Below are 41047 nucleotides of genomic sequence, written 5' to 3' on the forward strand. Positions count from 1 at the left end.
CCCAGCGGGTCGGGCGCCGGCCGCACCCCGGCGACCGAGCGGGCCATCTCCTCGCGCAGCCGCTCCTCCAGCCCGCTCATGTGACCTCCGCTCCGCTCCGGCCGCACGAGCTCCATCCTGCGCCCATGATGAGCGGCCTCCTCGGCTGCGCTCCGGAACCGCTCATGTGACCTCCGCTCCGCTCCGGCCACACGAGCTCCAAACTGAGCCCCATGATGAGCGGCCTCCTCCGCTGCGCTCCGGAACCGCTCATCGCGCCCTCCTCTGGGGTTCGCCGGCCTCCAGCAGGCTGCGCAGCCGTTCCAGGCCGCGCGACGCCTGGCTCTTCACGGTGCCGACCGAGCAGCCGAGCACCTCGGCGGCCTCGGCCTCGGACAGGTCCTCCCAGTACCGCAGCACGAGCACCGCCCGCATCCGCTCCGGCAGCCGGGCCAGCTCGGCGACCAGCGCCGTGCGGTCCGCGAACCCGCCCGTCGGGTCGGGGCCGGCCCGGTCCGGCGGTTCGGCGCTGAGCAGCTCCCGGCGCAGCGCCCGCCACCAGCTGGTGCGCTGGTTGACCATGGCCCGGCGCAGGTACGGCAGCGGGTCGGCGATCCGGTCGAACCGCGGCATCACCTTCAGCAGACAGGTCTGCACCAGATCCTCGGCCGCCGCGACCGACCCGGTGAGCAGGTACGCGGTGTGCAGCAACTCGGTGTACCGCAGCCGCACGAACTGCTCGAAGCCCTCCACGCTGCCGCCTCCCGCTCGGACGCCGTCACAGCATGCACGCACCGCCCCCGCGAAAGGTTGACTAGGACTTCGGGTACGGGCCGTACGGGCGGGGGCCGTGGCGGTGGCGCAGCCGCTCCGCCTCGGCGCCGCCGAGCTGCGCGGTGCCGAGGGTGATCGTCGTGTACCGCTCGCCGAACCAGATCTCGTCGAGCGGGTAGAGGCGGCTGTGCCACAACAGGCGGACGATCTCGTCGCGGACGGCCGGGTCGAGCTCGTCGGTGCCGTCAAGCTCGACCCGAATCTGCGCCACGCCCTTGCGGTCCTTCGTCGCCGGCTTCCCGTCGTCGTCGACGACCTCCTGCACGGCCGGGTACTCGAGCGTGATGCCCCGGTGTTTTCCGCTGAGCCGGTCGAGGTCCGCGCGCAGCTGCTCGAGGATGGCCTGCTCCCGCGCCCGCCGCGGGCCCGCGAGCAGGTTCACCAGGCCGATCTCGAGCAGCAGCACCAGGAACAGCGGCAGCCAGAGCGCCGCCAGCGCGATGACCAAGTTCCAGGCGATGAGGTACCCGTACGTCGCGAGCGTGGCGGACGTGAGGGCGTACCAGAGCAGCTTCAGCAGCCTGTGCCGCGGCGCCGTGACGAGCGCGGAGTTGAGCACCACGCGGTCGAACAGCGCGTCCCACCAGTGCCGCCGCGCGGGCCGCGGCGGGGTCGTCAGGTCGGCCAGCAGCGGCGCGACGTCGGCGGTGGTCGTGGCCGCGTGCGCGGCGCGGACCCGCTCGTCGAACTCGGCCAGGTCGAGCCGGCCCTCGTCGAGGGCGCGCTTGAGCGCGTCGGCGGCCTCCTGCCGGTCCGACTCGGCCAGCCGTCGCGCGTCACCCAGCAGGTCCGCCGTCAGCGGCACCAGGTCGTCGTCGCGGACCGCGTCGTGCGCCCGGTCGGCCCGGTCGGCGTACTCGGCCGCGTCCAGCTGGCCGCCGCGGTGCGCCGCGGCCAGCGCCGCGACGACGTCCTGCCGGTCCTGGTCGCTGGCCCGCGCCGCCAGCCCGGCGAGCACCGCGTCGAGGGCGCCGACCCGCCGCGCCTGCTTGATGTCGGCCTCCAGCGCGGGCGCCTCGAACGGGTTGATCCGCCCGTCGGCGACCGCCGCGGCGAGCGCTTCGAACGCGGCCTCCCGGTCGGCCGTGCCGGCGAGCCGCTCGCCGCGCGCCGTGCCGGCCCGGCCCGGCAGCCCGTCGACCAGTGCCTTGAGCTCGTCGTAGGTATCCACTGTGGACAGTGCGGCCAGGCGCCGCCCGTGCTCCTGGTCGGTGAGCCGGCCCTGCGCCGCCGCGTCGGCGAGCCACCGGCGGGCGTCGTCACGGTCCGCCCCGCGCACCCGCATCCGGTCGACCCACTCCCGCACGCCCTTGCGCTCGGGCAGGTCCGTCGTGAGCCGCACCAGGTCGGCGCGGGTCTTCGTGGCCCGCACCGCACCGGCCCGCCGCTCGTGCTCGGCGCCGTCGAGCCGCCCCTCGGCGCGGGCGACGCCGAGCAGCCGCCGCACCTCGTCCCGGTCGGCGTCCGAGGCCCGCAGTTCCCCGTACCCGCCGTCGGACCACCCCAGGTTCACGAACACGGATGATACGGCCGCCACGCCGGTCAGCGGTCGCGACAGCTAGTCCCGCCAGCCGGCGTCGAGCAGGCGGATGATCGCGGCCAGGGACGCCTGCGGGTCGGGGTCCGTGCCCGCCAGGTCGGGGATCTGCAGGACATACCGGGCCAGGGCACGCACGGCCGGATCGGTCGCCGTGCGGTCCGACTCGGCGGCGATCGCCTCGGCCAGTGCCGGCTCGGCCGCCATCCAGAGCTTTCGCTGATAGTCGCGCAGCGCCGCGGTACCGACGATGAGATCTCTCTTGTGGAGCAGCTCCGGGGTCAGGTCGGCGGCGAAGGCGCCCCGGCCGGCCAGGAACCCGTGCAGCGCGGTGAGCAGCGGCGTGCCCGCCGGCCGGTCGCGGACCGCGGCGACCAGGGCCTCGCGCCGCTCGGTGCCGTCGTCGAAGATCAGCGCCTCTTTGCCGTCGGGCACGTGCTTGAACAGCGTGGCCAGGGACACGTCGGCGGCGTCGGCGATCTGCGCGACGGTGACCCCGTCGTAGCCGTGCTCCAGGAACAGCCGCAGCGCGGCGTCGGCGAGGGCCTGGCGCGTCTGCGCCTTCTTCCGCTCGCGCCGCCCCGTCGTCGTCACGTCCACACTCTACACCGACTCTGAAACTAAAGTCACTTTGACTGTAGAGTGACTCTGCATATGCTCGGAGGCATGAACACGCGCATGATGTGGGCGATCCTCGGGCTGGTGCTGCTTGCCGACGGGCTCGACATGATCGACTCGACCGTCACGAACATCGCCGCGCCGACCATCGCCGGGCACCTCGGCGGCGGCGAGGTGCTCATCAAGTGGCTCGGCACCGCGTACATGCTGGCCATGGGCGTCCTGCTGGTCGTCGGTGGCCGGCTCGGCGACCGGTTCGGCCGGCGGCGGCTGTTCCTCGTCGGCATGGCCGGCTTCACCGCCGCCTCGGCCGTCGCCGGCCTCGCGCCCAGCCCGGCGGTGCTCATCGCCGGGCGGATCGCCCAGGGCGCGTTCGGCGCGCTGCTCATCCCGCAGGGCATGGCGATCATGACCGCGACGTTCTCGCGGGAGATGCTGACGAAGGCGTTCGGCCTGTTCGGGCCGCTGCTCGGGGTGGCCACGGTCGGCGGGCCGGTGCTCGCCGGGTTCATCATCGACGCCGACCTGTTCGGCCTGTCCTGGCGGCCGATCTTCCTGGTCAACCTGGTCCTCGGCGGCGTCGGGCTGGCCGTCGCCGCCCGGATCCTGCCGCGCGACGAGGGCGACCGGGCCACGGCCGTCGACGGCTGGGGCGCCGGGCTGCTCGCCGGGACGATGTTCGGCCTGCTGTACGGCCTGATCGAGGGCTCCACGAACGGCTGGACCGCCGGTCCGGTCGCCGCGATCGCCGCGGGGCTCGCCTGCTTCGCCGCGTTCGCGTACCGCCAGCGCACCGCACCCGACCCGATCGTCAAGCCGTCGCTGCTGCGCAACCGCGGCTTCACGTCGGGCCTGCTGGTCGGCCTCGCGGTGTTCGCGGCGACGACCGGCCTGGTGTACGTGCTGTCGCTGTTCATCCAGGCCGGCCTGCACGCCTCGCCGCGCGGTGCCTCGCTGACCCTGCTGCCGCTGAGCCTCGGCATCATCGCCTCGGCGTTCGCCGCGATGGGCGGCCTCGTGGCCAGGCTCGGCCGCGGCCTCGTCTACATCGGCCTCGCGGTCGTGCTGCTCGGCGCCGGCTGGATCCTCGCCCTGGTCGCCGCCTCAGGCACCGGCCTGAGCGGATGGGCGCTCGCCCCGGCGGTGTTCGTGGTCGGCGTCGGCATGGGCCTGTGCTACAGCACCGTCTTCGACGTGGCCCTCGGCGACATCGGCGCCGACGAGGCCGGCAGCGCCAGCGGCTCGCTGAGCTCGGTCCAGCAGCTCGCCGCCGGCCTCGGCTCGGCCGCCGTCACGTCGATCTTCTTCCACACCGCGACCGCCGGCCTCGACCACGCGACCAAGGTCAGCCTCGTGGTCGTGCTGGCCCTGGTCGCGCTCAGCGTCCCGGTCGTGACCCTCATGCCGCGCACGGCACCGGCCGAGGCGCACCACTGACCGGCGGGCCGAACCAGTGCTCGAGGGCCTCGCGCAGGCCCTCGGCACCGTCGGTCTGGACCCAGGCGGTGTGGCCGTCGGGGCGCACGAGGAGCGGCGGCCGATCCGACCCCGGCGTCACCACCACGTGGTCGGCCCAGGGTCGCGCGATCTCCGCGAGGTCGGCCACGTCTTCAGCGCCGACCAGCACGCCCAGGCCCCGCTCCTGGAGTGCCGCGAGCGTGCCGTCGCCGGACAGCGCCAGGCGGCCCAGCCACGGGTGGTCGGCGGCGGGGACCATCGGGTAGCGGGTGTCGAGGCCCGTCACGGTCTCGGCGAGCGCCCGGTTGCCGTCCGGGTGCCGGGCGACCCGCGTCAACAGGTCGGTGACGTTGCCGTCGGCCTCACCCAGCAGTACCTGAGCCTGCGTGTTGGCCAGCACGTGCTCGCCGGCGGCGTGGCGCTCGTCGTGGTACGTGCCGAGCAGGTGCGCCGGAGCGGTGCCCTTGACGGTCGCGGCGAGCTTCCAGCCGAGGTTGAACGCGTCGTCGAGCGCGACGTTGACGCCGACCGCGCCCGCCGGCGGGTGGATGTGGGCGGCGTCGCCGGCCAGGACGACGCGGCCGCGGACGTACTCGGCGGCCTGCCGCGCGGCGTCGCCGAAGCGGGCCAGCCAGCGCGCCTGCCGGATCGGGACGGGCCGGCCGAGGGCGGTCTCGACCGCGGCCTGGAACTCATCGAGCGTCGGCGCGGCTCTCTCCGTACCGTGGTCGGCCGTGATGATCCGGACGTAGCCGGGGCGCGGGATCACGAACACCCAGCCGCCCGGGCCGCTGGACACGCCGAACGGCAGCGGGTCGGCCGGCTCGACGTCGCCGAGCAGCGACCAGCGGGTCGCCGGCGTGCCGGGGAAGGCGATGCCGGCCTGCCTGCGCACGGTGCTGCGGCTGCCGTCGCAGCCCACGACGTACCGCGCCCGCAGGCGGTACCCGCCGTCACCGGCCGCGACCGTGACCTCGACCCCGTCGTCGTCCTGGCGCAGGCCGCGCACCTCGTGCCCGCGCCGCAGGTCGGCCCCGCGCGCGGTCGCGTGCGCTTCGAGGACCTCCTCGACGCGGGTCTGCGGGATGCCCAGCGAGTACGGGTGGTCGGTGTGCGTGCCCGCCAGCCCGAGCGTGACCGGCAGGCCGGAGAACGCGGCGTGCGGCACCTGCCAGCCCTCGGCGATGAGCGCGTCGGCCAGCCCGCGGCGGGCCAGCAGGTCGAGCGCGCGGGCGTTGAGGTTGAAGCCGCGGCAGAAGTCCGGCCGGCGCTCGTGCCGTTCGAGCACGACGGTTCCGACGCCCGCGAGGCGCAGCTCACCCGCGAGCAGGAGCCCGGCCGGCCCGGCTCCGACGATGATGACGTCGATCATGTGGTACCTCCGGTCGGCCACGTCAGCGACCCGGCGCGGATCTCGTCGCGGATGCCCTGCGTCCACGCCAGCTCGGCCTCCCACGCGTGCAGCCCGTACTCGACCTCGATCATGAACAGTCGCGGCACCTGCCCGGCGCCGACGGTCGCGGCCAGGGCCGCCCGGCCCTCCGCGATCCGCTGCGCCAGGTGCCCGGCCCGCTCGGCGAGCGCGTCGGCGGCGCCCTCCGGCCCGAGCGCGCCCAGGTAGGAGACGGCGGCGATGAACTTCGGGTACTCCGCGACGGGCACCCGGATGAGCTCGTCGATCCACACGACGAACTCGCTGCGGCCGAGGTCGGTGAGCCCGTACACGGTCCGCTCCGGCCGCCGCCCGTCCCGCATGGTCTCGACCGGCTCGATCCACTCGTGCCGGACGAGCGCCTCGACGGTGTCGTACAGCGAGCCGGAGTTGATTTTGAAACTGCTGTCCTTGCTGCGTTCGCGCAGCGTGGACGCGATCTCGTAGGGATGCATGTCCCGCTCCTGGAGGAGGCCGAGCACCGCCAGCGCGAGGGTGTTGGAGATCTTCCGCTTGGCCACGTCACATCCTCGGTTCCTAATAGCCGGATCCGACTATAAGGAGGCGACCATGCCCCGTCAACACGAACGCGCGCAGCCCCCGTCCGGGACTGCGCGCGGCGGTGTCGGTGCGTGGGGTTCAGGCGGCAGCCGGGTTGCCGTCCTGCCAGGTGGTGACGCGGCGGACGAGGAGGGCGCCCGTGATCGCGGAGATGATGCCGGCGGCCGCCGTCACGATCGCGACGCCCGTCGGGGTGGTGACCTGGGTCGTGCCGTCGGACCAGGTGGTCGACTCCGTGTAGCTGAAGAGGCTGACGATCAGGCGATGAAGACGATCAGCACCAGCGCGCGGGCGGAGTTCAGCACAACCGCCCCGAGCTCCTCGCCGGAGAAGACGCTGAGGCCGAAGTTGGTCTGCGTCTGCACGACCCGCCCGGTGCCGGGTTCAGAGGTGTCGTACGCGCGGACGACGGTGAAGACGTGGGCCAGGCTCACGGCCGCGAGCGCGGCGGCGACGATCCAGCTGATCGTTTGCAGTCTATGTGGGGTGGCAACGCGAGTGTCGCTCATGCTTGGCGGAGGCTAGTCGGCCCCCGCAACCGCAGTTTGGTCCCCTCTGTGGGCCTTTTGGCTGCTCAGAGCGGTGGTGCGGGGGTCAGTGGCTCGCCGTTGAGCGCTGTGTTGTCGGCAAGGTCCCACCAGAGCTGTCCGTCTTGCGTCAGGTACGGCCGCCAGTCCCGCACGCCGCCGCCGCTCGCCAGTGCCTCGGCGGTCGCGGCGAGGTAGTCGGCACAGCCCGCCCAGGCATCGGTGAAGTCGCCGCCGTTGTCGTGTCCCCGGTGGCCGGCGACGGCGCGAACCCGTCGACGTCCTCGGCGATCTCCATGCACATCTGCCAGTGCCCGACCATCGCGCCGGCTGAGAGCGGCGGCTGCTCGGGAAAGATGTTCGCCCACTCGGTGAGCCCGTCGTGACACCGCAGCGACTCGACGACGTCGTCCGGAAACACCAGCCCCATGGCCGCCGCAGCGTCACCGATCTGCCCGTCACCGGCAGGCGGCGCCAGCACGGCCGCGCTCGCCGGCGCATGGCGCCGCAACCACCGCTCGATGAGCTCCCAGGACGAGGCGACGGACCGCATCCCGGCAGCCTAACGAGCCCCCGCCTCAGGCGCCGCCCGCCGGCTGGGGTCGCCCGCCCCTACGTAGGCCGGGCTCGGCCTGGTGACCCGGCCCGGTCTGCTGGCTCGGCTCGGCCTGGTGACCCGGCCCGGTCTGCTGGCTCGGCTCGGTCTGCTGGCGCGGCTCGGTCTGCTGGCGCGGCCGGTTTGCCGGCTCGGCTTGGTCTGGTGACCAGCCTCGGTCAGGCGGCCCGGCGCGGTTTGCCGAACAGGCCATCGCCGACGGACACCCGCTGCACCCCTGCTGCCGCACCCGCATCGGCTCGGCTCGGTCTGGTGCCCGGCCTCGGTCTAGTGGCCGGGCTCGGTCAGGCGGCTCGGCCCGGTCAGGCGGCCGACTCCGGGCGTGGCCTGACGGTGCGGGCCGAGCACGGTCCGCCGCCAGGCGAGGATCCCGCATAACGCGAACCCCAGCGCGTTGCCGACCCCGTGCGTGGCGATCATCCAGGAGAGCGACAGGTGCGGCAGCCCGGTCGCCCGCCCGAGCGCCCAGTCGACGGCCAGCAGCATCGTGACTCCGAGTACGAGGGCCGAGGTCACCAGCAACACCCGCGTGGTGCGGTCGTCGGCGAGCCCGTCGGCGTCACCGCGCTGCCGCACGGTGAGCCAGCCCGTGAGCCACATCCCGGCGGTGAGCACGACCGCCCCGGCCAGCTCGACCCACCTGGTGGTGAAGTACCCGACGAACACCAGCCCGATCCCGCCCGGCACGGACAGCGCCGCCGCCCGTCCCGCCAGGCTGTCCCCGCTGAGCCGGCAGACCAGCCCGGCCACGAGCGCCGCGGCGAACCCGGCGTAGTGGAAGTGCGCAACGGTGAGCGACAGGATCTCGACCCGGAACCCGAACAGCCGATACCCGCCCCGCTCGGCAACCAGCGAACTGGCGGCAACCGCGGGCGACGCCAACGCGGTCAGCACGGCAATCTCCCGCGGCGCCGGCACCCGCAGGCGGCCCGAGCGCCGGCCAACGACCCAGGGCATCCACAGCGCCGTCAGCCGGCCGGGGATGGCGGCGGCGAGCCACAGGGTCGCCAGCAGGTACACCGCGGCCAGCGCGACGGCCGGCCAGCCGCGCGGCAGCCACACCGACAGGGCGCCCGGAGCGGCCCCGAGCAGCCACAGCGCCCGCCGGCGCCAGGGCCACGGCTGGTCGACGAGGTCGAGCCCCAGCGGCACGACGACGAGCATGCCGAGCGACAACAGCGCGTTCAACAGCACGGCGAGCCTCCTTGAGCATGTTCAACTCGACTGTAGTCGCCGACTTGAACATGTTCAACATGGCATCCTGGCGTCCGGTGTCGATCCGGGCGGTTGTCGTTCGTGTAGTGGTGGGACGCCGGCGTCGGGCCGGCGGTGCGCGAGGACGGTGAGAGCGGATGCGTGAGATGCGGACGCTGGTGAGCGGGCGCGGGCTGGTGGAGGCGCCGCGGTGGCACGGCGACCGGCTGTACTTCTCGGACTGGACCGCGGGCGAGGTCCTCGCGGTCGGCCCGGACGGCCGCGCCGAGGTGGTCGTGCGGGTCGCGTCCCTGCCGCTGTGCACGGCGTGGCTGCCCGACGGCCGGATGGTGATCGTCTCGTCCGCCGACGGCCGGCTGTTGCGCCGGGAGGCCGACGGCACCCTCACGACGCACGCCGAGCTCGGCCGGCCCGGCTGGAACGACGTGGTGGCCGACGGCCGCGGCAACGTCTACGTGAACCGGGTCGACTTCGACCCGACGGCCGGCGAGGAGGCTCGGCCGGGTGAGGTCTTCCTGGCCGCGGCGGACGGTTCGGTGCAGCGGGCAGCCGGCGACATCGCCTTCCCCAACGGCATGGCGGTCACGCCCGACAACGCCACCCTGATCGTCGCCGACTCCTACCGCCACGCCCTGGTGGGCTTCGACATCGCCCCGGACGGCACCCTGTCGAACCGCCGCGTCTGGGCCGACCTCGGCGACGCCTTCCCGGACGGCATCTGCGTCGACGCCGAGGGCGCCGTCTGGTACGCCGACGTGCCCAACCGCCGCTGCGTCCGCGTCGCCGAGGGCGGCAAGGTCCTGCAGACCGTCACCCTCGACCGCGGCGCCTTCGCCTGCGTCCTGGGCGGCACCACCCTGTACATCACGGCCGCCGAGTGGCAGGGCATGACCGAGGCCGAGATGGTGACCCCCGGATCCGGGCAGGTCCTCGCGCTGGAGGTCGACGTCCCGGGCGCCGGCTGGCCCTGACCCGGAACCGCGTTTCGGGCCCGCGGTCAGGCCTGATCCCTGTCTCACGGGGTCGAGTCTCGCGGGTCGGCGGTGTCAGCACGGTGTCGGCGAACGACACCGTGCCGACACCAGCCGGCTGCGAGACTCGGTCATCCGATCCGGGCGTTGATGAGGTCGGCGAGTTCCTCCGTCGCCCGGTGACAGGCCGCGGAGTAGCGGGTGAACTGGGGGAAGCCGTGGGTCAGGTCGGGGTTGTGGACGTAGGTCAGGTTGTTGCCGGCCGCGGCGAGCTTGCGGGCGTAGGCATGACCGACGTCGCGGAGCGGGTCGAAGCCGTTCGTGACGAGGATCGTCGGCGGCAGGTTCGCGTGCGACGGCGCGTACATCGGGGTGACGTATGGGTCGCGGCCGTCGTCCGTGTTCTTCAGCAGATTGCGGACCATCTCGTAGATGCCGTTCGTCTCCAGGTAGAGCCCCGTGCGGTTCTCGCTGCCGGCGAGGGTGTCGCCCGGGAACGCCGCCTCCGGGAAGAGCGGCACCTGCAGCGCCAGCTGAGGCCCGCCCTCGTCGCGAAGCTTGAGCGCGACGACACAGGTCATGTTGCCGCCGGCCGAGTCGCCGCCGAGCCCGATCTTCCCCGGATCGACGCCCTCCTGTGCGGCGTTGTCGAAGAGCCAGCGCACGAAGAACTCGATCTCGTCGATCTGCACCGGATACTTCGCCTCGGGCGCGAGCTGGTAGTCCACCACGTACGTGGCGATCCCGGCGCGCTCCGCGATGATGCGCATCGCGGTCTCGAACTCGTCGAGTGTGCCGTAGGTGAAGCCGCCCCCGTGCACGTAGACCATGGCGCCGATCGGATCGCTCGCCGGCCTCGTCGGGCTGTGCCGGCGGACGGTGAGCGACCCGTGCGGGCCGGGCAGCACCAGCGTGTCGACCTCGCCGATCGGCGGCCACGGTCCCTCGCCGAGCACGGCGTGGTCGCGCCGCCCCTGCGCGACCGGCACGTCGGCGCCGAGTGTGGGCCCGGTCGGCAGCCAGGCGGCGAGCTCCGGGTCGAGCTTGCCGCGGCCGACGGACTCCGGAATCGTGGTTCGGTCGTAGACCGGCATGGTCCCTCCAAAAGGTCTCGGTTCGCCGGGGGACATGCACCGCCCGGTCGCCGGTTCCCGTTCGCCGGGGGAGATGCCCCGGGCTCGGGCCGCCTCCACCGGATGCTGAGTGACTTCTGGGTGAGGCGGGTGCCGGGCGCCGTCCGTAGCGTGGGTGCCATGACGCCGTCCGCGTTCGACCTGGCGTACATCGCCGCGGTGGTCCGGCCGTTCGAGCGGTCGATGCGATACGTCGGCGAGACGCCCACGCTGCCGATGGTCGACCTGGCGCTGAGCAAGGAGCAGGCGCTCGGCCCGCACCTGTGGGGGCTCTTCTACGACGGGTGGCGGCCCGCTCCGGAGTCCGAGGGCACCACCGTGTTCGTGGAGGACTACGCGCGACGGGGCCCGGACAACCAGCGCAAGCGCATCTTCATGGCGGCGACCACACCCGACCTGTATGACGCCCGCTACCGCGGCAAGGTGCTGGCGTTCCTCGACCGGCTCTTCGCCCCGGCCAACGCCGGGCGGCCGCTGCTGCGGGAGTACTTCGCCCACTACGACGACCTCTTCTGGGACCTCCACCTCGGCGCGACCGGCGACGCGATCCCGCCCGACGTCCGCGAGTTCGGCGCCGCCTTCGCCGCCGTCCTCGCACTCGGGCCGCCGACGGATCCACTGGTGTACCGCAACTACCTGCGCGTGCGAGAGCTGCGCCCTGCGGTGCGCCGCTGGATCGACGGTCGTCTCGACGCCGCCGACGACGCCACGTTCGCGTACTACTGGCTCCGCAACGGCCTGCGGCGCGAGGACATCGTGATCGAGTGCCTGCACGACCTCCTCGCCATGGGCCAATGGTCCTACGCGCTGCACCGCTTCGTCCCGCGCCTCGCAGAGCCGGAGATCGCCGAGGCGTTCCGTGCGACGATGGCCGACCCGGACAGCGGCACCCCGTTCACGGCGCTCGACCACTTCGTGATGGAGCTGTTCCGCACTGTCTCACCGAACCCGGCCACCGTGTCCGCGCTGCGCCGCCAGGACCAGGCGGACGACGCAACGCCCGCCCCAGCCACCGGATCGGCCCGCCACGCCGAGCCCGGCCCAACCCACAGCCCCGGCTCCGGCCCACTCGCTGGCTCGGCCCGCCACGCCGAGCCCGGCCCAACGCACAGCCCCGGCTCCGGCCCACTCGCTGGCTCGGACCGCGATGCCGCGCCCGGGCCAGCGCGCGGCCCCGGCGCTGGCTTGCTTGCTAGATCGGACCGCGATGCCGCGTCCAGCCCACGGCGCGACCCCGACGCGGGCCTGTTCGCTGGTGCGGACCCTGGGCTGAGCCCCGCGCTGATCCTCACCTCGCACGTGGCGGCGAGCACCGATCCGCGGCATTGGGAGCGGCCCTTGGAGTTCGACCCCGGCCGGTATCGCAGCGCGCCGACGAGTGCCGACGCCCGCAGTGGCGCGGCGGGGCTGGCGCGGTGTCCGTTCGAGCCGGCGTCGTTCGCGGTCCGTGACGGCCGTGATGTGGTGCTCGTCAACGGGGAGTTCGGCGCGGTGTACAGCGTGGCCGGGGGAGTGGCGAGCCCGGTGTGTGACAGCGCCGGGTATGCGCCGTTCGGGTTCGGGTATCGGCGTTGCCCGGCGGAGTTGCTCACGGTCGCGTTCATGAAAGACGTGCTGCGGCGGGTGTGGCGGGACCGCCTGACGTTCGCCGATCTCGGGCTCGCCGCGCCCGAGCGCTTACCGTGCGGCTCGGCCATGGTGGAGGACAACGTCGGCTTCGCGAGTGAGGGAGTGAGGGAGGGAGTAAGCGGGCCGCCAGGTGCGCGGGCGACCGGAAAGGCTGGCCGGGCTGGTAGGCGGCCGGCTGAGCGGGACGGCTGAGCCGGCCGGCAGGCGGCCGGGCATGCGACCGCGCCAGCGATCGAGTGGGCGGCCGGGCGAGCGTGCGACCGCGCTGGGCGAATGAATGCGCGGCGGGAGGGTTCGCGGTCGGGCGAGTGACCGTGTGGGCGTGGCGAGAGAGTGGGCGGTGGGAGGGCTTGCGGCTGGGCGAGTGACCGCGTGGGCGTGCTAGCCAAAGCGCGGCGAGTGGGTGGGTGGCCGGGCGAGCGGGCGACCGCGCCAGCGAATGAATGCGCGGTGGGAGGGCTCGCGGTTGGGCGAGTGACCGCGTGGGCGTGCGTGGGCGTGCCAGGCAGTGGGCGGCGTATGAAGGTTCTGGCGGCGGGTAGTGGCCCGGGCATGGCGGAAATGACGGTTGGTGACCATCTTCTGCGGCGGCTGCGGGAGGTTGGGGTCCGGCACGTCTTCGGCGTGCCCGGTGACTACGAAATGGAGTTTCTCGACCAGATCGAGGCCGCGGACGGGATCGAGTGGGTCGGCAACTGCAACGAGCTGAACGCTGCGTACGCGGCGGACGGGTACGCGCGGCTCAACGGGATCGGCGCCGTCGTCACGACCTTCAGCGTCGGGGAGCTCAGCGCGCTCAACGGCGTTGCGGGAGCGTTCGCGGAGCTGGTGCCGGTCGTGTCGATCGTCGGGACGCCGGCGACGTTTGTCATGCGGGACAAGCGGGCCGTGCACCATACCGCCGGGGACGGGGAGTTCGGGCGGGCGGCGGCCTGTGCGGCGCAGTTCACGGCGGCGCAGGTGATGCTCGACCGGGACAACGCCGCCATCGAGATCGACCGGGCGCTCAGTCTGTGCTGGCTCACGAAGCGGCCGGTGTACCTCATGCTGCCGTGCGACGTCGCGTACCAGACGATCGACGCGCCGGACGGGCCGCTCGCGCTGCCGGAGCCGACGACCGACCCGGCGGTGCTGGCGCGGTTCGCCGACGACGCGGGGGAGCGGCTGCGGGCGGCCACATCCGTTGCGCTGCTCGTCGGGCCCGAAGTGGACCGGTACGGCCACGCGCCGCAGCTGCTCAAGCTCGCCGAGGCGCTCGGCTGTCCGGTCGCCGCGCTCAGCACCGCGAAGGGCGTCTTCCCAGAGGACCACGACCAGTTCGTGGGCGGGTACACCGGGCGGATCGGGGACCCCCAGGTGCGGCGGGTCGTCGAGCAGGCGGACTGCCTGCTCGCGATCGGTACCCAGTTCGCCGACACGGTTACGGGCGGGGTGCCGGACATCGACCCCGGCCGCATCGTCGCCGTGCACCCGACGGCGTCGTCAGCCGGCCGCCGGCAGTACCCCCACCTCTCCATGACGGACGCGATGCAGGTCCTCGCCGGGGCGGGCGCGCGCCCGGCGGCGACGATCACCCAGGCCCGCCGGGTCACGGCGCCGGCCGCGAAGCCGCAGGAGGGCCGGCTCGTCCAGGAGCGGTTCTGGACCCGGATGGCCGGCTTCTTCGAGCCCGGCGACGTCGTGATCGCCGACCAGGGCACCTCGTACGCGGGCAGCTCGGCGTTGATGCTGCCGCGCGGGTGCTCGTTCGTGGGACAGCCGCTGTGGGGCTCGATCGGCTACACGCTGCCGGCGCTGCTCGGCACCCTGCTCGCGGCGCCGGCGCGGCGGCACGTGCTGTTGATCGGGGACGGCTCGCTGCAGCTGACCGCGCAGGAGCTGTCGACCGTGCTGCGGCGCGGGCTGACGCCTGTGGTCGTGATGATCAACAACGGTGGGTACACGGTGGAGCGGTGCATCCTGGGCGCGCACGCGGAGTACAACACCATCGCGCCCTGGCGGTACGACAAGCTGGTCGAGGCGTTCGACCCGGCCGGCCGCGCGGTCACCGCACGGGCCACGACCGAGGCCGAGCTGATCCGGGCCCTGGAGACGGCCGGAGACAAGCGGGACCGGCTGGTCTTCATCGAGGCCGTGATGGACGAGCTGGACGCCCCCGAGCCGCTGGTCCGCCTCGGCAAGGAGATGTCGTCGACCGACTACCACCCGGCAGGCGTGCCGTAAAAAGCCGAAAGCCGAAAGCCGACGCCGCCCCGGCAGGGACGCCGTAAAACGGGGCGGTCGCGATGCCCCGGGGCCGCTATGCTCCCCGGGGCATCGAGGCACGGGGGCAACAGTGAGCTTCACCTTCAGGGTCGACCTGCGCGGCGTGGTCGACCTGCTCAGTCACCATCTCTACGCGACGCCACGGGTGTACGTGCGGGAGCTGATGCAGAACGCCGTCGACGCGATCACCGCGCGGCGGCTGACCGACCCGAGGGCGGCCGGGGACATCTGGTTCGAGCCGCCGGAGCGCACCGGCGACGGCACGCTGCGCGTGCACGACACGGGCATCGGCCTCACCGAGGCGCAGGTGCACGACCTGCTGGCCACGATCGGGCGCAGCTCCAAGCGCGACGACCTCGGCTTCGCCCGGCACGAGTTCCTGGGGCAGTTCGGCATCGGCCTGCTGTCGTGCTTCATGGTCGCCGACGAGATCCGCGTCGTGACCCGCCGCGGCGACGCGCCGACCGTGCTGTGGACCGGGTTCGGCGACGGGCGTTACGCGGTGGAGCTGCCGGAACAGCAGCGCGCCGAGCCGGGCACGACGGTGACCCTGGTGCCGCGGCGCGGCGAGGAGCACTGGCTGGCCGAGCGGACGGTGCGGGAGCTCGCCACGCTGTACGGCTCGATGCTGCCGATCGGCGTGCGCGTCGGTAAGGACGGCGCCGACACGGTGACGACCGGCCTGCCGCCGTGGGAGCCGGGCGCGAACGAGACGCCGGCGGCCCGCTGGGCGCGGCTGGCCGGATACGCGCAGGAGGCGTTCGGCTTCACGCCGTTCGACATCGTGGAGCTGTCGGCACCGGAGGGCGGCGTGCGGGGCGTCGCGTTCGTGCTGCCGGCCCCGGCCAACCCGGCGGTCCGGGTGGCGCATCGGGTGTACCTCAAGCAGATGCTGCTGTCGGAGGACGTCGAGGGCCTGCTGCCGCCGTGGGCGTTCTTCGTCCGCTGCGTGTTCGACACCACGGAGCTGCGGCCGACGGCGAGCCGCGAGGCGCTGTACGACGACAGCCTGCTCCAGCAGGTGCGCGAGACGCTCGGCAGCGGGCTGCGCAGGTGGCTGGCCGGCCTGGCCGCGACCGACCCGGCCCGGCTCAGCTCGTTCCTGCAGACCCACCATCTGGGCGTGAAGGCCCTGGCCGTGCACGACGACGAGATGCTGCGCCTGATCCACGAGTCCTGGCCGTTCGAGACCAACGTCGGTCCGCTGACGCTGGCCGAGTTCCACGACCGGTACGGCGTGGTGCGGTACACGACCTCGGTGGACGAGTTCCGGCAGACGGCGGCGGTGGCCGCGGCCCAGGGCATCCCGCTCGTCAACGCGGGCTACGTCTACGAGGCGAGCCTGCTGCAGCGGCTGCCGGTGGCCCGGCCGGACGTCGTGACGGAGGTGCTGACCCCGGCCGACCTGTCGATGCGGCTGGAGCATCTGACGGCCGAGGAGGCGGCGGCGCTGCGCCCGTTCCTGGCCCTCGCCCAGCGGGTGCTCGACCGGCAGGGCGTCGAGGTGTCGGTGCGGGCGTTCGACCCGCCGAGCCTGCCCGCGCTGTACCTGCTCGACGGCGAGGCCGCGTTCCAGGGCGACCTGCGCCGCGCCCAGGCCGACTTCCAGGCCGGCTCCGACGACCTGTGGGCGTCGCTGCTCGGCGCGGTCGCGACCGGCCGTGACGAGCGGCCGCGGCTGGTGCTCAACCACCGCAACCCGCTCGCCCGGGAGGCGATGAACGCCGGCGACGAGCAGCTCACGACGTACGCGATCGAGGGCCTGTTCACCCAGGCGCTGCTGCTCGCGCGGCAGCCGCTGACCCCGGCCGCCACCGCGGCCTTCAACCAGTCGCTGCTGGGCCTGCTGCGGCTCGCGCTGGAGGGACGGTCATGACCACGCCGGAGCCGGACCTGCAGCGGATGCTCACGGAGGCGTACGGGCTGGAGCGCGGCCCGGCGCGCTGGGCCGCCCTGGACGCGGTGTTCCGCCATGCCGACGCCGCGGACAACCCGGCGTTCGGGTTCCGGGCCCGGATGAGCGCCATCTCCGACCTGCACCACAGCGGCGAGTACGCGCGGGCCCTGACCGCGTTCTCCTGGTGCCTGGCGACCTTCGACCGCGCGCCCGAGCTGACGACCGCGTACGACGCGCACCGGCTGCTGTGGCAGTACAAGTGGATCGTCTGGGAGGTCACCCAGTTCCCCGGCGTGACCCTCGACCGCGCGACGGGGCTGCTCGACGACATGCAGCGCCGCTACCAGGCGGGCGGGCACAGCCTGCACGCCGTGTTCCAGCACCGCGGGCTCGTCGCGCAGCACCTGGGCGACCTCGACGGCGCGGGCCGGTGGTACGGCGAGATGCTCACCGCGCGCCAGGACGCGCTGTCCGACTGCGCCGCCTGCGTCCCGTCCGGCCACGTCGCGCATCTCGTCGCCGCCGGGCGGTACGAGCAGGCGGTCGAGGTCGGCGCGCCGTACACCGACGGCGGCTGCACGGAGCAGCCGCACTGGATGCTCAGCGAGCTGCTCATGGCCTACCTGCACACGGGCCGGCTGGACGAGGCGGCGAAGGGGCGCAAGCGGGCCTACGAGCGCATCCGCGACAGCCGCCACCACCTCGAGCTCATCGGCCTCAACCTGGAGTTCTGCGGCCGCTCCGGCAACGAGCGGCACGCGCTGCCGATCGTCGAGCGGCACCTGCCGTGGCTCGACCGGCCCTCGTCGCCGTACGCGGCGCTGGAGTTCGCCTCCGGCGCGGCGCTGGTGCTACGGCGTCTCGCCGAGCGCGGCGACGCCGGCGCGCCGATCCGCCGGCGCAGCGACGACGGCACCCGCCAGTGGGTGTCGACCGTCGGGCAGACCCATGACGAGCTGGTCGTGCTCGCCCGGAAGCTGGCCGCCGAGTTCGACGCCCGCAACGGCAACGACTATCAGGGCCGGCGCATCGAGGCGCGGCTCGCGGCGGCGCCGGTCGTCGGCGAGCTGCCGCTCACCGTGCTCGGCGGCCGGCCGATCGCGCCGGTGCCGGGCGGTGCGGCGACCGCCGCGCTCGTGCGCAGGGTCGCCGACCTGACCGCGGCGGGCGACCGGGCGGGCGCTGCCCGCACCCAGCTGGAGGTCGCCTACGCCCTGCGCAACGCGGCCCAGTGGAGCGACGCGATCGAGACGGCGGAGGAGGCGCAGCGCAGCCTCGACGGGGCCGGGCTCACCGAGGACGCGGTGGTCGCGCGGTACCTCCTGGTCGAGCTCTACCGGCGCAGCAGCCGCCACTGGGACCTGATCGCCGCGCTCGTCGACGAGCTGATGGCGGCGCCGGTGTGGCCGCCGGCGCTGCCGCCGCGGGCCGCGGTGCTGGAGGACGCCAGCTTCGTGCTGGACTGGCAGCGCGGCGTCGAGCAGCGGATCCGGGCGGCCGACCTGTACCGCGCCGCGGGCGACCCGGCCGCCGAGGCGCGCTGCCTGCACAGGTCGCTGCCGCGGCGCCACGACGGGTACCCGGCCGACCCGGACCTGGTGACCCGGCTCGACGCCCTCATCGCGGCCGGTCACGTGCCCGCCGCCGACCTGCCGGGCGTGCAGGGCGGGCTGTCGCGCATGCAGGAGCTCATCGGCGACCTCGAGGGCGCCCTCCAGCGGGTCGCGCCGTACCCGTTCCCGCTGTGGCAGGCCCACCTCCTGCTCCGCCTCGGCCGCCCGGCGGAGGCGGAGGCCCTCGCCCGCCCGCTGATGGACGCCGACGACGGGGGCGTGAACTGGACCGCGTGGGTCCTCGTCGCCCGCAGCCTGCGGGCCCAGGACCGGCCCGCCGAGGCCGTGGCGCTGATGGCGGAGCACGGCGTCGACGAGTACTACGACCTGGACGGCGAGGACGACCTCATCGACGACATTCCGGACGACGACAACTACTGAACATCCGACAGTCGGCGGGGCTCCCGGGGTGTAATACTACGGCGCTAAGCAGGGGCAACAGCGGCCGGACGGGAGCCAACCTCGATGCGCGAAATGCTTGTCGCGGTGATCACCGCGGGGAAGACGGTGTTCGGCGGGTTTATCTGGATCGCCAACTCCGTGAAGGCCACAGTGGCGACCTACCTCACCCTGATGCTGATCAGCGGCGCGCTGTACAGCGTCTTCGAGGAGAAGAGCATCGGCGACTCGTTCTGGTGGGCGGTCGTCACGGCCTCCACGGTCGGCTACGGCGACACCTACCCGACCACGGTGCCCGGCCGGATCGTGGCCGGCCTGCTGATCTCCATCATGGTCCTGGTCGTCATCCCGCTCATCACCGCGCACTTCGCGAGCAAGCTCATCGTGGACAACGACGCGTTCCGCCACGAGGAGCAGGAGGAGATCAAGCAGCACCTGCGGGCGATCCGGGCGACGCTGGAGCGCATGGAGGCCGAGCGCGGCGCGCCCCTCAGCGAGCAGTAGGCGGCAGGCCCGGGAACGACGGCGGGCGGCGCTCCAGGTAGCTGCGCACGCCCTCGGCCAGGTCGGGGCCGGTGAACGACGCCGCCATGAGCCGCTCCGACTCGGCGACCGCGGTGGGCAGGTCGGTGTCGAGCGCCCCGTACACCTGCGCCTTGATCGTCGCCATCGACGCCGGTGCGCAGGTGTCGGCGAGGGCCTGCGCGTAGGCGACGGCGGCGTCCAGCAGTTGGTCGGCGTCGACGACCCGGTCGACGAGGCCCATCGTGAGCGCCTCGGCGCCGGTGACGACCCGGGCCGACAGCAGCAGGTCCAGGGCCCGGCTCAGCCCGACCAGCCGGGGCAGCAGCCAGGCGATGCCGTACTCGGCGATCAGGCCGCGCTGCGCGAACGACGTCGTCAGTTTCGCGTCGGGCGTGGCGAAGCGCAGGTCGCAGTACAACGCCTCCACCAGGCCGAGTCCGGCGGCCGGTCCGTTGATCGCGGCGATCAGCGGCTTGCGCAGCGTGAGCGGGAAGGTGCGGGCCCGCGGCCGCGGCGGCACGTCGGCACCGTCGGAGATCGCGGCGAGCGCCGCCAGGTCGGCGCCGGCGCAGAAGCCCCGGCCGGCCCCGGTGACCACGACGGCCCGCACCGACGGGTCGTCCTCGGCCTCGTCGAGGCGGGCGAAGTACGCGTCCTCCAGTTCGTTCGTCCACGCGTTGAGCCGCTCCGGCCGGTTCAGCACCAGCACCAGCACCGGGCCGCGGCGCTCGGCGAGCACGAGATCTTCCATGGCCTCCGACGGTAGGTGACGGCGTACCCGGATCCAAGTTTCGAAGCGTGACGGTTCGGTATGCGGTGCCGATGGAGTGGACCGTGATCCCGCCGCTGCTGGTCGCCATCCTCCTCGGCGCCGTGCTGGGGCTGGAGCGGGAGTTGGGTGCGCAGCCCGCCGGCCTGCGCACCCACATGCTCGTGGCGGCCGGCGCGTCGCTGTTCACGATCGCGGGGTACGAGGTCGGCGACGACGACCGCACGCGCATCGCGGCGCAGGTGGTGACCGGCATCGGCTTCCTCGGCGCGGGCGCCATCCTCCGCGAGGGCGCCACCATCATCGGCCTGACCACCGCGGCGTCGCTGTGGGTGACCGCCGCGATCGGCCTGGTCGCCGGGCTGCGGCTGTACTGGGCGGCGGCCGCGGCCACGGCGATCGCGCTGGCCGCCCTGTGGCTGTTCAAGGTGGCCGAGGCGCACTGGCTGCCCGACCGGCACCGCATCCGGGTGACGCTGACGCTGGCTCCGGGCTTCCCGCTCGACGTGGCCGAGCGGGAGGCGTCCGCGGCCCTGGCCGGCGCGGCCGTGCTCCGGGTCGGCTACGCCGGGCCGGACCAGCTGCTCGTGCTCACGGCGCGCGGCGACGGCGCCGCGTCACTGCCGGCGGTCGCCGAGCGACTCCGCCGGCTCGACGGCGTCGAAGGCGTGGAGATCGAGCGCTGACACGGTCTGGAGCCGGAGACCGTCCCGGCGGATCTAGGGCACCGGGTCGTGCGTGCCCCGGGGCGTCGAGGCGTTGCAGCGGCGGATGCGGGCCGCGGTGAGCCGTGAGCCGGTCACCAGGCCGTACCGGCGGACCGCCTCCAGCCCGTAGCTGCTGCACGTCGGGGTCTGCCGGCAGCGGGTCGGCAGGTGCGGTGACAGGAACCGCTGGTACCCCCGGATCGCCGCCACGCCCGCCCGCCCCGGCCCGCTGGCCGAGCGGCGCGGCGGGCGGCCCGGGCGGGTCAGCGCGATCGCGCCGAGCAACAGCGAGCTGAGCAGGAACGGGTTGCAGTCGCACCCGTCACAGCCGTCGCACCCGTCGCAGCCGCTCAGGTCGCAGGACGGCGCCCCGCTGAACCAGCTCTGCTTCTTGCCCTGTTCGGCGTCGATTCCCTCTTCCACGGGCGGATTGTGCGGAGTCGGGCCCGGAATGATCAAGACTGCTGTCGCCTGTCCGTCGGACGAACGGCACTGCGCGCCGTCCAGCTGTGGCGGTGACGGCCGTCACACCGGGCGTCACCGGTTCGCCCGAAGTCTCGTTGACTGGGCATGCAGGCAGGGCCGCGCCCCCTCCGGACCCTGATCGTCGCCGTGTCCGGAGTCGGTCTTCTGTACCTCACGTGGACGCTGGTCGGCCCGTTCGGGCTGGACATCGGCCGCCGCCACGGCCTCACCGTCGGCGAGTGGGCACTGCTCGGCACCATCCCCGTGGTGGTCGGCATGCTCGTCCGGGTCCCCGCCGGGATGATCGCCGACCGGTACGGCGCCCGCCACCTGCTGCCCGCCGTCAGCACCGTCGCGGCGCTGTCGGTGCTGGCGCTCCAACTCGCCGACTCCGTGCCCGCGCTGGTCGGCGTCGCGTGCGCGGTGGGGCTGGCGAGCGCCGCCTTCCCGGCCGGTGCCGGGGCGATCATCCGCGCCTTCCCGCCCGGCCGGCGCGGTGCGGCGATGAGCCTCTTCGCGGCCGCCGTCTGCCTTGTCACGGCGGGCGGGATCGCGTCGCGGGCCCTGCCGGTCGGCGCGCCGGACATCGGCCTGCGGATCCTGGCGGGGGTCCTGCTCGGGTACGGGCTGCTGGCCCACCGGCTGCTGCGCGGCGACGTCGACCGGTCCGCGCCGCCGCCGGCCCGCCATCCGGGCCCGCTCGCGCTGATCCGGGCGCCGGCCACCCGGCACCTGGCCGTCTGGTTCGGCGTGTCCGGCGGCGGCGTCAACGCGCTCGGCCTCACAATGCCGTCGTACCTGGTCAACGCCTACGGGCTGAGCGCGCGAAACGCGTTCGTCGGCACCGCGGCCACCGTGGCATTGTGCGCCGGAGCGGCCGTGCTCGGCGGCTGGCTGAGCCGGCGCCACGACTCGACGGCCGTGCTGCGCGGCTGCTACGCGACCGTCGCGCCGCTGCTGTTGCTGCTGGCGTTCCACCCGCCGCTGGCCGCCGTCGCCGCGCCCGCCCTTGCCGGGGTTGCGGTCGGGTTCGGGGTCGCCCTGGGTACCGTGTGCTCCCTCATCGGCCGTGTGGCACCGGCCCACCACGCGAGCGCCACCTACGGCGCGGTCAGCGCGGTGGGCAGCGCCATCGCCATGCTCCCGGCGCTGCTCGTGATCGGCGTGTACGGCATCGACGGCTCGTACACCATCGCCCTCATGCTGCTCGCCGGCGGCGCGGTCGCCAGCGCCGGCAACCTGCACGCCCGTCGCCGCTGGCTCAGCGCCGCGATGCACTTCCCGGTGCCGGCGACCGCCCCGCCCGACGCCGCACTGACCGTCGTGTCGCTGTCGGCCCGGCAGGTCCGTTCGCAGTTCGGCGACGTCATCTCGGCCCTGGCGGCGCTCGCGACCCGGCACGAGCTCGTGGTCGTGTTCGAGCCGGACCCGGCGGCCGACGCCGCCCGGCTGATCACCGGCCTGCGCCTGCGCCTGCCCGCCCACACGATCCTGGCCCTCAGCGCCGGCACCCCGCCGCACCCGCACGAGACCGCCGCCGTGGCCGAACAACTCGAGGCAGGCGCGCTGCCGGTGGTCCTGGTGGCGGCCGGCGACGCCATCCCGGCCGCACTCATGCTGGGCGACCAGATCCACGCCGACCAGGTCGTGCACCTCGCGCCCGACCGGGTCGACGGGCTCGTCCACTCGGTCGTCCGTGAGGTGCGGCACAGGACCGGGCCGATTCCGCCGCCGCTGCGTTCCCTCGAATAGGTCGTCATTCGGTCGTCATTCGGGAGAGATCATGCGGCGCTGGGTCGGCGCCGCGGGCGTCGGATACGTGGTGCTCGCGGGCCTGGAGAACCTCGACTTCCTCGCCGTCCCCGGCCGCGGCGACCCCGCGCTGCCCGCGTACTACGCCGCGAACCCGGGCGGCCTGCGCCTGTCCGTGCTGGCCGGGGCGCTCGCCCTGGTCGCCTACGCGCTGTTCGCCGCCGGCCTGTGGGCGCTGCTGCGCCCCCGCCCCGGCGCGTGGCTGGTGCTGGCCGCCGGCATCGCCGGTCCGCTGGTGGCCGCCGCGTCGCTGCCGCCGCGCCTGCGCGCCGACCATGCGCTCCACCTCGACCTGCGCCTGGCCGGGGGCGTCCTGCTCGGCGCGACGCTCCTGGGTGTGGCCTGGGCTCCGGGTGTACTGCCACGCCGCCTCACATCCGCCGCCGCACTCGTCGGCGCCGTGCTCGTCCCCGCCGGGCTCCTGGCGTTGCTCGCCGGCGACCCGCGGCTCGACGCGCTCGCCTTCGCCGGGTTCGTCGCCGACGCCGTGTGGATCGGCCTGGCCGCGCTGTGGCTGCTGCTGCCGCGCCCCGCGACCTGGCCGCAGACCGTCGCCTGGATCGTGTTCTTCGTGGTGAGCGTCGCCGCCGGGGTCAGCGGCGCCGCCCTGCTCGCCTTCCCCGCCGGCACCCGGTCGTTCTTCGCGTGGCCGCTGGGCCCGCCGCCGCTGGCCGCCACGATCGGCGGCTGCTACCTCGTGGCGACGCTGCTGTACGGCCTGGCCCTGCGCGCGGGCGGCCCGGCCCGCCGCTGGCCCGAGGCCCGCGGCCTGCTCGCGGGCGTGGTGGCCCTGTCGGCGCCGATCTTCGTCGTGACGCTGCACCACCTGGAGGCGTTCGACTTCCGGGTGTGGCAGGCGTGGGCCTGGGTGGTGCTGTTCGCCGTGTTCCCGGTGGCGGCGCTGGTGGCCCTCCGCTGGGGCCGTCCGGGTCCCGCGCCGGCCGGGCCGTTCCGGATGTACCGGGTGGCGGCGGCGGCCTACAGCGCGCTGCTCGCGGCCGCGGCCGGGACGCTGCTCGCGGCGCCGGCGGTGGCGGCCCGCCTGCCGGTCGCGGCGGGGCCGTTCGGGGCGCGGGTGCTGGCGGGCTGGTTCGTGCTCGCCGCCGTACTCGCCGCCTGGGTGGCCCTGCGCCCGCCGGTCGAGACCCGGCTGGCCGCGCTCGCGCTGCCACTGTTCGCCCTGGTGTGGCTGATCGCACCGCTGCGCGGCGGCGCCGCCTGGTCGCCGGCGTGGTCGACCCTGACCGCGGCGCTGCTGCTCCTGGGCCTGCTCACGCTGGCCGGGGCGCGAGGCCGCGCACCGGCGAGGCTCCGCACGGTGGTCGCCCACCACCCGTAGCAGACTCCCTCGGCCCGGTCTGATCCTCTGCGACCGGGGCCGGGCGGCACAACGGTGGCACGAAGCGGTCAGCGCGCGCGGCGAGGGCTGGACGCGGCCCACTGGGCGAGGGCGACGAACCAGCCGAGCAGCAGCAGCCACAGGTACGGGTCCGGCAGTTCGATGCGGCTCTCGGCGATCTGCGTGGCCGGGGCGAGCGCCGGTGGTGCCAGGTGGGGGATGAGCCAGTCCGGGGCGAGGACCGACGCCGCCGTCACCAGGTTGAGGATCAGCAGCGCGGCCGTGGTGCCGGCGCCCAGCGCGGCGACCTGGCCGCCGAGGCGGCCGGCAATGGTCATGCCCGCGGCGATCAGCACGATGGCCAGCAGGGGGCCGGCCGGGATCGGGGGCGCCACCAGGACGACGGCGGCCCACGCGGCCGCGGCGGCGGTGCCGGCCGCGGCGCCGGTGAGCAGGGCGCGGGGCGTCGCGGTCGAGCGCTGTGCCGTCAGGGCCTGGCCGGCGGCGAGGTAACCGGCGAACATGACCCCGAAGACGGGCACGCCGCCCAGGTCGGGGCCGGTGCGGCCGGCCACGAACAGCACGGCCTCGACGGCGAGCACGCCGACCAGGACGTAGCCGATGGTCCGCACGAGCCGCGCGGCCCGGCCGCCGCCCACCGGGCCCAGCGGGCCGATCACGCCGAGCTCCACGACCAGGGCCAGCACGGCGACGAGCGCGACCACGCCCCACCGCCGCGGCGGCTCGCCGATCGTCGCGCTCCACCGCACCACGTACGCCACCAGGGCGATCGGCGCGAGCAGGTACCCGGCCCGCAGCAGCACCCCGGGCCGCGTGACGATCGCGGCCACGCAGCCGGCGGCGAACCGCCGGCGGTCGGGCCGCAGGTCGATGCCGGCCAATTCGGCCGACATCGCCGTGCCCCAGTCGCGCCGGCCCGCCGGCAGGAGCCGGGTCGCGGCGGCGAGCGCCCACGCGGGCGCGTCCCGGTTCACCAGGCGCTCCGCGGCCGCAGCGGCGCGGGGCGGGCCGGCTCGGGGGCGAGCGCGACCTCCTCGGCGAACTGCCGGCCGCCGTCGGTCAGCCGGTACAGGTGCCGGGGTGGTCTTCCCGGCGGCGGGTCGGTCTCCCAGGCGGCGTCGAGCAGCCCGCGGTCGCACAGCCGCATGAGGATCGGGTAGAGCGAGCCGGCCTTGAGGTCGACCTCCTGGCCCAGCTCGTATCCGTACCGCCACGCGGACGGCTCCGCGGCGAGCGCGGTGAGCACCGCGACGGTCTGCGGCGACGGCCGCCGGTTCCGAGTCACGCGGTAACTCTATATAGGTAGAGAATTCTTGGGAAGCCCTCAACCCAGGTGGGCGGCGAGGTGGTCGGTCACCTCGCGGGCGTCGTCCTCGATGCCGTGGATGAACGTCGACTTGCGGCGGCGCAGGACCGGCAGGCCCAGCGCGTAGAGGCCGGGGGCGGCGACCACGCCGCCGTCGTGCTCCAGGCGGCCCTTCGCGTCGACGACCGGCACGTCGAGCCAGTCGTACGACGGGCGGAAGCCGGTCGCCCACACGATCGTGCGGATCTCGCCGCTGCGCAGGTCGAGCTGCAGCCGGCTCGACGCCGGGACGCGGGTCGGCTCGAAGCGCTCGCCGGTGCCGTCGCCCGCCCACGCGTCGAACGTGTCCAGCAGGCGGTTCAGCTTCAGGTCGGCGAGCGAGAACACGTTGCGCAGGCCGCCGGAGAACAGTGCCTTCCCGTCGCGCACCGCGGCCCAGCGGCCGACGAGCCGCACGTCCAGGTCGGTGAGCGCATTGAGGTCGAGCGTCGCGCGGCCGGGGGAGCCGACGAGCTGTGGCGAGGGGAGGCTGCGGGCCCGGGTGAGGTCGTCGATCTCGTCGTACCGCTGGCTCCACACGCCGGCGGCGTCCATCCACCAGAGCACGTCCTTCCCGCGATACAGCCGCGGAAGGCGGGTGTGCTCGCCGACCGAGAGGGTCACCGGGCGGCCCGACCGCTGGAGCTCGGCGGCGAGCTGCACGCCCGTCGCCGACGCGCCGACGACGAGGACCCCGCCCTCGGCGAGCTTGGCCGGGCCGCGGTAGTCGAACGGGGTGAGCTGCTCGACCTCGGGCGGCACGGCGCCGGCGAACGGCGGCACCGTCGGGCGGTTGCAGGCGCCGCTCGCGATGACCACCGTCCGGCAGGTCAGCTCGCCCTGGTCGGTCGTCACGCGGTAGCCCGAGTCGGTCCGCCGGACCGACGTGACCGTCGTGCCGGTCCGGACGGGCGCGCGGGTGACGGCGGCGAAGCGCTCGATCAGGTCGACCACCTCGCTCATCGTCAGGTACCCGTCCGGGTCCGGCCCGTCGTACGGCAGGCCGGGCAGGCCGCTCTGCCAGTTGGGTGTCAGCAGTCGCAGTGAGTCCCAGCGCTCGCGCCGCCACGAGTTGGCCACCTCGCCGCGCTCCAGCACGACGTGGTCGATCGACCGGTCGGCGAGGAACCGGCTGGCGGCGAGACCGGCGTGGCCGGCGCCGATGACGACTGTGGTGACGGCTTCGATGACGGGACCTCTTCAGCTGATCTGCTCGCGGGCCTGTCGGCGCTGGAGCCGGCTCTTAAGCGACTTCGACGGTGACGTCGGTCGGGTTGGTGAGCGCGTCGAAGACGGCCGAGCGCTTCTGCGACTGGGCGACGAGGGCCTCGATCTCCTGCTTGCTGGCGTCGGCGTCGATGTTGAAGGTCACCTTGATGTCGTTGAAGCCGTTGCGGACGTCACTGTCGGCGCCCAGGATGCCGCGGATGTCGTGCTGGCCCTCGACGGACGCCTCGACCGAGCGCAGCTGGATGCCCCGGTTCTGGGCGACCGACGCCACGCCCGCCGTCAGGCAGGCGGCCAGCCCGACGAGGAGGTACTCGATCGGGGTGATGCCGTTGTCCTCGGCCGCGAACACCTCGGGGTGGTCCGCCTCGAACACCGACTCGCTCTTGTGGCTCTGCTCCTGGCCGAGCCCGTAGTACTTCTGGATCCGGGTGGTGCTGTGCACCCCGTTCTGCCACTTCGACGAGGCCCGCCAGGTGAACTGCGCGGCCTCCGGCGCGCCCTGCAGCGCCGTGCGCGCCTCCAGTAACGCCTGGACGTTGACCCCGTTCTCGACGGTTGTCATGATGATGTACCTCCCATATTTCCGATCGGGTTGGTTGACAGTACACCGGCCGTCCGGCCCCAGGCTATGATCGCCCGCATGGAAGCGGGATCGGTCGGACGGGTCGAAACGCAGTTCCTTGACCTGCCGAAACCGGTCCGTCTGGACTGCGGGCGAGAGCTGCATCAGGTCCGGATCGCCTACGAGACATACGGCACGCTGTCGCCCGAACGGGACAACGTGATCCTGGTCTGTCACGCCCTCAGCGGCGACGCGCACGCCGCCGGCGTCTCGGCGACGCCGGGCGAGAGCACCCGCGACGGCTTCGGCGCCGAGGATCGCGACGGTACCGCGGGCAAGGGCCTCGGCTGGTGGGACGGCATGATCGGCCCGGGCAAGGCGTTCGACACCGACCGTTACTACGTGGTGTCCACGAACCTGCTCGGCGGCTGCCGCGGTACGACCGGACCGTCCTCGACCGACCCGGCGACCGGCCGCCCCTACGGCTCGGACTTCCCGGTCATCACCGTCGCCGACATGGTCCGCACCGAGCGCGCGTTCCTCGACGAGCTCGGCATCGAGCGGCTCGCGGCCGTCGCCGGCGGCTCGCTCGGGGGCATGCAGGCCCTCCAGTGGGCGGTGGCGTACCCCGAGCAGGTCGACGCCATCGTGGTGATCGCCAGCACCCACGGGCTGCACCCGCAGGGCGTGGCCTGGAACTCGATCGCCCGGGACGCGATCATGCGCGACCCCGACTGGCAGGGCGGCCACTATTACGGCACGGGGCGGACCCCGGACGCCGGCATGGGCGTGGCCCGGATGGTCGGCCACGTCACCTACCTGTCGGCGCCGGCGATGAACGACCGGTTCGGCCGGCGGCTGCAGTTCGCCGACGACGTCCGGTACACGATCACCGAGCCGGAGTACCAGGTCGAGAGCTACCTGCGCCACCAGGCCGCCTCGTTCGTCAAGCGCTTCGACGCCAACACGTACCTCTACACCTCGCGCGCGCTGACGTACTTCGACCTGGCCCGCTCGTACGGCTCGCTGCGCGGCGCCCTCGAGGGCGTCACGGCGCGGACGCTGCTCATCGCCTTCAGCTCCGACTGGCTGTACCCGCCGGCCGCCTCGCAGGACATCTCCGCTGCGTTGGAGGCGCTCGGCAAGCCGGTCGAGTTCCACGTGATCGACGCGCCGTACGGCCACGACTGCTTCCTGCTGGAAGAGGCGCGCCAGACGCCGATCATCCGCCGGTTCCTCTTGGAGAAGACCTCGTGACCTCGCTGGACCAACCCCGTGACTTCGGGTTCGAGACCCGCCAGCTGCATGCCGGGCAGCGACCCGACCCGAACACCGGCGCCCGGGCCGTGCCGATCTTCCAGACGACGAGCTACGTGTTCGAGGACCCGGAGTCGGCGGCGGCGTACTTCAACCTGCAGGAGTACGGCAACACGTACTCGCGCATCATGAACCCGACCGTCGCGGTCTTCGAGGAGCGCGTCGCCAACCTGGAGGGCGGCGCCGGCGGCGTGGCCTTCGCCAGCGGCATCGCCGCCCAGGCTGCCGCGCTGTTCACCCTGCTCCAGCCGGGCGACCACGTCGTGTCCTCGTCGGCGCTGTACGGCGGCACGGTCAACCAGCTCAAGCACCTGCTGCGCAAGATGAACGTCTCGCTGAGCTGGGTCGACCCGGACGACCCCGCGGCGTGGCGGTCCGCGGTGCGGCCGGAGACGAAGGCGTTCTTCGCCGAGACGATCGGCAACCCCGCCGGCAACGTCCTGGACATCGAGACCGTCGCGGCGATCGCGCACGAGCACGACGTCCCGCTGATCGTCGACAACACGTTCGCCACGCCGTACCTCTGCCGCCCGATCGAATGGGGCGCCGACATCGTCGTCCACTCGGCGACGAAGTTCATCGGCGGCCACGGCACGTCGATCGGCGGCGTCGTGGTCGAGGCCGGCACGTTCGACTGGTCCAACGGCCGCTTCCCGGTGATCGCCGACCCCAGCCCCGCCTACCACGGCCTGCAGTTCCACGAGACGTTCGGCACGTACGGGTACCTCATGAAGCTGCGCGCCGAGACGCTGCGCGACCTGGGCGGCGCGCTGTCCCCGTTCAACGCGTTCCTGTTCCTGCAGGGCCTGGAGACGCTGTCGCTGCGGATGGAGCGCCACGTCTCCAACGCCGCGGCGGTCGCGTCGTTCCTGTCGTCGCACCCGCTGGCATCGAATGTGACCTATGCAGGCCTGCCTGGTCGTTACGAAGCACTGGTCGAGAAGTACCTCCCGCGCGGCGCGGGCGCGGTGTTCTCCTTCGACGTGGCCGGCGGCCGCGAGGGCGGCCAGAACCTCATCCGCGGCGTCTCCCTGTGGTCCCACCTGGCGAACGTGGGCGACGCGAAGAGCCTGATCATCCACCCGGCGAGCACGACGCACCGCCAGCTGAGCGACGCCGAGCTCCAGTCGGCGGGCGTCGGTCCCGGCACGGTCCGCCTGTCGGTGGGCACCGAGTCGGTGGATGATCTGATCTGGGACCTGGAACAGGCTTTCAAGCTGGTTGGAGGCGCTTGATGATGGACCTCTCCCGCTACCAGGACCCGCTGACGATCCAGCGGGTCCTGCACGGCACCCGCACGATCGCGATCGTCGGCCTGTCGAACAACGAGCTCCGGGCGAGCTACTTCGTGGGCTACTACCTGAAGCGCCACAACTACCGCGTGATCCCGGTGAACCCGCGGGCGACCTCGATTCTGGGCGAGACGAGCTACCCGACCCTGGAGGAGGTCCCGGTCCCGGTGGACGTGGTGAACGTCTTCCGCGCCCCGGACGCACTGCCGGAGATCGCCCGTTCGTCGGTGGCCATCGGCGCGACGGCGCTGTGGTGCCAGTTCGGGGTGATCAACGAGGAGGGCGCCCGGATCGCCGAGGACGGCGGCCTCACCGTGATCATGGACCGCTGCCTGAAGGTGGAGCACGCCCGCTACGTGGGCCGGATGCACTGGCTGGGCTTCAACACCCAGCGGATCACCGCGGTCCGCGGCGGCCTCCAGTAGCTGCCGGTCACAGCAGGTAGGGCAGCAGTGCCCGGCGCTGTGGCGGGTAGGCGGGGAACTGCTCGTGATACCAGCGGTGGTTGGCCAGCGCGCGGGGCGCGAGGTTGGCGGTCGTGTACAGGGCGAACGCCAGCCCCGGCAGCGACCAGGTGGCCAGCGCCCAGCCGAACCACTCCACCATCTCGCCGAAGTAGTTGGGTGAGGATACCCAGCGGAACGCGCCGCCGTGCGGTATCCGGTAGCCGGTCTCGCCCGGGCCGCGCAGCCGGCGCAGGCGCCGGTCGGCGTCCAGGTTGACGGCCAGGCCGCCGAGGAACAGGGCGGTGCCCGCGAGGAAGCGCGGGTCGGTCAGCCAGCTGACCGGGTAGTCGCCGAGGTCGCCGATCCAGCCTGCGTTGACGTACCCGTTGAGCGTGTTGAACGCGATCGCCATGGCCACGATGCTGACCGGCATCCGGGCACCGGTGCGCATGAGCAACGGGTACACGAGCATGCGCTGGACGTAGTGCAGCTGCCACAGGGCCAGCAGGACCAGCGGCACGGCGGCGGTGTTGTGCGCGCCGGTGAGGAAGACGGCGAGGAACCACAGGACGGCCGGCGACTCCATCACCAGCCAGCCGACCCGCGCGGGCACGGTCGGCCCCCAGCCGGGACGGCCGTGCCGCCCGTAGGGCGCGGTCAGGTACCGCAGCCCGACCATCGTGGCCGCGGCGAGGGCCAGTTCCAACAGGACGAGCCACAGGTACGGGCCGGGGGCGGGCACGGCGCCGAGCCTACATCCAGGCAAGCCGATCGACTGCGCTCACGAAAGGGCTCCCTGCGCTCTGCTCCCGGCGTAGCCTGAGAAGCGGGTGCAAAGGAACCGATCATGGATATTCGGGGCTACGAGACCGGCCCGATCAAGGCGGATGCCGCGTTCACCGCAGACTTCGCGATCCCCGACGAGATACCCGTGCAGGGCCTGGTCGACATGGTGGAGATCGAGCGGCGCAGCATGGACGTCCGTCCCGGCATGCGTCACAAGTACACGCCGTTGCGCTTCGACCCGGCTACCGGCGCCCGTCAGGTCGGCGGTCGCTATCTCTTCGATACCTGGGAGCATGCGGTCGACTACAACGCGTTCACCAGCCAGGAGTTGGAGTTCGAGCCCGGCGTGAAGTTCTGGGACCGGCCGTTCTTCCTGGGCGTCGACCGGCATCTTTGGCGGGTCACCGGCGCCCATGACTTCACTCCGCTGGCCACCACGCACTACGCCACCCGCCTTGAGCGCTGGACCTACGCCGGCGAGCACGTGCAGCGACTGCTGGAACTGGCGTGGCCGACGGTCCGCGAGAACGCCGGGCGGCAGGGCCTGGCCAGCGTGTGGCTGCTGTTCCAACCGGAGGAGGAACAGATCGGCATTGTCACGGCGGTCGCGAGGGCGGACATGGAGGGCATGGATCCGGCCCAGGCTGCCTCTCGCTCGATCACCGCGCTCGAGCACAACGAATCGGTGGGGCGGTTCCTGCCCGCCGGGCTGGGCTCCGAGAAGGTCTTCGACCGTACGAGCCTGATCCTGAGCATGTGGCTACCCCGGTCACGGCTGGCCGGGGGTGCCCCGTCCGCTTTCCCGACGGCCCCGGTCCACCCGCTGCCCCGGCTGGCCGAGCAGCAGCCCGCGTAGCCGTTTCCCACGGTCAGGTAGAGCGGGCAGCTCACCGACGTCGAGGCTCACGAGGGCGTGGCGCGGCGGGCTCGGAGGGACTCGAACACCGCATATTGGCCCTCGCCGCCCGTGTGGGCGAAGTCCAGGCAGACGGCGCCGGCGTCGAAGCGGTTTCGCCACGCAGGTGAGCGAACCTACTGCCCCACGCCCCGTCCACGCTTGAGGGCACCGATCCACTTACCTCAGCCGGGCTGCAGTGCCGTTACCGCACGGGCTGCTCGACGGTGGCTCCCAGCGCGGCCAGGCGCAGGACCTCGTCGCGGCGGCGCACCCACCGGAGCCCGAGGGCGAAGGTCAGCAGCGGCAGTCCCGCGAGGGCCGCCCACTGCACGGGCACGAGCGCGATCGGGTGTCCCATGTGGTCGTTGGACGCCGCCCAGCCGGGAAGGGTCAGGTTGATCGTGAGGATCACCGTGATGACGGGTGCCACGGCGACCAGCAGCCGCCGCCGGATCGGGCCGGGCACCGTGACGACCGCCACGATGAGCGCGAGCAGCGCCACGGCCAGCCCGAGCAGTGTGAGGCCCATCGCTGTAGGAGAGGGTGACTCGATCCAGTAGCCCGATGGGCCGGACGAGATGATCAGCTCGCTCGGGAAGAATTTCAGGTAGGTCCAGCCCTCGTCGGTCCGCTGGGTGACGGAACCCGGCCCGAGGATGACGGCGATCACGTCGATCACCGTGAGCGTGACCAGGACCGTGCCGAGCCGTCGCCGACCGAGCACCGCCGCCGCGCCCCGCGAGCCGGCCGCGCTGAGCGCGACTGCCGCGACGAGCGCGAGCGCCGGCCGCCAGAGTCCGTGGACAACCGGCACGGGCGACACGTCGTAGAGGCGGACGAGGGGCACCACCTCGGCGAGCAGGGCCGCCCACGCGAACAGCGCCGCGGTCCTGCGCAGCCCGGCGAGCGCGGCCACCGCGACGGCCGCCCAGCCGACGACTTCGAGGCCCGCACTGAGCATCGAGATGCCGGCCACCGTCTCGGCGTTGAACGGTGGCCTGAAGGCTTCCGGCGGCATCCGCAGCACGACCGGCAGTCGCAGGGCCAGCAGCACGAGGGCGATCAGCGGTCCGAGCACCGCGCACGCGTCGGCCCACCCGGCGTCGAAGGCCTCTCCCCGCGACCGCTTGGTCAGCCGCAGCCGGAGCCCGTGGAAGACCAGGTTCGCCGCGTCGCCGAACCTGGGCCAGCGCTGCCCCGGGGTCGCGTCGGCCAGCATGGTGGTGAGCATGTCGGCGCCGTGCGCCCGGCGGTAGGTCGCCGGGTAGGTGCGCATCAGGCGCTGCAGGCGGGCTTCGAGCGGGGCGGTCATGCAGCACCTCCGTTGGTGAGCAGGCCACTGCGGCGCAGCCGGAGGCCCGCGGTGTTGGCCGCCGCGCGTCGCCGGTCGGCCTCGTCGGCGAGCTGGCGCGCGCCGGGCGCGGTGAGCTTGTAGTAGCGGCGCAGCCGGGACTGGACGATCTCCTCGCTGTCGATCTCGATGAGGCCCGCCTCGACCAGCTCGGCGAGGACGGCGTAGAGCGTGCCGGGCCGCAGCCGCACAGCGCCGGCCGACTGCTCCTCGGCGTCTTTCATGATCCCGTAGCCATGGGTGGGCCCGGCGGCGAGCGCCGAGAGGATCAGGAACGCGGACTCCTTCAGTGGCATGCCTCAACCATATGACGAAATCCGTTATATATCTAGGGCGTTACGCACCGTGGCGGCGGCGGGTGAGCGGTGTGGTCCGGCGGCGCCGGGCTGCGTCCGGTGGCTTCGGGGCTGGTTGCGCCTGGCGGGCGCTCGGCTTACTGGGGCGTGGCGCGGCGGGCTCGGAGGGCGCGCACCTTGTTGCGGTTGCCGCAGCGTTCCATCGTGCACCAGCGGCGGGCGCCGGGGCGGGACGTGTCGACGAACACCAGCGGGCAGTTGTCGGCGGCGCACTCGCGGATGCGCTCCGACAGTGGGCCGGACAGCAGTTCCACCATCTCGCGAGCCAGCGTCGACAAGGCCTGCGTCGTCAGGACCGGTGCCGACCAGCTCGCGGGCGTGCCGGCGGCAGTGAGCTGCGGGGCCAGCGACGGGGCGGCCGCGGCCGCGTTGATGACCGCGATCGCGTCGGCGCCCAGCGGCCGGCCCGCCGCCCGGGCGTGGGCAGTCTCCCAGATCGCCTGACGTAACGCCTTCGCCGCGGTCAGGTCGGCGAAGGTCGCCGGGGTGGTCAGGGCCGCGGCCAGCGGCGGCTGGGCCAGCCAGGCGGCCAGGTCGTCCGGCTGGTGGAGGGACTCGAACACCGCATATTGGCCCTCGCCGCCCGTGTGGGCGAAGTCCAGGCAGACGGCGCCGGCGTCGAACCAGAACGAACCCCCCTTGGGGTCGTGCAGCACCCGTCCGGTTGCGTACGTCCGCATGTAACCACTATAACTGGTTGAGGTAACCCCTATTACCGGTTTCATGGTCGAGGAGGGCAACACATGACTACCCGGCACATCAACCCCGATGGCCTTCACCGCAGCCCGGCCTTCAGCCAGGCCGTCGTCGTGGAGCAGCCGGCGAAGACGATCTACATCGGCGGGCAGAACGGTGTCGACGCCGACGGGAAGGTCGTCGGGCCCACCGTCGGTGAACAGGCCCTGCAGGCGCTGCGCAACCTCGCGACCATCCTGGAGAGCGAGGGCGCGAGCCTGGCGAACATCGTGCACTGGACCATCGCCGTGGCGGACGGTCACGGCTTCGACGAAGGGGTGGCCGCCTTCCAACAGGTGTGGAACCCCGCCGACCCGCCGCCGGCCATCACGGTCCACGTCGTCGCCGGCCTGGGCCCGGGCTTTCTCGTGGAGATCGACGCCGTCGCCGTCGTCTGACGCCGACCGCGACAAACGTGGCGGTTGGTTCCGCATCGGGTGGGTAGCGGGGCCGCATGACGCACGCCACGAAGTCCGACGTCTGGAAGACGGCGGTCACGGTACTGCAGGAAGCCCACCCGCCGTTCTTCCCGCCCGGCGGCCACGTGATGACCGTCGTCGTCGAGTACCCGCCGGGGGACCCGGGCGCGCCGCCGCACTGGCACCCCGGCCCGGCGTTCGGGTACGTCGTCGAGGGTGAGATGGTGTTCGAGCTCGAGGGCGAGCCGCCGCGCGTGGTGAAGGCCGGCGAGGCGTTCTGGGAGCCCGGCGGCGACGTCATCCACTACCAGGACGGCAACCATCGCACCGACCGGCGGCTGAAGTTCACCGTCACCATGTTCTGCGAAGAGGGCAAGCCGATGCTCACGCCCGTGCCGGCCGAGGAACTGGCCAAGCGCGCCGACCGGCGACGCTCAGGCTGAGGCGCCCAGCACCGACAGCAGCCGCAGCTTCTCGGCGCTCTCGGTGCCCGGCGCCGCCGTGTACACGACCAACTGCTGCGACTGGTCCGGGTCGACCAGCCGCTGGCAGTGCAGGTCGAGCACGCCCAGCGAAGGGTGCACGATCCGGACCGGGCCGCAGTAGCGGCCGGCCACGGGGTGTTCCCGCCAGAGTGCGGCGAACTCGGTGCTGCCGGCGAGCAGCGCCGAGACGATCGCGTCCGCGCGGGAGCCGGCCCCGTCGCGGACGTACGAGGCGTGCAGGTCCGCCACGATGAGGCGGGCCTCCTGCGGGTGCCGCAGGCGGGTCGCCGGGTCGGTGAACCAGCGGTAGTGCAGGCTCCGGGCGAGACCGCTGTGGGAACGTTCGTCGCCGAGCAGCGCGACCGACAGCGGCGTCTGCAGCAGCGTGTCGCCGAGGTGGCTGACGACCTGCGCGGCGGCGTCCTGGAGGCCGTCGAAGATGCGCATCATGCCGGGGTTGACGTGCTCCAAGCCTGCCGCGGAGCCGGCGGTGCGGCGCGGTGTGGCGTACCCGGCGAGCTGGAACAGGTGGTCGCGCTCCTCCAGGGACAGCCGCAGCCCGCGGGCCAGGGCGCCGAGCATCTGCTCGGACGGGTGCGGGCCGCGCGGCTGCTCGAGCCGGCTGTAGTAGTCGATCGACATGTCGCACAGCACCGCGACCTCCTCGCGGCGCAGGCCGTGCGTGCGGCGGCGCTGCCCGCGGGGCAGGCCCACGTCCTCCGGCTGGAGGGCCCCCCGCCGGGTGCGCAGGTACTCGGCCAGTCGTGCACGGTCCACACCCACCTGCCTACCTCGCCAACGCGAACTCGACCCCGGCGAGGCGGAGTGAGAGGTCCCACAGCCGGGCGGCGGCGGCCTCGTCGCGCGCCGGGCGGTACACCGGAAGCTCGGTCGGATCGCCGGTGAACTGGCCGAAGCCGTCCGGCCCGTACAGGCGGGCGCCGAGCGCCGCCGGGCTGGTCGCCGCGTGCAGGATCGGCAGCACGCCCCGCTCGACGCCCTGGACCAGCAGACCCCACCGGGCGAGCCGGGTCATGATCGCCTCGTGCGGGGCCGGCTTGGCCCGCCCCAGGTTCGGCCCGGCGGCGTAGAGCCCCGTGAGCGTCGTGCCCGGGTGGGCGGCGTTGCTGACGATCCCCCAGCCGCCCGCGCGGGACCGCCGGTCCAGCTCCAGCGCGAACAGCAGGTTCGCCAGCTTGGACTGGTTGTAGGCGCGCACCGGGGAGTACCGCTGCATCCATTGCGGATCGGCCCAGTTCATCTTCGCGTGGCGGGCGGCGCTGCTCGTCACCGTCGTGACCCGGGCCCGCCCGGCGCGCAGCTGCGGCAGGAGTCGCGCCGTGAGGGCGAAATGCCCGATATGGTTGGTACCGAACTGGAGCTCCAGCCCGTCGGCGGTGGTGTGCCGGGTGGCGGGCGCCATCACCCCGGCGTTGTTGACCAGCAGGTGGATCGGCCGGTCGAGGGCGCCGGCGAAGGCGGCGACGGACTCCAGCGACGCGAGGTCGAGGATCCGCTCCTCAACGCGGGCATCTGGTACCTCGGCGCGGATGCGCTCGGCGGCGCTACCGGGCCGGCGGGCGGCCAGCAGGACCTCGGCGCCTGCGGCGGCCAGCCGGGTGGCCAGCGCCAGCCCCAGCCCGCCGCTGGCGCCCGTCACGACGGCGAAGCGTCCGGTGTGTTCACTCATGCGTCCACCGTCGCCCCGTTTCCCGAGCTGATCCATGTACTGCCAGTACAAGGCCGCCCACCCGTCCGCAGACTTCCGGATGATGGCAAGGTCAACTGACATGCCGAACGTTCTCATCGCCGGCCCGGTGGCCTGGAACCTGCTGATCTACGTCGACGAGCTGCCCCGCCCCGAGCCGCACACGGTCTTCGCCGCCCGCCACCACGAGACCCTGGGCGGCACGTCGGCCGGCAAGGCCCTCAACCTGAGCCGCCTCGGCATCGACGTAACCCTCGCGACCCTGCTGGGCGACGACGAACCGGCATCGCGAATCAGGACGGAGCTGCTGTCGCCGGGCATCGAGCTGCTGGCGTTCTCGAGCGCGAACGGCTCGGAGCGCCACGTGAACCTCATGGACCGGCACGGCTCGCGGCTGTCGGTGTACCTGACCCTCCCGACCCCGGCCGCGGAGGTGACGGTCCCGGCGTCGCTCCTGTCCAGAGCGGACGTGGTGGTGGTCGACCTGGCCGACCACAGCCGCCCGTTCCTCCGCACGGCCGGCAAGCCGATCTGGTGCGACCTGCACGACTACGACGGCGAGAGCGAGTTCCACCGCGAGTTCGCCGAGGCCGCCGACGCCGTGTTCGTGAGCGACGAACGCCTGCCCGACCCGCTGGCGTTCCTGCACGCCCGGATCGCGGCCGGCGCCGGCCTGGCCGTCTGCACCCACGGCGCCCGCGGCGCGACAGCCCTGGCCCGCGGCGGTTCGCCGGTGCACGTCCCGGCAACCCCGGTGGAGGAGGTCGTGGACACCAACGGCGCGGGCGACGCCTTCTTCGCCGGCTTCCTGGCGGCCCACCTCCGCGGCGCAGACCTGGAGGAGTGCCTGCGCCAGGCAACCCGCGCGGGCGCGCTGGCGGTCCGCACCCGCGACCTGGCCCCACCGGACCTCACCGAGGAGTCACTCCGCTCGGCCGACTGACCTCGCCGGGCCGGCCGAGTGCGCTCCGCGCCGTGAGGAGCACCACCGCCGGGCCGGCCGGGTGCACTCCGCGCCACCGGCGGTGCCGCGCTCCTCGTGGCCGTCAGGGGTGCCCGGGCCATGGCGAAGCCCGGTCACAACACCGGTAGCGGGGCTTTGCGGGGGCGAGGCCAGGCGAAATCTGGACTCCGTCGCGGCTCGACATGGTCGCTAGCCCGGTGTGGGTGGGTTCGGTTCGGGTGTCCGCCGCGACGCTTGCCTCGTGCGGCGCCCAACCGGAGCGCCGCGGCCGGTGTGGAGAAAGGGAAACGATCCATGACTGATCTCGTTGCGATCGGCTACCGCGACCTGTCCACCGCCAACGCGGCGCGGGACAAGATCATGGACCTGCAACGGCAGGGCATCATCTCGGTGCGGGATGCCGCGGTGGTCGACGTCGGTGTCGACGGCAAGGTCAAGCTGCACCAGTCCAGCTCCATGACGGCCGCGGGCGCGGCCGGTGGGGCGCTCTGGGGCGGGCTCATCGGGTTGCTGTTCTTCGCCCCGTTCCTCGGGATGGCGATCGGCGCCGGTGCCGGCGCGCTCGCCGGCAAGGCCACCGACGTCGGGGTGGACGACAAGTTCATGAAGGACCTCGCCGCGTCGCTCGAGCCCGGGTCGGCGGCCATGTTCCTGCTCGTCGACCAGGTGACGGTCGACAAGGTGCTGGCGGAGATGGCGCCGCACAACTTCGGCGGCCGGCTCCTGCACAGCTCGCTGGACATGGAGGCGGAGCAGCGGCTGCGGGCCGCGATCGACGCCCAGCACATGGCCCACGCGTGACGGCACGAGGCCGCGTCCCCTCACGCCGAGGGGACGCGGACCTCGATGTTCGTGAACGCCACCGAGAACGGCGGGGCCGCCGTCGTCTTCGGGTCGGGAAAGACGCCGAGCACGACCCGGCCCCGCTCGAACGTCGGGTCGTGGTAGGTGCCCAGCGGCTGCCCGTCGCGGGTGAACGTCATGTCGGCGCCCCGCGCGACGATGCCGACCTTCGCGACCGCCTGGACCGCGAGCGGGGCGGCGAACGGGTAGCTGTCCACCGTCGTGACCGCCGCCGGGCCGCCGACGCCGTGGGTGGCCAGGTGGTAGCCGTCGGCGCAGACCCGCAGCACGTAGCCGCCGGTGTCGAAGCGGAACCAGACCGCGGCGCAGCTGGCGGCGGTCTGCAGCCGCACGTCGACGGTCATGGCGAACTCGGTCACCTCGTTGCGCGGGCCCGGGCAGCGGTACGAGCCGACGCTCTGCCGCGTCACGACGAGCGCGTTCTGGAACGCGCAGGTCGCGTCGTTGTCCTTGTCGTCGCGCGGCTGCCAGAGCTGCTCGCTCGTGAGCCGGTCGGAGAACAGCACCCGGTCCGCGGCGCCCGACGGTGACGCGGCGGCGGAGGTGGCGGTCGCGCTGGAGGACTGGGCCTGGGGGCTCCGGTCCGGCAGGGGGATGATGCCGTACGTCAGGCCCGCCACCGCCAGCGACGTCAGCAGCGCGACGACCGCGACGACGGCGAGCGCGATCCGTCCGAACCGCCCCGAGGACGAGGGAGGCGGCGCGGACGCCGAAGCGTCGGCGAAGGGCGCGGGCGAGACCGGCGCGGGAGCGGGCACGGGAGCGGGCGCGGAGGCGGACGCCGCCAGCACGTGCGGCAGCGCCGAGTCGTCGAGCCGGGTCGTGGCATCGGTGGAAACCCCAGCCGCAACGCCCGAAACCCCGGGCGGGTCGCCCGAAACCCCAGCCGCGGCGCCCGCGTCCGCCGAAAGCCCAGCCGCAACGCCCGGCGGCGCAGCCGAGTCCAGCGCCGGAGCCACGTCCGTCGCCTGGACCTCCTCGACCGCCGCCAGCAGGTCGGGCTGCCGCGCCAGCGCCGACTGCGCGGGCCCGGCCGTCAGCAGCCGGTCGATGAGCTCCCGAGCCGTCGGCCGCTCGGCGGGATCCTTGGCGAGCGCCTGCGCCACGAGGTCCCGCAGCGGCCCGGACAGCCCGGACAGGTCGGGCGGCTGGGTCAGGATCCGCGCCGCGACCACCGGCGCCGCGTCGGAGCCGAACGGGTTGCGCCCGGTGCCGGCGTACGCGATGACCGCGCCCCACGAGAAGATGTCCGCGGCCGGCGTGGTGCTGCCGCTCCCCTCCGGGCCGAACCGCTCCGGGGCCATGTAGGCGACGGTGCCGACCACCTGGTCGGTCCGGGTGTGCCCGGTGGTGGCCTGCGGCGAGTGCGCGATGCCGAAGTCGATGACCTTCGGGCTGCCCGCCGCGAGCAGCACGTTGTTGGGCTTCAGGTCGCGGTGGACCACGCCGGCGCCGTGGATCGCGGTGAGCGCGGTCGCGACGCCGATCGCCAGCCCGTGCAGGTTCGCCTGGGACAGCGGCCCCCGGTCGCGGACCACGGCGGCCAGGCTCGGCCCGTCGACGTACTCGACGACGAGGTAGGGCCGCTCGTCGTCGGGGGCGGCGTCGAGCACCTCCGCGGTGCAGAACGGCGGCACCTGCCGGGCCCGGTTGACCTCGCTGCGGAACCGGCGGCGGAACTGCTCGTCGTGCGCCAGGTCGGTGCGCACCACCTTGACGGCGACCGGCGCGCCGTCGGGGGCGGTGGCGAGGTACACGGTGCCCATGCCGCCCTCGCCGAGGCGGCCGATCACGGTGTACCGGCCGAGCCGCCGCGGATCCCCGTCGCGCAACGGCGCGTGGTTGCCGGTCATCGTCGTCCTCTCCCCGTCACTGCGGCGTCACGCCGGCGCCGGCACCGGCGCGTCGAGAGGGCCGCCCGGCACCACCGGCGTGTGGGAGGACCAGGGCACCTGCGGCGGCAGCAC

At 73.4% G+C, this 41047-nt stretch carries 40 protein-coding genes; 18 read left to right on the plus strand and 22 right to left on the minus strand.

The genetic code is table 11. The features are described from left to right. Positions 1 to 249 precede the first annotated feature (249 nt). From ABZS66_RS35465 to ABZS66_RS35475, 3 genes are all read right to left on the minus strand, one after another. Positions 250 to 732 carry a SigE family RNA polymerase sigma factor gene (locus ABZS66_RS35465; RefSeq protein ID WP_354765494.1) on the minus strand — a complete coding sequence of 161 codons (483 nt, stop codon included), beginning with the start codon at positions 730 to 732 and terminating at the stop codon, positions 250 to 252. A 61-nt stretch (positions 733 to 793) separates the two neighbouring features. Beyond that, positions 794 to 2326, minus strand: a complete 1533-nt coding sequence (locus ABZS66_RS35470) for a DUF1707 domain-containing protein (RefSeq protein WP_354765496.1) — start codon at positions 2324 to 2326, stop codon at positions 794 to 796. Between the two features lie 45 nt (positions 2327 to 2371). Beyond that, positions 2372 to 2944 (minus strand): helix-turn-helix domain-containing protein, encoded by a 573-nt coding sequence (locus tag ABZS66_RS35475; protein WP_354765498.1) that lies wholly within the window; start codon positions 2942 to 2944, stop codon positions 2372 to 2374. 72 nt (positions 2945 to 3016) lie between these two features. Here ABZS66_RS35475 and ABZS66_RS35480 point away from each other — a divergent pair, with 72 nt between their 5' ends. Beyond that, on the plus strand, positions 3017 to 4405 hold the full coding sequence (locus ABZS66_RS35480; protein WP_354765500.1) for an MFS transporter: 1389 nt from the start codon (positions 3017 to 3019) through the stop codon (positions 4403 to 4405). Here the strand turns inward: ABZS66_RS35480 and ABZS66_RS35485 are convergent. The 5 genes from ABZS66_RS35485 to ABZS66_RS35505 all read right to left on the minus strand — a co-directional run bounded on the left by ABZS66_RS35485 (position 4368) and on the right by ABZS66_RS35505 (position 8756). Beyond that, positions 4368 to 5798 carry an FAD-dependent monooxygenase gene (locus ABZS66_RS35485; protein WP_354765501.1) on the minus strand — a complete coding sequence of 477 codons (1431 nt, stop codon included), beginning with the start codon at positions 5796 to 5798 and terminating at the stop codon, positions 4368 to 4370. The genes ABZS66_RS35480 and ABZS66_RS35485 overlap by 38 nt on opposite strands. Beyond that, positions 5795 to 6379 carry a PadR family transcriptional regulator gene (locus tag ABZS66_RS35490; RefSeq protein WP_354765502.1) on the minus strand — a complete coding sequence of 195 codons (585 nt, stop codon included), beginning with the start codon at positions 6377 to 6379 and terminating at the stop codon, positions 5795 to 5797. The genes ABZS66_RS35485 and ABZS66_RS35490 overlap by 4 nt, the downstream gene beginning before the upstream one ends. Positions 6380 to 6676: 297 nt before the next feature. Continuing rightward, positions 6677 to 6928 (minus strand): hypothetical protein, encoded by a 252-nt coding sequence (locus ABZS66_RS35495; RefSeq protein ID WP_354765503.1) that lies wholly within the window; start codon positions 6926 to 6928, stop codon positions 6677 to 6679. 148 nt (positions 6929 to 7076) lie between these two features. After that, a complete protein-coding gene (locus ABZS66_RS35500) occupies positions 7077 to 7499 on the minus strand; it encodes a hypothetical protein (RefSeq protein ID WP_354765505.1) in 423 nt (140 codons plus the stop codon). Positions 7500 to 7829: 330 nt separating this feature from the next. After that, on the minus strand, positions 7830 to 8756 hold the full coding sequence (locus ABZS66_RS35505) for a YndJ family protein (RefSeq protein WP_354765507.1): 927 nt from the start codon (positions 8754 to 8756) through the stop codon (positions 7830 to 7832). A 158-nt stretch (positions 8757 to 8914) separates the two neighbouring features. Between ABZS66_RS35505 and ABZS66_RS35510 the strand changes: the two genes are divergently transcribed. Continuing rightward, positions 8915 to 9748: an SMP-30/gluconolactonase/LRE family protein gene (locus ABZS66_RS35510; protein WP_354765509.1), complete on the plus strand. Its 834-nt coding sequence runs from the start codon at positions 8915 to 8917 to the stop codon at positions 9746 to 9748. Between the two features lie 131 nt (positions 9749 to 9879). Here ABZS66_RS35510 and ABZS66_RS35515 read toward each other — a convergent pair whose 3' ends face one another. Next, positions 9880 to 10842 (minus strand): alpha/beta hydrolase, encoded by a 963-nt coding sequence (locus ABZS66_RS35515; protein WP_354765511.1) that lies wholly within the window; start codon positions 10840 to 10842, stop codon positions 9880 to 9882. Positions 10843 to 11001: 159 nt separating this feature from the next. On the opposite strand from ABZS66_RS35515, the gene ABZS66_RS35520 reads away from it, so the two are divergent. From ABZS66_RS35520 to ABZS66_RS35540, 5 genes are all read left to right on the plus strand, one after another. Continuing rightward, positions 11002 to 12702, plus strand: a complete 1701-nt coding sequence (locus ABZS66_RS35520; protein WP_354765513.1) for a hypothetical protein — start codon at positions 11002 to 11004, stop codon at positions 12700 to 12702. Positions 12703 to 13071: 369 nt separating this feature from the next. Continuing rightward, positions 13072 to 14733, plus strand: coding sequence for a thiamine pyrophosphate-binding protein (locus tag ABZS66_RS35525; RefSeq protein WP_354765515.1), 1662 nt, complete (start codon positions 13072 to 13074; stop codon positions 14731 to 14733). Positions 14734 to 14845: 112 nt separating this feature from the next. Beyond that, on the plus strand, positions 14846 to 16651 hold the full coding sequence (locus ABZS66_RS35530) for an HSP90 family protein (protein WP_354765517.1): 1806 nt from the start codon (positions 14846 to 14848) through the stop codon (positions 16649 to 16651). Beyond that, positions 16648 to 18666, plus strand: coding sequence for a hypothetical protein (locus ABZS66_RS35535; RefSeq protein WP_354765519.1), 2019 nt, complete (start codon positions 16648 to 16650; stop codon positions 18664 to 18666). The genes ABZS66_RS35530 and ABZS66_RS35535 overlap by 4 nt, the downstream gene beginning before the upstream one ends. Positions 18667 to 18750: 84 nt before the next feature. Next, positions 18751 to 19188, plus strand: coding sequence for a potassium channel family protein (locus tag ABZS66_RS35540; RefSeq protein WP_354765521.1), 438 nt, complete (start codon positions 18751 to 18753; stop codon positions 19186 to 19188). On the opposite strand, the gene ABZS66_RS35545 is transcribed toward ABZS66_RS35540, so the two are convergent. Then, positions 19175 to 19960, minus strand: coding sequence for an enoyl-CoA hydratase-related protein (locus tag ABZS66_RS35545; RefSeq protein ID WP_354765523.1), 786 nt, complete (start codon positions 19958 to 19960; stop codon positions 19175 to 19177). The genes ABZS66_RS35540 and ABZS66_RS35545 overlap by 14 nt on opposite strands. Positions 19961 to 20007: 47 nt before the next feature. Between ABZS66_RS35545 and ABZS66_RS35550 the strand changes: the two genes are divergently transcribed. Continuing rightward, positions 20008 to 20664: an MgtC/SapB family protein gene (locus tag ABZS66_RS35550; RefSeq protein WP_354765525.1), complete on the plus strand. Its 657-nt coding sequence runs from the start codon at positions 20008 to 20010 to the stop codon at positions 20662 to 20664. A 33-nt stretch (positions 20665 to 20697) separates the two neighbouring features. Here the strand turns inward: ABZS66_RS35550 and yidD are convergent, their stop codons facing one another. Then, entirely contained in the window at positions 20698 to 21108 is a 411-nt protein-coding gene (gene yidD, locus ABZS66_RS35555; protein ID WP_354765527.1) for a membrane protein insertion efficiency factor YidD, read from the minus strand. 189 nt (positions 21109 to 21297) lie between these two features. Here yidD and ABZS66_RS35560 point away from each other — a divergent pair, with 189 nt between their 5' ends. Beyond that, complete coding sequence (locus tag ABZS66_RS35560) at positions 21298 to 22902, plus strand: MFS transporter (protein WP_354765529.1); 1605 nt, start codon at positions 21298 to 21300, stop codon at positions 22900 to 22902. Positions 22903 to 22933: 31 nt separating this feature from the next. Beyond that, positions 22934 to 24301 carry a hypothetical protein gene (locus tag ABZS66_RS35565; RefSeq protein WP_354765531.1) on the plus strand — a complete coding sequence of 456 codons (1368 nt, stop codon included), beginning with the start codon at positions 22934 to 22936 and terminating at the stop codon, positions 24299 to 24301. 68 nt (positions 24302 to 24369) lie between these two features. On the opposite strand, the gene ABZS66_RS35570 is transcribed toward ABZS66_RS35565, so the two are convergent. From ABZS66_RS35570 to ABZS66_RS35585, 4 genes are read right to left on the minus strand one after another with little or no spacing between them, the layout of a single operon-like run. Beyond that, a complete protein-coding gene (locus ABZS66_RS35570) occupies positions 24370 to 25296 on the minus strand; it encodes a hypothetical protein (protein ID WP_354765533.1) in 927 nt (308 codons plus the stop codon). Continuing rightward, positions 25293 to 25607, minus strand: coding sequence for a PadR family transcriptional regulator (locus ABZS66_RS35575; protein WP_354765535.1), 315 nt, complete (start codon positions 25605 to 25607; stop codon positions 25293 to 25295). Before ABZS66_RS35575 ends, ABZS66_RS35570 begins: the two co-directional genes overlap by 4 nt. Before the next feature lie 39 nt (positions 25608 to 25646). Next, positions 25647 to 26855 (minus strand): NAD(P)-binding domain-containing protein, encoded by a 1209-nt coding sequence (locus ABZS66_RS35580; RefSeq protein ID WP_354765569.1) that lies wholly within the window; start codon positions 26853 to 26855, stop codon positions 25647 to 25649. Between the two features lie 55 nt (positions 26856 to 26910). Then, positions 26911 to 27459, minus strand: coding sequence for an OsmC family protein (locus tag ABZS66_RS35585; protein WP_354765537.1), 549 nt, complete (start codon positions 27457 to 27459; stop codon positions 26911 to 26913). A gap of 78 nt (positions 27460 to 27537) precedes the next feature. Here ABZS66_RS35585 and ABZS66_RS35590 point away from each other — a divergent pair, with 78 nt between their 5' ends. From ABZS66_RS35590 to ABZS66_RS35600, 3 genes are read left to right on the plus strand one after another with little or no spacing between them, the layout of a single operon-like run. Next, complete coding sequence (locus ABZS66_RS35590) at positions 27538 to 28716, plus strand: homoserine O-acetyltransferase (protein WP_354765539.1); 1179 nt, start codon at positions 27538 to 27540, stop codon at positions 28714 to 28716. Beyond that, positions 28713 to 30011, plus strand: coding sequence for an O-acetylhomoserine aminocarboxypropyltransferase/cysteine synthase family protein (locus ABZS66_RS35595; RefSeq protein WP_354765541.1), 1299 nt, complete (start codon positions 28713 to 28715; stop codon positions 30009 to 30011). Before ABZS66_RS35590 ends, ABZS66_RS35595 begins: the two co-directional genes overlap by 4 nt. Continuing rightward, the gene (locus tag ABZS66_RS35600) at positions 30011 to 30493 is read left to right on the plus strand and encodes a CoA-binding protein (protein ID WP_354765543.1); all 483 of its coding nucleotides are present in this window, start codon (positions 30011 to 30013) and stop codon (positions 30491 to 30493) included. The genes ABZS66_RS35595 and ABZS66_RS35600 overlap by 1 nt, the downstream gene beginning before the upstream one ends. 7 nt (positions 30494 to 30500) lie before the next feature. Here the strand turns inward: ABZS66_RS35600 and ABZS66_RS35605 are convergent, their stop codons facing one another. Further along, positions 30501 to 31256, minus strand: coding sequence for a DUF1295 domain-containing protein (locus tag ABZS66_RS35605; protein WP_354765545.1), 756 nt, complete (start codon positions 31254 to 31256; stop codon positions 30501 to 30503). Between the two features lie 105 nt (positions 31257 to 31361). Between ABZS66_RS35605 and ABZS66_RS35610 the strand changes: the two genes are divergently transcribed. Continuing rightward, on the plus strand, positions 31362 to 32156 hold the full coding sequence (locus tag ABZS66_RS35610; RefSeq protein WP_354765547.1) for a hypothetical protein: 795 nt from the start codon (positions 31362 to 31364) through the stop codon (positions 32154 to 32156). A gap of 244 nt (positions 32157 to 32400) precedes the next feature. Here the strand turns inward: ABZS66_RS35610 and ABZS66_RS35615 are convergent, their stop codons facing one another. From ABZS66_RS35615 to ABZS66_RS35625, 3 genes are all read right to left on the minus strand, one after another. After that, entirely contained in the window at positions 32401 to 33510 is a 1110-nt protein-coding gene (locus ABZS66_RS35615) for a hypothetical protein (RefSeq protein ID WP_354765549.1), read from the minus strand. Further along, on the minus strand, positions 33507 to 33845 hold the full coding sequence (locus ABZS66_RS35620) for a PadR family transcriptional regulator (RefSeq protein ID WP_354765551.1): 339 nt from the start codon (positions 33843 to 33845) through the stop codon (positions 33507 to 33509). The genes ABZS66_RS35615 and ABZS66_RS35620 overlap by 4 nt, the downstream gene beginning before the upstream one ends. 137 nt (positions 33846 to 33982) lie before the next feature. After that, positions 33983 to 34585, minus strand: a complete 603-nt coding sequence (locus ABZS66_RS35625; RefSeq protein WP_354765553.1) for a CGNR zinc finger domain-containing protein — start codon at positions 34583 to 34585, stop codon at positions 33983 to 33985. Between the two features lie 63 nt (positions 34586 to 34648). Here ABZS66_RS35625 and ABZS66_RS35630 point away from each other — a divergent pair, with 63 nt between their 5' ends. Both ABZS66_RS35630 and ABZS66_RS35635 read left to right on the plus strand, forming a co-directional pair. Then, on the plus strand, positions 34649 to 35038 hold the full coding sequence (locus ABZS66_RS35630; protein WP_354765555.1) for a RidA family protein: 390 nt from the start codon (positions 34649 to 34651) through the stop codon (positions 35036 to 35038). Between the two features lie 56 nt (positions 35039 to 35094). Further along, positions 35095 to 35502, plus strand: coding sequence for a cupin domain-containing protein (locus tag ABZS66_RS35635; protein WP_354765557.1), 408 nt, complete (start codon positions 35095 to 35097; stop codon positions 35500 to 35502). Here ABZS66_RS35635 and ABZS66_RS35640 read toward each other — a convergent pair. Both ABZS66_RS35640 and ABZS66_RS35645 read right to left on the minus strand, forming a co-directional pair. Continuing rightward, positions 35494 to 36321, minus strand: coding sequence for a helix-turn-helix transcriptional regulator (locus ABZS66_RS35640; RefSeq protein WP_354765559.1), 828 nt, complete (start codon positions 36319 to 36321; stop codon positions 35494 to 35496). The two genes, ABZS66_RS35635 and ABZS66_RS35640, sit on opposite strands and share 9 nt — an antisense overlap. A gap of 10 nt (positions 36322 to 36331) precedes the next feature. Next, positions 36332 to 37234: an SDR family oxidoreductase gene (locus tag ABZS66_RS35645; RefSeq protein ID WP_354765561.1), complete on the minus strand. Its 903-nt coding sequence runs from the start codon at positions 37232 to 37234 to the stop codon at positions 36332 to 36334. 100 nt (positions 37235 to 37334) lie between these two features. On the opposite strand from ABZS66_RS35645, the gene ABZS66_RS35650 reads away from it, so the two are divergent. Together ABZS66_RS35650 and ABZS66_RS35655 are read left to right on the plus strand one after the other, a co-directional pair. Beyond that, entirely contained in the window at positions 37335 to 38195 is an 861-nt protein-coding gene (locus ABZS66_RS35650; protein WP_354765563.1) for a PfkB family carbohydrate kinase, read from the plus strand. Positions 38196 to 38510: 315 nt separating this feature from the next. Further along, entirely contained in the window at positions 38511 to 39017 is a 507-nt protein-coding gene (locus tag ABZS66_RS35655) for a DUF1269 domain-containing protein (RefSeq protein WP_354765565.1), read from the plus strand. Between the two features lie 20 nt (positions 39018 to 39037). On the opposite strand, the gene ABZS66_RS35660 is transcribed toward ABZS66_RS35655, so the two are convergent. Then, a complete protein-coding gene (locus ABZS66_RS35660) occupies positions 39038 to 40933 on the minus strand; it encodes a serine/threonine-protein kinase (RefSeq protein ID WP_354765567.1) in 1896 nt (631 codons plus the stop codon). Between the last annotated feature and the right edge of the window lie 114 nt (positions 40934 to 41047).

It is taken from the genome of Dactylosporangium sp. NPDC005572 (assembly GCF_040605515.1).
Taxonomy (GTDB): domain Bacteria; phylum Actinomycetota; class Actinomycetes; order Mycobacteriales; family Micromonosporaceae; genus Dactylosporangium.

Coding starts and splice junctions, on each gene's coding strand:
- ABZS66_RS35480 (WP_354765500.1), top strand. CDS start 3,017: ATGAACACGCGCATGATGTGGGCGATCCTCGGGCTGGTGCTGCTTGCC.
- ABZS66_RS35485 (WP_354765501.1), bottom strand. CDS start 5,798: ATGATCGACGTCATCATCGTCGGAGCCGGGCCGGCCGGGCTCCTGCTC.
- ABZS66_RS35495 (WP_354765503.1), bottom strand. CDS start 6,928: ATGAGCGACACTCGCGTTGCCACCCCACATAGACTGCAAACGATCAGC.
- ABZS66_RS35500 (WP_354765505.1), bottom strand. CDS start 7,499: ATGCGGTCCGTCGCCTCGTCCTGGGAGCTCATCGAGCGGTGGTTGCGG.
- ABZS66_RS35510 (WP_354765509.1), top strand. CDS start 8,915: ATGCGTGAGATGCGGACGCTGGTGAGCGGGCGCGGGCTGGTGGAGGCG.
- ABZS66_RS35515 (WP_354765511.1), bottom strand. CDS start 10,842: ATGCCGGTCTACGACCGAACCACGATTCCGGAGTCCGTCGGCCGCGGC.
- ABZS66_RS35520 (WP_354765513.1), top strand. CDS start 11,002: ATGACGCCGTCCGCGTTCGACCTGGCGTACATCGCCGCGGTGGTCCGG.
- ABZS66_RS35525 (WP_354765515.1), top strand. CDS start 13,072: ATGACGGTTGGTGACCATCTTCTGCGGCGGCTGCGGGAGGTTGGGGTC.
- ABZS66_RS35535 (WP_354765519.1), top strand. CDS start 16,648: ATGACCACGCCGGAGCCGGACCTGCAGCGGATGCTCACGGAGGCGTAC.
- ABZS66_RS35540 (WP_354765521.1), top strand. CDS start 18,751: ATGCGCGAAATGCTTGTCGCGGTGATCACCGCGGGGAAGACGGTGTTC.
- ABZS66_RS35545 (WP_354765523.1), bottom strand. CDS start 19,960: ATGGAAGATCTCGTGCTCGCCGAGCGCCGCGGCCCGGTGCTGGTGCTG.
- ABZS66_RS35565 (WP_354765531.1), top strand. CDS start 22,934: ATGCGGCGCTGGGTCGGCGCCGCGGGCGTCGGATACGTGGTGCTCGCG.
- ABZS66_RS35585 (WP_354765537.1), bottom strand. CDS start 27,459: ATGACAACCGTCGAGAACGGGGTCAACGTCCAGGCGTTACTGGAGGCG.
- ABZS66_RS35590 (WP_354765539.1), top strand. CDS start 27,538: ATGGAAGCGGGATCGGTCGGACGGGTCGAAACGCAGTTCCTTGACCTG.
- ABZS66_RS35600 (WP_354765543.1), top strand. CDS start 30,011: ATGATGGACCTCTCCCGCTACCAGGACCCGCTGACGATCCAGCGGGTC.
- ABZS66_RS35610 (WP_354765547.1), top strand. CDS start 31,362: ATGGATATTCGGGGCTACGAGACCGGCCCGATCAAGGCGGATGCCGCG.
- ABZS66_RS35615 (WP_354765549.1), bottom strand. CDS start 33,510: ATGACCGCCCCGCTCGAAGCCCGCCTGCAGCGCCTGATGCGCACCTAC.
- ABZS66_RS35620 (WP_354765551.1), bottom strand. CDS start 33,845: ATGCCACTGAAGGAGTCCGCGTTCCTGATCCTCTCGGCGCTCGCCGCC.
- ABZS66_RS35625 (WP_354765553.1), bottom strand. CDS start 34,585: ATGCGGACGTACGCAACCGGACGGGTGCTGCACGACCCCAAGGGGGGT.
- ABZS66_RS35630 (WP_354765555.1), top strand. CDS start 34,649: ATGACTACCCGGCACATCAACCCCGATGGCCTTCACCGCAGCCCGGCC.
- ABZS66_RS35635 (WP_354765557.1), top strand. CDS start 35,095: ATGACGCACGCCACGAAGTCCGACGTCTGGAAGACGGCGGTCACGGTA.
- ABZS66_RS35645 (WP_354765561.1), bottom strand. CDS start 37,234: ATGAGTGAACACACCGGACGCTTCGCCGTCGTGACGGGCGCCAGCGGC.
- ABZS66_RS35650 (WP_354765563.1), top strand. CDS start 37,335: ATGCCGAACGTTCTCATCGCCGGCCCGGTGGCCTGGAACCTGCTGATC.
- ABZS66_RS35655 (WP_354765565.1), top strand. CDS start 38,511: ATGACTGATCTCGTTGCGATCGGCTACCGCGACCTGTCCACCGCCAAC.
- ABZS66_RS35660 (WP_354765567.1), bottom strand. CDS start 40,933: ATGACCGGCAACCACGCGCCGTTGCGCGACGGGGATCCGCGGCGGCTC.